General features: G+C 60.3%; 53 protein-coding genes and 1 pseudogene (2 of these 54 cut by a window edge). 26 read left to right on the top strand and 28 right to left on the bottom strand.

What is annotated here, in order from left to right; translation table 11 throughout:
* The 6 genes from ruvC to ACIO0C_RS14615 form a co-directional block, all read right to left on the bottom strand.
* Positions 1-498: the 5' portion of a crossover junction endodeoxyribonuclease RuvC gene (gene ruvC, locus ACIO0C_RS14640; protein ID WP_401313133.1), read on the bottom strand. It extends 27 nt beyond the left edge of the window; only the first 498 of its 525 coding nucleotides appear in the window; its start codon is at positions 496-498; its stop codon lies off the left edge, out of view.
* Positions 499-632: 134 nt separating this feature from the next.
* Entirely contained in the window at positions 633-1,379 is a 747-nt protein-coding gene (locus ACIO0C_RS14635; RefSeq protein ID WP_180205180.1) for a YebC/PmpR family DNA-binding transcriptional regulator, read from the bottom strand.
* A 127-nt stretch (positions 1,380-1,506) separates the two neighbouring features.
* Positions 1,507-3,282, bottom strand: coding sequence for an aspartate--tRNA ligase (gene aspS, locus ACIO0C_RS14630; RefSeq protein WP_401313130.1), 1,776 nt, complete (start codon positions 3,280-3,282; stop codon positions 1,507-1,509).
* Positions 3,283-3,391: 109 nt separating this feature from the next.
* Positions 3,392-3,613, bottom strand: coding sequence for an FmdB family zinc ribbon protein (locus ACIO0C_RS14625; protein WP_007977333.1), 222 nt, complete (start codon positions 3,611-3,613; stop codon positions 3,392-3,394).
* A 136-nt stretch (positions 3,614-3,749) separates the two neighbouring features.
* The gene (locus tag ACIO0C_RS14620) at positions 3,750-4,088 is read right to left on the bottom strand and encodes a ribbon-helix-helix domain-containing protein (RefSeq protein ID WP_401313127.1); all 339 of its coding nucleotides are present in this window, start codon (positions 4,086-4,088) and stop codon (positions 3,750-3,752) included.
* Positions 4,089-4,344: 256 nt separating this feature from the next.
* Entirely contained in the window at positions 4,345-4,815 is a 471-nt protein-coding gene (locus ACIO0C_RS14615) for a Dps family protein (RefSeq protein WP_401313125.1), read from the bottom strand.
* Positions 4,816-5,121: 306 nt separating this feature from the next.
* Here ACIO0C_RS14615 and ACIO0C_RS14610 point away from each other — a divergent pair, with 306 nt between their 5' ends.
* Positions 5,122-5,724, top strand: a complete 603-nt coding sequence (locus ACIO0C_RS14610; protein WP_401313122.1) for a cold shock domain-containing protein membrane protein — start codon at positions 5,122-5,124, stop codon at positions 5,722-5,724.
* Positions 5,725-5,787: 63 nt separating this feature from the next.
* On the opposite strand, the gene ACIO0C_RS14605 is transcribed toward ACIO0C_RS14610, so the two are convergent.
* Together ACIO0C_RS14605 and ACIO0C_RS14600 are read right to left on the bottom strand one after the other, a co-directional pair.
* Positions 5,788-5,994: a SlyX family protein gene (locus tag ACIO0C_RS14605; protein ID WP_007977339.1), complete on the bottom strand. Its 207-nt coding sequence runs from the start codon at positions 5,992-5,994 to the stop codon at positions 5,788-5,790.
* Between the two features lie 3 nt (positions 5,995-5,997).
* Positions 5,998-6,423 (bottom strand): HIT domain-containing protein, encoded by a 426-nt coding sequence (locus ACIO0C_RS14600; RefSeq protein ID WP_401313119.1) that lies wholly within the window; start codon positions 6,421-6,423, stop codon positions 5,998-6,000.
* Between the two features lie 905 nt (positions 6,424-7,328).
* Here ACIO0C_RS14600 and ACIO0C_RS14595 point away from each other — a divergent pair.
* Positions 7,329-8,657 carry an OprD family porin gene (locus tag ACIO0C_RS14595; protein ID WP_401313117.1) on the top strand — a complete coding sequence of 443 codons (1,329 nt, stop codon included), beginning with the start codon at positions 7,329-7,331 and terminating at the stop codon, positions 8,655-8,657.
* A 208-nt stretch (positions 8,658-8,865) separates the two neighbouring features.
* On the opposite strand, the gene ACIO0C_RS14590 is transcribed toward ACIO0C_RS14595, so the two are convergent.
* Positions 8,866-9,708 carry a mechanosensitive ion channel family protein gene (locus ACIO0C_RS14590; RefSeq protein ID WP_401313114.1) on the bottom strand — a complete coding sequence of 281 codons (843 nt, stop codon included), beginning with the start codon at positions 9,706-9,708 and terminating at the stop codon, positions 8,866-8,868.
* 141 nt (positions 9,709-9,849) lie between these two features.
* Positions 9,850-10,335, bottom strand: coding sequence for a YajQ family cyclic di-GMP-binding protein (locus ACIO0C_RS14585; RefSeq protein ID WP_007990750.1), 486 nt, complete (start codon positions 10,333-10,335; stop codon positions 9,850-9,852).
* A gap of 142 nt (positions 10,336-10,477) precedes the next feature.
* Here ACIO0C_RS14585 and ACIO0C_RS14580 point away from each other — a divergent pair, with 142 nt between their 5' ends.
* From ACIO0C_RS14580 to ACIO0C_RS14570, 3 genes are read left to right on the top strand one after another with little or no spacing between them, the layout of a single operon-like run.
* Positions 10,478-11,395 (top strand): putative 2-dehydropantoate 2-reductase, encoded by a 918-nt coding sequence (locus tag ACIO0C_RS14580; RefSeq protein WP_401313111.1) that lies wholly within the window; start codon positions 10,478-10,480, stop codon positions 11,393-11,395.
* A gap of 45 nt (positions 11,396-11,440) precedes the next feature.
* Entirely contained in the window at positions 11,441-13,477 is a 2,037-nt protein-coding gene (locus ACIO0C_RS14575) for an ATP-binding protein (RefSeq protein ID WP_401313108.1), read from the top strand.
* 2 nt (positions 13,478-13,479) lie between these two features.
* On the top strand, positions 13,480-14,061 hold the full coding sequence (locus ACIO0C_RS14570; RefSeq protein ID WP_401313106.1) for a cob(I)yrinic acid a,c-diamide adenosyltransferase: 582 nt from the start codon (positions 13,480-13,482) through the stop codon (positions 14,059-14,061).
* A gap of 110 nt (positions 14,062-14,171) precedes the next feature.
* On the opposite strand, the gene ACIO0C_RS14565 is transcribed toward ACIO0C_RS14570, so the two are convergent.
* The 4 genes from ACIO0C_RS14565 to secA form a co-directional block, all read right to left on the bottom strand.
* Positions 14,172-15,122, bottom strand: a complete 951-nt coding sequence (locus ACIO0C_RS14565; protein ID WP_401313104.1) for a Nudix family hydrolase — start codon at positions 15,120-15,122, stop codon at positions 14,172-14,174.
* On the bottom strand, positions 15,119-15,751 hold the full coding sequence (locus ACIO0C_RS14560) for a glutathione S-transferase family protein (protein ID WP_401313101.1): 633 nt from the start codon (positions 15,749-15,751) through the stop codon (positions 15,119-15,121). The genes ACIO0C_RS14565 and ACIO0C_RS14560 overlap by 4 nt, the downstream gene beginning before the upstream one ends.
* 161 nt (positions 15,752-15,912) lie before the next feature.
* The gene (argJ, locus tag ACIO0C_RS14555) at positions 15,913-17,130 is read right to left on the bottom strand and encodes a bifunctional glutamate N-acetyltransferase/amino-acid acetyltransferase ArgJ (RefSeq protein WP_323607815.1); all 1,218 of its coding nucleotides are present in this window, start codon (positions 17,128-17,130) and stop codon (positions 15,913-15,915) included.
* A gap of 121 nt (positions 17,131-17,251) precedes the next feature.
* A complete protein-coding gene (gene secA / locus ACIO0C_RS14550) occupies positions 17,252-19,987 on the bottom strand; it encodes a preprotein translocase subunit SecA (protein ID WP_401313098.1) in 2,736 nt (911 codons plus the stop codon).
* A gap of 307 nt (positions 19,988-20,294) precedes the next feature.
* On the opposite strand from secA, the gene ACIO0C_RS14545 reads away from it, so the two are divergent.
* Positions 20,295-20,750 (top strand): DUF721 domain-containing protein, encoded by a 456-nt coding sequence (locus ACIO0C_RS14545; RefSeq protein ID WP_401313095.1) that lies wholly within the window; start codon positions 20,295-20,297, stop codon positions 20,748-20,750.
* 26 nt (positions 20,751-20,776) lie between these two features.
* Here ACIO0C_RS14545 and ACIO0C_RS14540 read toward each other — a convergent pair whose 3' ends face one another.
* Complete coding sequence (locus ACIO0C_RS14540; protein WP_401313093.1) at positions 20,777-22,264, bottom strand: helicase HerA-like domain-containing protein; 1,488 nt, start codon at positions 22,262-22,264, stop codon at positions 20,777-20,779.
* 189 nt (positions 22,265-22,453) lie between these two features.
* Between ACIO0C_RS14540 and ACIO0C_RS14535 the strand changes: the two are divergent.
* The 5 genes and pseudogenes from ACIO0C_RS14535 to ACIO0C_RS14515 form a co-directional block, all read left to right on the top strand.
* Positions 22,454-23,485 (top strand): annotated as a pseudogene (locus ACIO0C_RS14535) (cache domain-containing protein); the annotation flags it as partial.
* Between the two features lie 93 nt (positions 23,486-23,578).
* Entirely contained in the window at positions 23,579-24,343 is a 765-nt protein-coding gene (locus tag ACIO0C_RS14530) for a methyl-accepting chemotaxis protein (RefSeq protein ID WP_401313163.1), read from the top strand.
* 133 nt (positions 24,344-24,476) lie between these two features.
* The gene (locus tag ACIO0C_RS14525; RefSeq protein ID WP_401313090.1) at positions 24,477-25,598 is read left to right on the top strand and encodes a glycosyltransferase family 4 protein; all 1,122 of its coding nucleotides are present in this window, start codon (positions 24,477-24,479) and stop codon (positions 25,596-25,598) included.
* Positions 25,591-26,367, top strand: a complete 777-nt coding sequence (locus ACIO0C_RS14520; protein ID WP_401313088.1) for a DUF2334 domain-containing protein — start codon at positions 25,591-25,593, stop codon at positions 26,365-26,367. Before ACIO0C_RS14525 ends, ACIO0C_RS14520 begins: the two co-directional genes overlap by 8 nt.
* Positions 26,364-27,359, top strand: coding sequence for a YbhN family protein (locus ACIO0C_RS14515; protein WP_401313086.1), 996 nt, complete (start codon positions 26,364-26,366; stop codon positions 27,357-27,359). Before ACIO0C_RS14520 ends, ACIO0C_RS14515 begins: the two co-directional genes overlap by 4 nt.
* Here ACIO0C_RS14515 and ACIO0C_RS14510 read toward each other — a convergent pair.
* On the bottom strand, positions 27,337-27,558 hold the full coding sequence (locus ACIO0C_RS14510) for a hypothetical protein (RefSeq protein WP_401313083.1): 222 nt from the start codon (positions 27,556-27,558) through the stop codon (positions 27,337-27,339). The two genes, ACIO0C_RS14515 and ACIO0C_RS14510, sit on opposite strands and share 23 nt — an antisense overlap.
* An 86-nt stretch (positions 27,559-27,644) precedes the next feature.
* A complete protein-coding gene (gene purU / locus ACIO0C_RS14505; RefSeq protein ID WP_008058682.1) occupies positions 27,645-28,493 on the bottom strand; it encodes a formyltetrahydrofolate deformylase in 849 nt (282 codons plus the stop codon).
* Positions 28,494-28,830: 337 nt separating this feature from the next.
* Between purU and mvaT the strand changes: the two genes are divergently transcribed.
* Positions 28,831-29,208: a histone-like nucleoid-structuring protein MvaT gene (mvaT, locus tag ACIO0C_RS14500; protein ID WP_008058684.1), complete on the top strand. Its 378-nt coding sequence runs from the start codon at positions 28,831-28,833 to the stop codon at positions 29,206-29,208.
* 98 nt (positions 29,209-29,306) lie between these two features.
* Here mvaT and sbcB read toward each other — a convergent pair whose 3' ends face one another.
* Complete coding sequence (gene sbcB / locus ACIO0C_RS14495; protein WP_401313079.1) at positions 29,307-30,737, bottom strand: exodeoxyribonuclease I; 1,431 nt, start codon at positions 30,735-30,737, stop codon at positions 29,307-29,309.
* 183 nt (positions 30,738-30,920) lie between these two features.
* On the opposite strand from sbcB, the gene ACIO0C_RS14490 reads away from it, so the two are divergent.
* From ACIO0C_RS14490 to ACIO0C_RS14465, 6 genes are read left to right on the top strand one after another with little or no spacing between them, the layout of a single operon-like run.
* Positions 30,921-31,646, top strand: a complete 726-nt coding sequence (locus tag ACIO0C_RS14490; protein WP_401313076.1) for an RDD family protein — start codon at positions 30,921-30,923, stop codon at positions 31,644-31,646.
* The gene (locus ACIO0C_RS14485; protein WP_401313074.1) at positions 31,643-32,620 is read left to right on the top strand and encodes a stage II sporulation protein M; all 978 of its coding nucleotides are present in this window, start codon (positions 31,643-31,645) and stop codon (positions 32,618-32,620) included. The genes ACIO0C_RS14490 and ACIO0C_RS14485 overlap by 4 nt, the downstream gene beginning before the upstream one ends.
* Positions 32,607-34,145 carry a DUF4129 domain-containing protein gene (locus ACIO0C_RS14480; RefSeq protein ID WP_401313071.1) on the top strand — a complete coding sequence of 513 codons (1,539 nt, stop codon included), beginning with the start codon at positions 32,607-32,609 and terminating at the stop codon, positions 34,143-34,145. Before ACIO0C_RS14485 ends, ACIO0C_RS14480 begins: the two co-directional genes overlap by 14 nt.
* Complete coding sequence (locus ACIO0C_RS14475) at positions 34,142-35,305, top strand: DUF4350 domain-containing protein (RefSeq protein WP_401313069.1); 1,164 nt, start codon at positions 34,142-34,144, stop codon at positions 35,303-35,305. Before ACIO0C_RS14480 ends, ACIO0C_RS14475 begins: the two co-directional genes overlap by 4 nt.
* Positions 35,302-36,303 carry an AAA family ATPase gene (locus ACIO0C_RS14470; RefSeq protein ID WP_401313066.1) on the top strand — a complete coding sequence of 334 codons (1,002 nt, stop codon included), beginning with the start codon at positions 35,302-35,304 and terminating at the stop codon, positions 36,301-36,303. Before ACIO0C_RS14475 ends, ACIO0C_RS14470 begins: the two co-directional genes overlap by 4 nt.
* The gene (locus tag ACIO0C_RS14465; protein WP_401313063.1) at positions 36,300-37,631 is read left to right on the top strand and encodes a DUF58 domain-containing protein; all 1,332 of its coding nucleotides are present in this window, start codon (positions 36,300-36,302) and stop codon (positions 37,629-37,631) included. The genes ACIO0C_RS14470 and ACIO0C_RS14465 overlap by 4 nt, the downstream gene beginning before the upstream one ends.
* A gap of 30 nt (positions 37,632-37,661) precedes the next feature.
* Here the strand turns inward: ACIO0C_RS14465 and ACIO0C_RS14460 are convergent, their stop codons facing one another.
* Both ACIO0C_RS14460 and ACIO0C_RS14455 read right to left on the bottom strand, forming a co-directional pair.
* Positions 37,662-38,021: a PilZ domain-containing protein gene (locus ACIO0C_RS14460; protein ID WP_401313061.1), complete on the bottom strand. Its 360-nt coding sequence runs from the start codon at positions 38,019-38,021 to the stop codon at positions 37,662-37,664.
* Between the two features lie 240 nt (positions 38,022-38,261).
* Positions 38,262-38,636 (bottom strand): tol-pal system YbgF family protein, encoded by a 375-nt coding sequence (locus tag ACIO0C_RS14455; protein ID WP_401313058.1) that lies wholly within the window; start codon positions 38,634-38,636, stop codon positions 38,262-38,264.
* A 172-nt stretch (positions 38,637-38,808) separates the two neighbouring features.
* Between ACIO0C_RS14455 and pyk the strand changes: the two genes are divergently transcribed.
* On the top strand, positions 38,809-40,260 hold the full coding sequence (pyk, locus tag ACIO0C_RS14450; RefSeq protein WP_008058696.1) for a pyruvate kinase: 1,452 nt from the start codon (positions 38,809-38,811) through the stop codon (positions 40,258-40,260).
* Between the two features lie 221 nt (positions 40,261-40,481).
* On the opposite strand, the gene ACIO0C_RS14445 is transcribed toward pyk, so the two are convergent.
* Both ACIO0C_RS14445 and ACIO0C_RS14440 read right to left on the bottom strand, forming a co-directional pair.
* On the bottom strand, positions 40,482-41,417 hold the full coding sequence (locus ACIO0C_RS14445) for an iron-sulfur-binding ferredoxin reductase (RefSeq protein WP_401313055.1): 936 nt from the start codon (positions 41,415-41,417) through the stop codon (positions 40,482-40,484).
* Complete coding sequence (locus tag ACIO0C_RS14440) at positions 41,410-42,516, bottom strand: GGDEF domain-containing protein (RefSeq protein ID WP_401313053.1); 1,107 nt, start codon at positions 42,514-42,516, stop codon at positions 41,410-41,412. The genes ACIO0C_RS14445 and ACIO0C_RS14440 overlap by 8 nt, the downstream gene beginning before the upstream one ends.
* 328 nt (positions 42,517-42,844) lie before the next feature.
* Here ACIO0C_RS14440 and ACIO0C_RS14435 point away from each other — a divergent pair, with 328 nt between their 5' ends.
* The 6 genes from ACIO0C_RS14435 to ACIO0C_RS14410 all read left to right on the top strand — a co-directional run bounded on the left by ACIO0C_RS14435 (position 42,845) and on the right by ACIO0C_RS14410 (position 50,441).
* The gene (locus ACIO0C_RS14435) at positions 42,845-44,368 is read left to right on the top strand and encodes a fumarate hydratase (RefSeq protein ID WP_008061943.1); all 1,524 of its coding nucleotides are present in this window, start codon (positions 42,845-42,847) and stop codon (positions 44,366-44,368) included.
* 192 nt (positions 44,369-44,560) lie between these two features.
* Positions 44,561-46,333, top strand: coding sequence for an ATP-binding protein (locus ACIO0C_RS14430; RefSeq protein ID WP_401313049.1), 1,773 nt, complete (start codon positions 44,561-44,563; stop codon positions 46,331-46,333).
* Positions 46,318-47,649, top strand: a complete 1,332-nt coding sequence (locus ACIO0C_RS14425) for a sigma-54-dependent transcriptional regulator (protein ID WP_401313046.1) — start codon at positions 46,318-46,320, stop codon at positions 47,647-47,649. The genes ACIO0C_RS14430 and ACIO0C_RS14425 overlap by 16 nt, the downstream gene beginning before the upstream one ends.
* A gap of 215 nt (positions 47,650-47,864) precedes the next feature.
* Positions 47,865-49,184 (top strand): MFS transporter, encoded by a 1,320-nt coding sequence (locus tag ACIO0C_RS14420; RefSeq protein WP_401313043.1) that lies wholly within the window; start codon positions 47,865-47,867, stop codon positions 49,182-49,184.
* A 288-nt stretch (positions 49,185-49,472) separates the two neighbouring features.
* The gene (locus ACIO0C_RS14415; RefSeq protein WP_401313040.1) at positions 49,473-49,649 is read left to right on the top strand and encodes a hypothetical protein; all 177 of its coding nucleotides are present in this window, start codon (positions 49,473-49,475) and stop codon (positions 49,647-49,649) included.
* A 162-nt stretch (positions 49,650-49,811) separates the two neighbouring features.
* Complete coding sequence (locus tag ACIO0C_RS14410; protein WP_401313037.1) at positions 49,812-50,441, top strand: flavin reductase family protein; 630 nt, start codon at positions 49,812-49,814, stop codon at positions 50,439-50,441.
* On the opposite strand, the gene ACIO0C_RS14405 is transcribed toward ACIO0C_RS14410, so the two are convergent.
* Both ACIO0C_RS14405 and ACIO0C_RS14400 read right to left on the bottom strand, forming a co-directional pair.
* On the bottom strand, positions 50,442-50,672 hold the full coding sequence (locus ACIO0C_RS14405) for a hypothetical protein (protein WP_214378306.1): 231 nt from the start codon (positions 50,670-50,672) through the stop codon (positions 50,442-50,444).
* A gap of 41 nt (positions 50,673-50,713) precedes the next feature.
* On the bottom strand, positions 50,714-51,067 hold the full coding sequence (locus ACIO0C_RS14400) for a putative quinol monooxygenase (RefSeq protein ID WP_401313034.1): 354 nt from the start codon (positions 51,065-51,067) through the stop codon (positions 50,714-50,716).
* A 335-nt stretch (positions 51,068-51,402) separates the two neighbouring features.
* Between ACIO0C_RS14400 and ACIO0C_RS14395 the strand changes: the two genes are divergently transcribed.
* Entirely contained in the window at positions 51,403-52,332 is a 930-nt protein-coding gene (locus ACIO0C_RS14395) for an AraC family transcriptional regulator N-terminal domain-containing protein (RefSeq protein WP_401313031.1), read from the top strand.
* A gap of 103 nt (positions 52,333-52,435) precedes the next feature.
* On the opposite strand, the gene ACIO0C_RS14390 is transcribed toward ACIO0C_RS14395, so the two are convergent.
* The 4 genes from ACIO0C_RS14390 to ACIO0C_RS14375 form a co-directional block, all read right to left on the bottom strand.
* The gene (locus tag ACIO0C_RS14390) at positions 52,436-53,491 is read right to left on the bottom strand and encodes an ABC transporter ATP-binding protein (protein WP_401313028.1); all 1,056 of its coding nucleotides are present in this window, start codon (positions 53,489-53,491) and stop codon (positions 52,436-52,438) included.
* A gap of 16 nt (positions 53,492-53,507) precedes the next feature.
* Complete coding sequence (locus ACIO0C_RS14385; protein WP_401313026.1) at positions 53,508-54,356, bottom strand: ABC transporter permease; 849 nt, start codon at positions 54,354-54,356, stop codon at positions 53,508-53,510.
* Entirely contained in the window at positions 54,353-55,261 is a 909-nt protein-coding gene (locus tag ACIO0C_RS14380) for an ABC transporter permease (RefSeq protein WP_401313023.1), read from the bottom strand. Before ACIO0C_RS14380 ends, ACIO0C_RS14385 begins: the two co-directional genes overlap by 4 nt.
* A gap of 192 nt (positions 55,262-55,453) precedes the next feature.
* On the bottom strand, positions 55,454-56,049 hold the 3' portion of the coding sequence (locus ACIO0C_RS14375; RefSeq protein ID WP_046818851.1) for an extracellular solute-binding protein. 508 nt of this gene lie beyond the right edge of the window; 596 of the gene's 1,104 nt are visible here — the last part of the coding sequence; the start codon falls outside the window, past its right edge; the stop codon is at positions 55,454-55,456.

The following is a 56,049-nucleotide window of genomic DNA, read 5'->3' as shown; positions in this document are numbered from 1 at the left end:
GCGTGCCGCGCCCAGCCCATGGGGCAGCAGGCTGGAGCGGGTGTGCGCATGGCAAATGGCAATGGCCAGGGCATCGGAGGCATCGATTTGCGGTTTACTGGTCAGCTTCAACATGTGCATGACCATCATCTGCACCTGCTCTTTATTGGCCGCGCCGGTGCCGACTACAGCCTGCTTGACCTGGGTGGCCGTGTATTCGGCGATTTCCAGGTTTTCTTCCGCGCCGGCCACGATGGCTGCGCCTCGGGCCTGCCCCAGCTTCAGGGCGGAATCGGCGTTGCGGGCCATGAACACTTTTTCGATGCCCATGGTCACCGGAGCGTAGGTCTGGATGATTTCCCGCACGCCTCGATACACAATCTGCAGGCGCTCATGCAGCTCGCCAGCACCGGTGCGGATGCATCCGGAGGCCACGTACTCACAGCCGCGACCGGTATCGCGCACCACACCATAACCGGTAATGCGCGAACCGGGGTCGATACCAAGAATTAAAGTCATAACGCCTGCAACGCTGATGCAAATATCCAAGGAAATTGTAGGAGCTGGCTTGCCAGCGAAGGCGGCCTCAAGACTTTCACAAGTTCAAGGGCCTCTTCGCTGGCAAGCCAGCTCCTACAATGAGGGCGGAGCATTCAGGTTAGTTGTGCGGCGACCGATTCGGGGATATCGGCATTGGAGTAGACGTTCTGCACGTCATCCAGGTCTTCGAGCATATCGATCAGCTTGAGGACTTTTTCCGCGCCTTCCAGATCCAGTTCGGCACTGGTGGTCGGCAGCATGACGATTTCTGCGTCATCACCCTTGAAACCGGCCGCTTCAAGCGCGTTACGCACGGCATAGAACCCGGCGAACGAGGTGAAGACATCGATGGAACCGTCTTCGTTGGTCACCACGTCATCGGCATCGGCTTCCATGGCCGCTTCCATCAGCGCGTCTTCGTCAACGCCCTGGGCGAAGGAGATCTGCCCCTTGCGCTCGAACAGGTAGGCCACCGAACCGTCAGTACCAAGGTTGCCGCCGCACTTACTGAACGCGTGACGAACCGCGGCCGCAGTGCGATTGCGGTTGTCGGTCATGCACTCGACCATCACCGCCACGCCACCCGGGCCGTAGCCTTCGTAGGTCAGCTCGACCATATCGTCGGTATCGGCAGCACCGGCACCACGGGCTACAGCGCGATCGATAATGTCGCGGCTCATATTCGCACCAAGGGCCTTGTCCAGCGCCAGGCGCAGGCGTGGGTTGGAGCCCGGATCGCCACCGCCCTGACGGGCAGCGACGGTCAGCTCACGAATCCACTTGGTGAAAATCTTGCCCTTCTTGGCATCCTGACGTTCTTTGCGGTGCTTGATGTTCGCCCACTTGGAATGACCTGCCATAACTCGCTCCGAATTCTCTTTGACACATTGCCCGCTGCGCTGCATCGCGCCGGCCGACAAACAAAAATCTTGATTGCTCTACGTATGTAGAAAGGGCGCATCCGAAGATGCGCCCTTCAGGTGAGCCTTACTCTGCCTTTGGCGTTTCGCGCAGACGAATGTGCAGTTCGCGCAATGCCTTGGCATCGACCTGACCCGGTGCCTGAGTCATGACGTCTGCCGCGCTCTGGGTTTTCGGGAAGGCGATCACTTCACGGATCGACTGGGCGCCGGTCATCAACATCACCAGGCGGTCCAGACCGAAGGCCAGGCCACCGTGCGGCGGCGCGCCGTATTTCAGGGCGTCGAGCAGGAAGCCGAACTTCTCTTCCTGTTCCGCTTCGTTGATACCCAGCAGACGGAACACCGATTGCTGCATCTCTTTACGGTGGATACGGATCGAACCGCCACCCAGTTCGGTACCGTTCAATACCATGTCGTAGGCACGGGACAGGGCGCCAGCCGGGTTGGCTTCCAGCTCTGCCGGGGTGCACTTAGGCGCGGTGAACGGGTGGTGCAAGGCGGTGAAGCTGCCGTCGTCGTTCTCTTCGAACATCGGGAAGTCGACGACCCACATCGGCGCCCACTTGCAGGTCAGCAGCTCCAGGTCGTGGCCGAGCTTGATCCGCAGCGCGCCCAGGGCTTCGCTGACGATCTTGGCTTTATCAGCACCGAAGAACACGATATCGCCATCGACCGCACCGACGCGATCGAGGATCACGTTGAGGTTGGCTTCAGGAATGTTCTTCACGATCGGCGACTGCAGGCCTTCGACGCCTTTGGCGCGCTCGTTGACCTTGATGTACGCCAGGCCCTTGGCACCGTAGATACCGACAAACTTGGTGTAATCGTCGATCTGTTTGCGCGGCATGCTTGCCCCGCCTGGTACTCGCAGAGCGGCAATGCGGCATTTAGGGTCGTTGGCCGGGCCGCTGAACACCTTGAAATCGACTTCCTTGAGCTGGTCGGCAACGTCCACCAGTTCCAGCGGGTTACGCAGGTCTGGCTTGTCGGAACCGTAGCGGCGCATGGCCTCTTCGAATGTCATGTGCGGGAACTCGCCGAATTCCAGACCCAGCACTTCCTTGAACAGGTTGCGGATCATTTGTTCGGTCAGGCCCATGATCTCTTTTTCATCGAGGAAGCTGGTCTCGATGTCGATCTGGGTGAATTCCGGCTGGCGGTCGGCACGCAGGTCTTCGTCACGGAAGCACTTGGCGATCTGGTAGTAGCGGTCGAAGCCGGCGACCATCAGCAGTTGCTTGAACAGCTGCGGCGATTGCGGCAGGGCGAAGAACGAACCGGCGTGGGTACGGCTTGGCACCAGGTAATCACGCGCGCCTTCAGGGGTGGCGCGAGTCAGGATCGGCGTTTCGACGTCGAGGAAGCCGTTTTCGTCCAGGAAGCGGCGGATGCTGGTGGTCATGCGCGAACGCAAACGCAGCTTCTCGGCCATTTCCGGACGACGCAGATCCAGGAAGCGGTAACGCAGGCGGGTTTCTTCGCCGACGTCGGAGAACTCGTTCAGCGGGAACGGCGGGGTTTCCGACTCGTTCAGCACTTCCAGCTCATAGCCCAGGATTTCGATCATGCCCGACGCCATGTTGGCGTTGGTGGCACCGGCCGGACGCAGGCGAACCTTGCCGGTGATCTTCACGACGTATTCGCTGCGCACGCGATCGGCAGCGGCGAAGGATTCAGCGCGGTCCGGGTCGAACACCACCTGGGCCAGACCATCACGATCACGGATATCGAGGAAAATCACCCCACCGTGGTCACGGCGACGGTGGACCCATCCGCAAAGGGTAACTTCCTGGCCTTCCAGGCTTTCGTTCAGTTGGCCGCAATAATGGCTGCGCATCATGGTAGTGGTTTCACTTCTCGTAATTCGACATTCGGTTGCAGACCTTGCGTCGATCCGCTGACGGATGACGCAAGAGCTCGCGCGTGTGGTTCAACTCAGGTCCCGGACCCTAGTCAGCTTTGTCGCCGCCGGCCAGGTTCTTCTTGGAACCGGTCTTGAAATCGGTCTCATACCAGCCGGTGCCGCTGAGGCGGAAGCCTGGCATGGACAGCATCTTCTTAAGCTCTGGCGCCTGGCACGCAGGGCAGTCGACCAACGGTGCATCGCTGATCTTTTGAATGGCTTCCAACTGATGACCACAGGAAGCACATTGATAATCGTACATCGGCATGGGGGTTGTCTCGGCGATCAGATTGCTACCGCGCACGCTGGGTTTTGCGGCAAAGAGCGGGATTATATCCATTAAATGCAGCCTGTGCAGCCGTAAGACTGCACAGATCGACACACTGCCCTTTGATTCATCGGGCTCAAGCCATGACCGGGTAACGCCCCTCCTTGAGGCTATGGACAACACAGACCACCCGCACCAGCCCGCTGAAATTTCTCACCCCGCCATGGCGCAAATGCACCTGGCGATCGACATGGGACAGCAAGGCGCTGACCGAGCAGCTATTGGCCCTGGCCATGTCGGCTAAAATATCCCAATACACCTGCTCAAGCCGCAAACAGGTGGCAAAGCCATTCAATCGCACCGATCGGGACAACGGCCGGGCCAGCCCCATGTCGAACTCACTGACAAATGGATCGACCCTTATATCCCTGGCCTGTCCGCCCCGCCCCTCATCTCTCCCGCCTTCATATTCCATATCGCTGACACTCCTTTGCCATTTGCGGTTTCTATAAAAGCAATTTGATTGCTTATAAAAACGCCAGGGCAAAGTTATAGCCAGATGACTTTATGACCATCCACGTAGGATAAGCCAACAACGGAAGGCAGATCAGGGAGAGCGTCCTAGTCCGGCGCTTTTCCCACAGCAACGCGCGAATATTCGCTCAAGCAACAGGCCGCCCTTCTGACGGAAAGGGGCGCGCGAACAGCAATGTCATCCACGCGCCGACTTATCATTGTTCCAGCAGCGCGCGGAGCATCCACGCGGTTTTCTCGTGGACCTGCATGCGCTGGGTAAGGAGGTCAGCCGTAGGTTCGTCGCTGACTTTATCGAGCAACGGGAAAATCCCCCGGGCGGTGCGCGTGACTGCCTCCTGCCCCGCCACCAGCTGCCTGATCATATCTTCGGCAGCCGGCACGCCTTCTTCTTCCTTGATGGACGACAGGCGCGCGTAAATGGAATAGGCGCCGGGCGCCGGGAATCCGAGCGCGCGAATTCGCTCGGCAATCGAATCGACCGCCAGGGCCAACTCGTTATATTGCTCCTCGAACATCAAATGCAGGGTGCGGAACATCGGACCGGTGACGTTCCAATGGAAGTTATGGGTTTTCAGGTAGAGCACATAGGTGTCCGACAGCAGGCGCGATAGTCCGTCGACGATGGACTTGCGGTCCTCTTCACTGATACCGATATCGATTGCCATGTTTTTCCCCTAAAGGTGATGAAGTTCATCCAACCAGTGCAGGACCACTCTAGCAAGCCTGCCGCCAGGCTGCAGCCCGGATGCCCTGCCGGGCGACAGCAAGGCCTCCGATGCACCGCTGGACTCCTTGATTTGAGTAGGCTGCAGCTTTGCTGTTAAATAGACAGCGTGTCGTCAGTGCCTATTTTTTCGGGCGCTGCGCATAGGCTGATACCGGGTACGTGTCCAACGCCTCTTATTTATTCCGAAGCGAACCGTGCGCCATCAGCTCTTCCTTGTGAGCTGTCTTAACGTGAGTTAATCAAAATGTTGAAAATCGTCCACCTGCTGATAGGCGTAGCGGCCTTGCTGCTGTCCTTCATCCCTAGCCTGCGATCCGAAGCCCTGCCTTACCTGCAACAACCCGATGCCTTGTACCTGGCCTTTTTTGGCCTGCTCAACCTGACGCTTGCCCCGGTTATCCCTTACTGGAACAAAGGCCCGCGCCATCAACTGCAGAACCTGGTCAGCGCCCTGCTGGTGTTGGCTGTCGTCCTGCAAACCCTGACACTGATCGCGCCAATGCCGGTCATTGCCGGCCAGCCTGCCGTACTGTTCAGCCTGGTTGCGGCCCTGATCGCCGTTGCCCTGCATCTGGCCATCAGCTTCTACAAATCGTCACCGGCCGCCGCTTCGCCCAGCTATGACATGAGCAACCGCGATACCGGGACCGTCAAGTGGTTCAACACCTCCAAAGGCTTCGGCTTTATTTCCCGCGACTCCGGCGACGATATTTTCGTGCACTTCCGGGCCATTCGCGGTGAAGGCCATCGCGTACTGGTCGAAGGCCAGCGCGTCGAGTTCTCCGTCATGAATCGTGACAAAGGCCTGCAAGCCGAAGACGTCATCGCCGCCCTGCCGCGACGCTGATCAAAGGCATAAAAAAACCGCGAACATGTTCGCGGTTTTTTTATGCCTGCGCTTCTACTGCTACTAGTAATGCGGCGGTGGCGCTTCTTCTTCGAAAGACTCGAACTGGCCGACCATTTCCTCTTGGCGCTTGAGCAGCGCGGCCATTTGCAACTGCAGGCGTTCGACCACCCGCTGTTGCGCCACCAGGACATCATTCAATGCCTGGATGGTGTCATCCTGAAACGCCAGTCGGCTTTCAAGGTCGGTGACGCGCTCTTCAAGGCTCATGGCTCAACCCTCCTCAAACGTAAAGTCATCGGTCAACACCAGGCGCAGCCGTTCGCGAATCGCCGCGACCTGCTCTGCACTGTAGGGCTTGGCCGGGTTTTTGCCCCAGACCGGCGCAGGCCAGGCTGCGTCTTCATGCTTGCGCACGATCACATGCATGTGCAACTGACTGACCACGTTGCCCAGGGCTGCGACGTTCAGCTTGTCCGCATCGAACGAGTCCTTGAGCAACTCGGCCAACGAGGTCGTTTCCTGCCACAGCTGCTGCTGATCGGCGACACTTAACTGAAATATCTCGCTGATATCGTCCCTGCGTGGCACGAGGATGAACCAGGGGTAGTTCGAATCATTGGACAACAGCAACCGACAAAGCGGGAAATCGCCAATCGGTAGTGTGTCTTGTTGAAGTCGTGGATCTAAAGCGAACACTGCACATACTCCCGCCAGGTCATCATTATTCAGCTTAGCGCCCATCCAGAGAGATCGTACGCCAGGCCACTGGACGGCAGCATACCTTGCCAGCTTTGCAGCGAACCACCGCCTACGCTGTTCGAAGATCCACAAATGGTACATGCGCGCCCCGAGATGAGACATTTCCTGCGAAAAAGCACCAATACAGGACCAGCGCGCCGCAAAAAACGCGGAAATGACCAGAAAGCCAGTGACCGCTCACGCCACGTAAAAACTACCACTGCTTGAATTCAGTACAGTCATTGAAATTTTTTGCACCAAAAGCGCACAGTACGTCTACGCTGAGTGCTTCGCATATCCGCCATTTACTCACTGGCGGGGTGAACCGGTAACGCTTTTGCATGTCACGCGGCCAGACATGGAGGTCAAACACGATGCCCACCCTTGCGTCAAGCCTGAAATAAAGCAGCATGAGCCCCCGGTTTTATGAGGTTTTTACCGCTTCAAGCAGCCAGACAGAAAAAAACAGCGATGGAGTTCTGATTTGTGCACGCTTGTTGCATTGATACCCACATCGTCTATAAGGCACCGCGGGAAGCGGCCAGCCTTAAGACCAAAAAAAACAGTGGCAGGGTAGCCCGATGGAGATTCAAACGTTTCACCAGGGACTCTTTTTATCGATGCGCCAGTCCAGAAAAACAGCATTAAAGTTGTCAGTCCGGTTGCATCGGGGCTGTAAATTTGCGACATCTAGCTAGCCGTGTACGACAGGGTCGTAAAGAAGCTGAAAGGATAGATGCGCAAGTATCGCCAACATTGCCGGCGTGATATAAGTTTGCGCCGACACAAAAAGAAAGAGCCGCCCAGATAATAAAACAGGTGGAGCGGCAGTACTCTTCTAAAAACCAAAGGAGCAAATCACGATGCGCGTGATGAAGTGGAGCATGATCGCACTGGCTGTTGCAGCAGGCACCTCGCAGTTCGCAATGGCGTCCTCCCAGGACGAGTCCAAGGGTTTCATCGACGATTCGAGCCTGAAACTCAAAACCCGTTTTGAGTACATGAACCGCGACTACAAGAATGGTGCAAGCAACCCTAGTTCCGGTACTGCCGGCTATCGTCAGGATTCCGGTCTGAGCCAATTGCTCACCTACGAGTCGGGCTTCACTCAAGGTATCGTTGGTTTCGGCCTCGACGCCATGGCCATGGGTTCGGTCAAGCTGGACGGCGGCTCGGGCAAGCGCGGTAACGGCCTGTTCGCCAACGACAGCGATGGCAACCCGGAAAAATCCCAGGGCAAGGTTGGCGGTGCAGTGAAACTGCGTCTGTCCGACACCACCCTGAAATACGGCCAGCAATTCGTTGCCAGCCCTGTATTCGCTACCGACGACAGCCGTCTGATCCCGGAAGTCGCTACCGGCACCCTGCTGACTTCCAAGGAAATCAAAGGCCTGGAACTGAGCGCTGGTCGATTCACCGCGCTGAGCAAGCAAACCGGTATGGCTCGTGACAGCATCGGCGGCGTGTCTGATGAAGATGGCAACCACGGCAAAGGCCTGAGCGGCGGCATCAACATCTTCGGTGCCAGCTACGCCTTCACCGACAACTTCAGCGCTGCACTGGCTGCATCGGATGCCGAAGAGTACTTCAAGAAGTACTACGCCAACCTGAACCTGACCCTGCCGATCAACGACGAACAGTCGCTGAACTTCGACCTCAACGCCTACAAAACCAAAGGCGATAAGCGCGGCGACACCATCGACTTCCTCGGTGACGGCGTTCTGGGCGTGGACAACAACCTGTGGTCCCTGGCAGCGGCCTATAGCCTGGGCGCTCACAAGTTCACCCTGGCCTACCAGCAGTCGAGCGGCGACAACGCTTACTACTACGGCGTTGACGGCAACAGCACCATCTTCGTATCCAACTCCATCCAGATCTCCGACTTCGTGGGCCGCGAGGAGAAATCCTACCAAGCTCGCTATGACCTGAACATGGCGACCTACGGCGTACCTGGCCTGAGCTTCATGACCCGTTACGTAATGGGTGACAACATCAAGACCAACGGTCTGGGTGAAGGTAAGGAAAACGAGTGGAACCTGGAGTCCAAGTACGTAGTACAGGAAGGTCCAGCAAAAGACCTGTCGTTCCGTGCTCGTTTCGCCAACTACCGTTCGAACGGTGCGTACAGCGCCTATTCGGCTGACAACTACGACACCCGTCTGATCATTGAGTACCCGCTGAACATCCTGTAATCAGGGTGTAAGACCGGTAGTCTGTAGATCAAGAAACCGCCCACCTCTTCAGGTGGGCGGTTTTTTTATGCCTGCCACATACCAAACTCTGCAGCAAGCAACTTCCGCGCATAACGTTAATACTTTTTTCAATGAGCTCATCAACAGCCACAAAAAAACCCAAGAGACTATTCACCTCTTGGGTTTATGTAACAACCAACAAACAGGCTTACTGTACTGCCGCTTCCTGAACCACGCGAACTACACGCTGAGGAAATGGAATGTCAATACCTGCCGTTTTCAACCGATCACGGGACTGTTCATTAAACATGAACAACACATCCCAGTAATCCGCTGTCTTCACCCAGACCCGCAGGGAAACGGTGATCGAACTGTCACCCAAGGTCGAAATGACTGCCTGCGGTGCCGGGTCGACCAACACGCGCGGATCCTTGGCCAGTTCCAGCAAGACTTCACGGGCCTTTTGCAGGTCCGCTTCGTAATCGACACCCACATCGAACACCACCTTGCGGGTTGGTTGGCGGTTGGTGTTGGTGATGATGCCGTTCGACAGGTTGCCGTTAGGCACGATGATGGTCTTGTTGTCGCCGGTGCGCAGCACGGTGTGGAAGATCTGGATGCTGTCAACGGTGCCGGCAACCCCCTGGGCTTCGATCCAGTCACCAATTCGGAACGGACGGAACAGCAGAATCAGCACGCCGCCGGCGAAGTTCGCCAGGCTGCCCTGCAACGCCAGGCCGATGGCCAGGCCCGCCGCACCGATGGCTGCCACGAACGACGTGGTTTCCACACCGATCATCGACGCCACGCTGACGACCAGCAGGATCTTCAGAATGATGTTCGCCAGGCTACTGATAAAGCCTTGCAGCGCAAGGTCCGCGTTACGCAGGGCGATCAGGCCACCGAGCTTTTGCGTGACCTTGTTGATCAACCACCAGCCGATCGCCAGGGTAATCACTGCCAGCAGCACACGGCTGCCATATTCCATGATCATCGGGATCCAGGACTGGGACACCCTGACCAGGTTGTCTACTTCAGCATTTAAGTCCATCTGCGTTCTCCTGCATTTTTCCGGCTACCCGGCTCGCGAAAAATAAAGCGGCAGAAAGACCGAATCCTGTGCGGATTGATCGTTTCTGCCGTTGCTTGGGCCTCGGACGCCGAAAACGCCTGGAGGTTCCCGCCTTGCACGTCAGTCGCGGAAGTTGTTGAACTGCAGCGGCATGCCGAACTCCTTGGCGCGCAGCACTGCAATGGCTTCCTGCAGGTCATCACGCTTCTTGCCGGTGATGCGCACTTGCTCACCCTGGATGGCCGCCTGGACCTTGAGCTTGGCGTCCTTGACGTGGGCGACGATTTTCTTCGCCAGCTCCTTGTCGATGCCTTCCTTGAGCACAGCGTCCTGCTTCATCAGCTTGCCCGAGGCGAACGCATCCTTGACCTCAAGGCACTGCACATCGATCTTGCGCTTGACCAGGGCCAGCTTGAGGATCTCAATCATCGCTTCGAGCTGGAAATCCGCTTCAGCGGTCAGGTTGACGGTCAGGTCCTTTTCCTTGAATTCGAAGCTGCCTTTGCCTTTCAGGTCATAACGACGATCGAGCTCCTTGACGGCGTTCTCGACCGCGTTGGTGACTTCGTGTTTGTCCAGTTCGGATACCACGTCGAACGACGGCATGTAATCTCTCCAATAAATAGGGCGCGCTCGATCAAGAGGGAGCACGCCTGGCTTGCGGTTAAAATCCGCGCTGATTATAACGGGTCTTTCCGATCATTCACTGCGAGCCACCCATGCGCGCCTTAAACAGAGCAAAAAGCTGATGTCCACCACCTGGCATGTACTAGGCGCCGGTAGCCTCGGCACGTTGTGGGCCACTCGTCTGGCTCGGGCCGCAGTGCCGGTGCGCCTGATACTGCGTGACGCAGCCCGGCTGCGGGCGTACGAGGCGGCAGGCGGCTTGACCCTGGTGGAACATGGCCAGGCACAGCTATATCCAGTGAGCGCCGAAACGGCCGACAGCCTCGCGCCGATTAATCGACTACTGGTCGCCTGCAAGGCCTACGATGCGGAACTGGCCGTGGCACAGCTGGCACCCCGACTGGCGCCCGGCGCCGAACTGATCCTGCTGCAGAACGGCCTGGGCAGCCAGGACGCCGTGGCGGCGCAAGTCCCGCAGGCGCGCTGCATTTATGCGTCAAGCACTGAAGGCGCCTTTCGCGACGGTGACTGGCGTGTAGTCTTTGCCGGGCACGGGTTTACCTGGCTGGGGGATGCCGGCCATCCCGTCGCCCCGATCTGGCTGGACGACCTCGACGCCGCGGGCATTCCCCATGAGTGGAGCACCGAGATTCTCACCCGGTTGTGGCGCAAACTGGCACTCAACTGCGCGATCAATCCGTTGACGGTGCTGCACGATTGCCGCAATGGCGGGCTGCAGGAGCACCGCTGTGAGGTCGCCACCCTGTGCGACGAACTGATCGAGCTGCTTGAGCGTTGCGGCCAGCCGGCTGCTGCGGAAAATCTGCAGCAGGAGGTCGAACGGGTGATTCACGCGACCGCCGCCAACTACTCCTCGATGTACCAGGACGTCAGCAGCCGGCGCCGCACCGAAATCAGTTATCTGCTGGGTCATGCCTGTAAAGTCGCCGCACGGCATCAACTGAACCTGCCGCACCTCAATCAGCTTGAGTCGAGGTTGATCGCACGCCTGCAAAGCCTTGGATTGCCCAGCGACTGAGCAGCGGCTACGCTGGCCACTTGTTCCTTTGCAGCGATAAACCTGATGCCATTGCGCCAGCGTCTTGAAAACCTCCCTGTCGGCCAGAAACTCCTGGCCGCCCTGTTGGTGCTGTTGACCACTGTATTGCTGGTTGCCAACCTGACCTTTATCAGCGCCGCCTACTACATCTCCCAGGAAAGCATGGCGCCCCAGGCCCTGCAGACCATCGGCCGACTGATCTCCAACCCGAGCCTGGTGGCCGAGGCGCTACAGTCGCCGCAAAGCGCCCAACGCCTGCTCGATGAGCTCGACAGCTATTCCCCCCTGCGCGCTGCAGCCCTGTATGACGGCAAGGGCGAGCGCCTGGCGCAGTTGCAGCATGGCGATCATCTGAGCCTGCCCAAGCACTACCGGCACATCGATTCCTGGCAAGTCACCGAGTTTCGCAGCAACCAGGTCATCACCCTGCCCCGCCCCGGCACCGCACCCGGCCACCTGCTGCTGGTGGCCAGCAGCGAGCTGCCCATGGCGTTCTATACCGGGACCCTGACCGCCAGCCTGGGGATCCTGATTTTCAGTGTGCTGCTGTGGCTGGTCATCGCGCGACAGATCAAACGCCTGATCACCCGGCCGATTCATCAGCTGGAGGAACTGTCCCGGCAAGTGACCCGTGAAGAGAACTACGCATTGCGCGCCTCCCGGGGCAATCACGATGAAATCGGCAGCCTGGCCGAGGCGTTCAACACCATGCTCTCGCGGATCGAGGCCCGGGAGCAGCAACTCAAGCGCGCCCGCGATGACTCCCAGGCCGCGTATGACCAGGCCCAGGGACTGGCCGAAGAAACCCGCCACACCAATCGCAAGCTGGAACTCGAAGTCCAGGTACGGAGCAAGATCGAGAAAAAACTCACGGGTTTCCAGAATTACCTCAACAGCATCATCGACTCCATGCCATCGGCGCTGATCGCCCTCGACGAACAGCTTTACGTAACGCAGTGGAACCAGGAAGCCAGCGCCCTTTCCGGTACACGCCTGGACGAAGCCTTGAACCAGCCGATCTTCCTCGCCTTTGAACCGCTCAAGCCCTTTCTGCCGCAGCTCAAGCAAACCGTCGAGCAGCACACGGTGGCCAAGATCGAGCGCGTGACCTGGGTCAAGGACGATGAGCCCCGCCACTACGCCCTGACCTTCTATCCGCTGATGGGCGGCGCCGGGCGTGGTGTGGTGATCCGCATCGACGACATCACCCAGCGCCTGTCCCTCGAAGAAATGATGGTGCAGTCGGAGAAAATGCTCTCCGTCGGAGGCCTCGCCGCGGGCATGGCCCACGAAATCAACAACCCGCTCGGTGCGATCCTGCACAACGTGCAGAATATCCGCCGCCGGCTGTCCCCCGATCTGCCCAAGAACCTGGAGCAGGCCGAGCAGATCGGCATCGAGCTGTCGACCGTCAACCAATACCTGCAAGCGCGCGAAGTGCCACAGCTGCTCGACGGCATCCAGCAGGCCGGCGCCCGGGCGGCAAAGATCGTCACGCACATGCTCAGTTTCAGTCGCCGCAGCACCCGCCAAATGGCCCCGTGCGATCTGCCTGCGCTGATCGACCAGGCTGTGGAAATCGCCGGAAACGACTTCGACCTGGCGATCGGATTCGACTTCAAGGGCCAGGCGATCATTCGCCAGTTCGACCCGGCGCTGGGGCCGGTACCCGGCACCGCCAACGAGCTGGAACAGGTGCTGCTCAACCTGCTGAAAAACGCCGCTCAAGCCATTCACCAGCGTGAAGACGACAGCGAACCAGGGCGGATCATCCTGCGCACCAAGCTGAATCCGCCGTGGGCGGAGATCCAGGTCGAAGACAACGGCATCGGCATGAGCGAAAGCGTGCGCAAGCGTACTTTCGAACCGTTTTTCACCACCAAGGAAATCGGCCAGGGTACCGGCCTTGGCCTGTCGGTCTCGTACTTCATCATTACCAACAACCACAAGGGCCAGATGGAAGTGCAATCAACCCTGGGCCAAGGCACCTGCTTCACCCTGCGCCTGCCATTGGCGAGCACCCCGCTCGTCTCTCAAGAACACAACCAGCTAACGAGGTAACCATGGGCTTTCGCTTGTCGAAGATTTACACCCGCACCGGCGACAAAGGCGAAACCGGCCTGGGCGACGGTCGTCGCGTGCCCAAGGATCATCCGCGAATCGAGGCTATTGGCGAGGTCGATACGTTGAACAGCCAGGTCGGCGTGTTACTGGCCGCACTGGCGGCAGAAAGCGCCCGGTATCCGGGTTTGCAGGAAGTGATCGAGGTATTGGCGCCTTGTCAGCACCGGTTGTTTGACCTGGGCGGTGAACTGGCGATGCCGGAGTATCAGGCGTTGAACGCCGGGGAAATAGAGCGCCTGGAGGCCGCGATTGATGTGTGGAATGAAGAGCTGGGGCCGCTGGAGAATTTCATCCTGCCGGGTGGTTCGGTATTGATTGCCCAGGCCCATGTCTGTCGTAGCCTGGCCCGCAGTGCGGAGCGCCGGTGCCAGCATTTGAATGCTGTGGAGCCGTTGGCCGGGGTGGGGTTGGCGTATATCAATCGCCTGTCGGATTTGTTGTTCGTGGTGGCGCGGGTGATTGCCCGGCGGCAGGGGGTTGCCGAAATCTTGTGGCAGCCTGCGGCGAAGCCTGGGGTTTAGTCGGCGCTTGTCAGTCCCTCATCGCGAGCAAGCTCGCTCCCACAGTGATCGCGCTTTCTCTGAAAGAACTCGACCTCCTGTGGGGAGCTTGCTCGCGATGAGGCCAGTGGCTACACCAACGAATCAGGCCAGAACGCCCGAATCCCCGCCACACCCTGCGCACCCGCCGCCCAGGCTTTCTCAACCTCCGCCGGGCCAACACCGCCAAGCAGAAACACTGGCTTGCTGAAACCTTCGATCAACGTCGAGGCCTGCTCCCAACCCAGCGGCTGCGCCCCCGGATGCGTCAAGGTCGGCTGCACCGGCGACAAGGTCACGAAGTCGACACCCATCTCTTCGGCCAGCGCCAATTCCTCGGCGTTATGGCAGGACGCGGCCAACCAGCGCGATGCTGGCAACGGACGACCGGCAGCCGCGTACTTGCGCAACTGGGCCGACGTGATGTGCCAACCGGCGGAAGGGAAATCCCCCAGCCACTCGAACGGCCCCTTGATCATCAGCTGCGCCTTGCCGGCACACAGCCCTGCCGCATCCACGGCCAGGTCGCGGTACTTGGGGTCATAACCATTGGGCGCACGCAACTGGATCAGCTTGATGCCACCCGCGATGGCCTTCTGGATTCCCCGCAGCAGGGCCGGGGCTTCCAGGTCTTCAGGCGTGATCAGGTACTGCTCGGGCAAGCGCGCGGCCGCCACGATTGGCCGGTTGGCCTCGGGGAACTCGTAACCCGACAGCTCACGCGCCGCAACCCAGGCCAATGGCTGGCCTTCGGCGCCGTGAGGCTCGCCGGTAAAGGTAGAGACCTCCCAGACATCCAGCAACACCTGCTTGTCCGGGTAATCATGGCGGACCTTGATCAGCGGGCGCGCCGCGCCGACCACGATACCCAGTTCTTCCTGCAGCTCACGGGCCAAGGCGCTTTCGACCGACTCGTCGGCCTCGACCTTGCCACCGGGAAACTCCCAGAGACCGCCCTGGTGCTGAGTGTCGGCACGACGGGCGATAAGGATCTTGCCACTGCTGTCACGGATAACGGCAGCCGCTACGTGTACTCGTTTCACCGCTCGATTTCCTCCAGGCCGGCCTTCTGCCAGGCCTTGAACGCGGGCCATTGGTAGAGGGTTTCAACATAGGCTTCGTCAGCCTCGGGCAGCTTCACCTGATAGGTGCGCAAGCGCACGGCGATCGGTGCGAAGAAGGCATCGGCCAGGGTGATACGGCCAAACAGGTACGGACCACTTTCGGTCGCGGCGGCGCGGCACTCGGCCCACAGGGCCGACATGCGCTCGATGTCGGCCAGGACATCAGCCGGTGTCGGCGCCAGCGGCGCATCATGGCTCAAATCAAACGGCATGTTGCCGCGCATGGCGAAAAAGCCGCTGTGCATCTGCGCACAGGCCGAACGCGCCTGAGCGCGAGCGCCAACATCGCTTGGCCAGAGGCCCGCGTCCGGAAACTGTTCCGCCAGGTATTCGGCGATCGCCAGGGAGTCGGCGATGGTGCCGTGTTCGGTCTTCAACAGCGGGACCTTGCCGGTTGGCGAATGCTTGAGCAGGCGTTCGCGGGTGTCCGACTGGTTCAGTTTGATCAGTTCTTCGGTGTACGGGGCGCCGGCCAGGTCAAGGGCCAGGGCGCCACGCAGGGACCAGGAGGAAAACAGTTTGTCGCCGATGATCAGGTGCAGGCTCATGTTCGGGACCTTTTGATGAGATGGACAGGCCAAATTCTTTAGCGTCTGGTCATCCGTCATCGCGGGCAAGCCCGCTCCCACAGATTCGGTGCGTACGCAAATAATGTATACAACGCGGTCACTGTGGGAGCGGGCTTGCCCGCGATGGGGGCGACTCGGTCTTAAGTACGGTACTCGGCGTTGATCTTCACGTATTCGTGGGACAGGTCGGTGGTCCAGATGGTTTCGCTGCAATCGCCGCGACCCAGCTCGATACGGATGGTGATTTCTTCCTGCTGCATCACCGCCGCGCCCTGAGCTTCGGTGTAGGTCGCAGCACGGGCGCCACGGCTGGCGATGCACACTTCACCGAGGAACACATCGATCTTGCTCACGTCCAGGTTTGGTACGCCAGCACGACCGACAGCCGCGAGGATGCGGCCCCAGTTCGGGTCGGAAGCGAACAGTGCGGTCTTGATCAATGGCGAGTGGGCCACGGTGTAGCCGACGTCCAGGCACTCCTGGTGGTTGCCGCCGCCGTTGACTTCAACGGTAACGAATTTGGTAGCGCCTTCGCCGTCGCGAACGATCGCCTGGGCCACCTCCATGCACACCTCAAACACCGCTTGCTTGAGCTTGGCGAACAACTCGCCCTCGGCACGGGTGATTTCCGGCAGCGCCGCCTGACCAGTGGCGATCAGCATGCAGCAGTCGTTGGTCGAGGTGTCGCCGTCGATGGTGATACGGTTGAACGACTTGTTGGCGCCGTCCAGCATCAGGTTTTGCAGCACATCGCGGGCAACCTTGGCGTCGGTGGCGATGTAGCCAAGCATGGTCGCCATGTTCGGGCGAATCATGCCCGCGCCTTTGCTGATCCCCGTGACGGTGATGGTCACGCCGTCGTGCTGGAACTGGCGGCTGGCACCCTTTGGCAGGGTATCGGTGGTCATGATGCCGGTGGCGGCAGCTTCCCAGTTGTTCTCCGACAGATCATCGAGGGCGGCTTGCAGTGCGCCTTCGATTTTCTCGACCGGTAGTGGCTCGCCGATCACGCCGGTGGAGTACGGCAGCACCAGGCTGGCATCGACACCGGTCAACTCGGCCAGCTTGGCGCAAGTGCGCTCGGCCGCGGCCAGGCCTGGTTCACCGGTACCGGCGTTGGCATTGCCGGTATTGGTCAGCAGGTAACGCACCGGACCTTGCACGCGTTGCTTGGCCAGGATCACCGGGGCGGCGCAAAAGGCGTTCAAGGTGAACACACCCGCCACCGTCGAGCCTTCGGCACAACGCATGACCACAACATCCTTGCGCCCCGGGCGCTTGATACCGGCCGAGGCGATACCGAGTTCAAAACCGGCAACCGGGTGCAACGTTGGCAAAGGACCAAGACCAACAGCCATGAATGCGCTCCTTTATAGATGATGTCTGCACCGCTTCAGCAAAAGCGATGGTAAAAATGGCAAAACGCCGCGACGGCAGAAGCCGGTCGCGGCGCGGGTATTTCAGCGTATGAAACGGGGGTTACTGGATCTGCCCGTGGCAATGCTTGAACTTCTTGCCCGAACCGCAGTAACACAGCTCGTTGCGGCCCAGCTTCTGCTCGTTGCGCACCGGGGCGGTGGCGAGAGCCACATCGACCTCTTCACCCAACTGCTCCGGCTGCTCCAGGCTTGGGGCTTCTTCATGCAGGAACTGCATGCGCGCCGCCAGTGCCTCGGCTTCCTGGCGCAGGCGCGCCTCTTCCTCGGCCGGATCTTCGCGACGCACCTGAACGTGCGACAACACACGGATCGAGTCGCGCTTGATCGAATCCAGCAGCTCGGAGAACAGCGTGAACGACTCGCGCTTGTACTCTTGCTTCGGGTTCTTCTGCGCATAACCACGCAGGTGGATACCGTGACGCAGGTGATCCATGGTCGACAGGTGGTCTTTCCACAGGTCATCCAGCACCCGCAGGACGATTTGCTTCTCGAAGGTGCGCAGCGCTTCGGCGCCCGCCTGGTCTTCTTTCTCGTTGTACGCGGCGATCAGCTCCTGCATCAGCTTCTCGCGCAGGGTTTCCTCGTACAGGTGATCGTCTTCGTCGAGCCACTGCTGGATCGGCAGCTTCACGCCGAAATCGCTTTCCAGGGCCGCCTCCAGGCCCGCCACGTCCCACTGCTCCGGCAGCGATTGCGGTGGGATGTGTGCGCTGACGGTCGCGTTGAGTACGTCCTGACGGAAGTCGGCGATGGTTTCACCGATGTTGTCAGCGGCCAGCAACGTGTTACGCATGTGATAGATCACTTTACGCTGTTCGTTGTTGACGTCGTCGAACTCGAGCAGTTGCTTGCGAATGTCGAAGTTACGGCCTTCAACCTTGCGCTGGGCCTTTTCGATGGCGTTGGTCACCATGCGGTGCTCGATCGCTTCGCCAGGCTGCATGCCCAGGGCCTTCATGAAGTTCTTCACCCGGTCAGAGGCGAAGATGCGCATCAGGCTGTCTTCCAGCGACAGGTAGAAACGGCTGGAACCGGCATCGCCCTGGCGACCGGCACGACCACGCAACTGGTTGTCGATACGGCGCGACTCGTGACGTTCGGACGCGATCACCTGCAAACCGCCCGACTCGAGCACTTGCTGGTGGCGTTTCTGCCAGTCGGCCTTGATCTGGGCAATCTGCTCAGGGGTCGGATTTTCCAGCGAAGCCACTTCCACTTCCCAGTTGCCGCCCAACAGGATGTCGGTACCGCGACCGGCCATGTTGGTGGCGATGGTCAGTGCACCCGGGCGACCGGCCTGGGCGATGATCTCGGCTTCTTTTTCGTGGAACTTGGCGTTCAGGACCTTGTGCTCGATGCCTTCCTTGTTGAGCAGGTCAGACATGCGCTCGGAGGTTTCGATGGTCGCCGTACCCACCAGCACCGGGCGGCCCGCAGCCATGCTTTCCTTGATGTCAGTGACGATTGCCGCATATTTCTCGTCGGCGGTCAGGAACACCAGGTCGTTGTAGTCTTTACGGGCCAGCGGCTTGTTCGTAGGAATGACGATGACCTGCAGGCCATAGATCTGATGGAACTCGAACGCTTCGGTGTCAGCCGTACCGGTCATGCCGGACAGTTTGTTGTACAGACGGAAGTAGTTCTGGAAGGTGGTCGATGCCAGGGTCTGGCTTTCGGCCTGGATGTTCAGGTTTTCCTTGGCCTCGATGGCCTGGTGCAGGCCTTCGGACAAACGACGGCCCGGCATGGTACGACCGGTGTGTTCGTCGACCAGTACGACCTGGCCGTCCTGCACGATGTATTCAACGTTGCGATGGAACAGCTTGTGCGCGCGCAGACCGGCATAAACGTGCGTCAGCAGGGCCAGGTTGTGCGCCGAGTACAGGCTCTCGCCTTCCGCCAGCAGGCCGAGACGGGTCAGCGCGTCTTCGACGAACTGATGACCGGCTTCGTTGAGTTCGACCTGGCGGGTTTTCTCGTCGACGGTGTAGTGGCCGGCCTTGGTGACTTCGCCTTCGACTTCTTCGATGTGCAGTTCCAGCTGCGGGATCAGTTTGTTGATCTCGATGTACAGCTTGGAGCTGTCCTCGGCCTGACCGGAAATGATCAGCGGGGTACGGGCTTCGTCGATGAGGATGGAGTCGACTTCGTCGATCACGGCAAAATTGAGTTCGCGCTGGAATTTTTCTTCCATGCTGAACGCCATGTTGTCGCGCAGGTAGTCGAAACCGAATTCGTTGTTGGTGCCGTAGGTGATGTCGGCGGCATAGGCCAGGCGCTTCTCTTCCGGCGGCTGGAATGGCGTGACCACGCCGACCGTCAGGCCGAGGAATTCGTAGAGCGGACGCATCCAGTTGGCGTCACGACGGGCCAGGTAGTCGTTCACCGTCACAACGTGCACGCCCTTGCCGGACAATGCGTTGAGATAAACGCCCAGTGTTGCCACCAGGGTCTTGCCTTCACCGGTACGCATCTCGGCGATCTTGCCTTCATGCAAGGTCATGCCGCCGATCAGCTGGACGTCGAAGTGGCGCATGCCCATGACACGCTTGCCGGCTTCACGGGCGACCGCGAAGGCTTCCGGCAACAGCTTGTCGAGGGTTTCCCCTTTGGCGAAGCGGGCCTTGAACTCATCGGTCTTGGCACGCAATTGATCGTCCGAAAGGGCCACCATTTGCTCTTCGAAGGCATTGACGAATTGCACCGTCTTGAGCATGCGTTTGACTTCACGCTCGTTCTTGCTTCCAAAAAGTTTCTTTAACAAAGGCGCAAACATATCGGCAGGATCTTCCACACTAAAGGGATGGAGGGCGGCCCCGTGAGTCGCCCGAGCAGCCCTCATGGCCGCATGCGAACGAGCATTCTACCCGGAAACGGTGGTGAGGAAAGTGGCGTTGTTCCACGATGCTGGCACAGCGTTGTAACGGGGCTCACTTAAAATAAGGGCAAATCGCTGAACTTCAAGCCATTCACGGCAGAAGTTACTTGTTGATTTAATGGGTAAAGCGCGCGCAAAGCAATGGGTCGGGCGCATCCGGTGCTTTCTGCTAACATGGCGGCTCTGTTACTTCAGGTGTCTGATCATGGCATTTCGCCCTCTTACGGCCAGAGCACCCGCCGTTCTGCTTCGCGAAGCCAAGCCGCTCAAGGCCATTCTCGGCCACGCTCAACGCCTGGGCCATTTGCAACGTTTGCTCGAAAGCCAGTTGCAGCCCGCCGCGCGCGCGCATTGCCACGTGGCGTCCTGGCGCGAAGGCAGTTTGTTGCTGATTGTCACCGACGGTCATTGGGCCACCCGCCTGCGCTACCAGCAAAAACGCCTGCAACGGCAACTGCAGATGTTCGACGAGTTCGCCAACCTCACGCGAATCCTGTTCAAGGTGCAACCGCCCACCGTCCAACAAGGTGCGGCGGGGCATACCATGGATTTATCCAATGATGCGGCCGCGACGATCCAGGCTACGGCCGACGGGATCAACGATCCGAACTTGCGGGCAGCGTTGGAGCGCCTGGCGGCGCACGCCAAGTCCAAGGCCTGAAAAGCCAGATCAAAGGATCGCAGCCTTTAGCGGCGTTTGCTGCCACCCAGCAATGACCCCATCAACCCGCGCACCAATTGCCGCCCCAACTGATTGGCCGCCTGTCGCATCGCCGATTTCAGTGCCTGCCCCGCCGCCGTGCCGAGAAACTCTCCGGCCTGCTCGGTAAAGCTCGGGTCCTGCGCCGCCGGTTTTGCCGGTGCCGCTTCAGGCTCGGGGGCCAGCCCCTTGCGCCCCATCAGCACTTCATAGGCCGATTCACGATCGATCGGTTTGTCATATCGCCCCTTGCACGGCGAACCGGCGATCAGCAGCGTGCGCTCCGTTTCGCTCAGCGGCCCGATGCGTGATTGCGGTGGAGCCACCAGCACGCGCTGGACCATTGCCGGTGTGCCTTTGTCCTGTAAAGTACCCACCAGCGCCTCGCCGATGCCCAGCTCGGTCAGCACCGACAGGGCGTCGAACGCCGGGTTCGGGCGAAAGCCATCGGCCACCGCCCGCAGGGATTTCTGCTCCTTGGCGGTGAACGCGCGCAAACCGTGCTGGATGCGCAGGCCCAGCTGTGCCAGCACGTCGTCGGGCAAGTCGCCCGGTGACTGGGTGACGAAATACACCCCCACGCCTTTGGAACGAATCAGCCGCACCACTTGCTCCAGTCGATCCTGCAGCGCCTTGGGTGTGCCGGCGAACAACAAATGCGCCTCGTCGAAAAACAGCGCCAGCAGCGGCTTGTCCGCATCGCCGCGTTCCGGCAGTTGCTCGAACAGCTCGGCCAGCAGCCACAACAGGAAGGTCGCGTAGACCTTCGGCGCTTCATGCACCAGACGACTGGCGTCGAGCAGGTGAATGCGTCCGCGGCCATCAGCGGTCGGTTGCAGAATGTCCTCCAGTTGCAGCGCCGGTTCACCAAACAGCGCTTCCGCGCCCTGCTGCTCCAGGGTTGCCAGGCGCCGTAACAGGGCCTGGCTGGAGCCGGTGGTCATCAGCGCCGCGTCATCACCCAGCAGTTCGGGGTTGTCCTTGAGGTGATTGAGCAGTGCCTTGAGATCCTTCAGATCCAGCAGCAACAGCCCTTCGCGGTCGGCCACCTTGAACGCGGCATACAGCGCCGACTGCTGGCTGTCGGTCAATTCCAGCAGGCTGGCCAGGAGTAACGGCCCCATTTCGCTCAATGTCGTGCGCAATGGATGACCGGACTGACCGTGTATGTCCCACAGGGTCACTGGATACGCCGCAGGCTTGTGGTTCAGCCACGGCATGCCGGCAATCCGCTCGGCGACCTTGCCCTGGGGGTTGCCGGCGGCGCCCAGGCCGCACAGGTCACCCTTGATGTCGGCGGCAAACACCGCCACGCCGGCATCGCTGAAAGCTTCGGCCATGCGCTGCAACGTGACGGTCTTGCCGGTCCCGGTAGCGCCCGCGACCAATCCGTGGCGATTCGCCAGGCGCATGGCCTGGGCGATCGGCTGCCCCGCGAGATCGGCGCCGATAACAAGTTGCAATGAATCAGGCATTTGGTCACCCATGGTTAATCTTTGGTCCTACACGGCCGATAGAAATAACGACAAAGCAGACAGACACAAATTTGTCGGACATTTCCCTTAAGGAGCGACGGAAATATCTCTTGCTTTCAACATTGCCCATCATGCGTTCCTTTATAAAAGCACGCGCTGGGCATTAAGACCTTAGCGGAACCCCAAGCCATGAACAAAAATCTGCGTTTCAGCCACAAAATCCTGCTTGCCGCCGCCCTTATCGTCATTGCCACTTTCGCCTCATTCACCCTGTATAACGACTATTTACAGCGCAATGCCATCCGCGAAAACCTGGACAACTATCTCAACGAGATGGGCGACGTCACCGCCAACAACATCCAGACCTGGCTGACCGGCCGTATCCTGCTGATCGAGAACCTCTCGCAAAACATTGCCATCAACCCGGAACAGGCCAACGTCGCCGCCCTGCTGGAACAGAAAGCCCTGACGTCGACGTTCATGGCGTCCTACCTGGGAGACGCCACCGGGCACTTCACCATTCGTCCGGATGCGAAGATGCCGGACGGTTTCGACCCACGGGTTCGGCCTTGGTACAAGGGCGCGCAAAACAGCAACACGCCAACCCTGACCGAACCCTATGTCGATGCAGCGACCGGGCAAACGATCATTTCCCTGGCCATGGCCTCGACGAAAGCCGGGCAAGGCGTCGGCGTGGTGGGCGGCGACCTTAGCCTGCAAACCTTGATCGACACCCTCAGCGCCCGGGATTTCGACGGCATGGGCTATGCCTTCCTGGTCAGCGCCGACGGCAAGATCCTGGTTCACCCGGACAAAGCCCTGGTCATGAAGTCCCTGGGCGAGGCGTACCCGCAAAATACCCCGCGCATCAGCCGCGACTTCAGTGAGATCGTGGTCGACGGCAAGACCCGCATCGTCACCTTTACCCCGATCAAAGGCCTGCCGTCGGTCAATTGGTACATCGGCCTGTCGGTGGACAAGGGCAAAGCCTTTTCGATGCTCAGCGAGTTCCGTACCTCGGCGGTGATTGCCACGGTGATCGCCGTCGCCATCATCATCGCCCTGCTGGGCATGTTGATCCGCCTGCTGATTCAGCCGCTGCACGTCATGACCCGGGCCATGGCCGACATCGCCGACGGTGAAGGTGACCTGACCAAGCGCCTGGTGATCCAGAACAACGACGAGTTCGGCAGCCTCGGCACCGCGTTCAACCGTTTCGTGGAGCGTATCCACGGTTCGATCCGCGAAGTGTCCTCGGCCACCGGCCAGGTCAACGAAGTCGCGCTGCGCGTGGTCGCCGCCTCGAACTCGTCGATGTACAACTCTGACCAGCAAGCGTCGCGCACCAACAGCGTGGCAGCGGCGATCAACCAGCTCGGTGCCGCCGCCCAGGAGATCGCCCGCAATGCCGCGCAAGCGTCGAGCCAGGCCAGCGATGCCCGAAACCTGGCCGAGGATGGCCAGCAAGTGGTGGATCGCAGCATTGCCGCCATGAATCAACTGTCGAACATGCTCAGCGCTTCGAGCAGCAACATCGAATCGCTCAACAGCAAAACCGTGAACATCGGGCAGATTCTTGAGGTGATCACCAGCATTTCCCAGCAAACCAATCTGCTGGCGCTCAACGCTGCCATCGAAGCGGCGCGGGCCGGTGAAGCCGGGCGTGGATTTGCCGTGGTGGCCGATGAAGTGCGCAACTTGGCGCATCGCACCCAGGAATCAGCGCAGCAGGTTCAGACCATGATCGAAGAATTGCAGGTTGGCGCCCGCGAGTCGGTCAGTACCATGAGCGACAGCCAGCGCCATAGCCAGGACAGCGTGGAAATCGCCAACCTGGCCGGCGAGCGCCTGAGCAGCGTGACGCAACGCATCGGCGAAATCGATGGCATGAACCAGTCAGTGGCGACCGCCACCGAGGAACAAACCGCGGTGGTCGAGTCGATCAACGTCGACATCACCGAAATCAATACCCTGAACCAGGAAGGTGTGGAAAACCTGCAATCGACGTTGCGCGCCTGTACGGACCTTGAGCAACAGGCGGCGCGGTTGAAGCAGCTGGTAGGCAGCTTCCGCATCTAGCGTTCGATCCAGCCTCTTCGCGGGCGGCGATCCGGCTGCCCGCGAAGACGATCACCCAGACACCACCCACCAAACCCCAACCGAACATCTATTCTTCACTAAGGTCAACCAAGGAGATCAACGGACCGGAGGGATGTTCATCGTGCATATCGCTGATATAACCATGTTCTACGCCCCTGCCAGCGGTGGCGTGCGTACTTATCTGGATGCCAAGCATCATCGCCTGTGCACCAGGCCCGGTATTCGCCACAGCGTGCTGATACCGGGGGCCGTTCTCAGCGAACACGATGGCATCTACACGGTTCCGGCTCCCGCCCTGCCCTTCGGCAAAGGTTATCGCTTTCCTCTGCGCCTGGCGCCCTGGCGCAATGTCCTGCAGGATCTGCAACCCGAGCTGATTGAAGTCGGCGACCCCTACCTCACCGCCTGGGCGGCCCTGGACGCCCGTCGCCAACTGGATGTGCCGGTCATCGGCTTTTATCACTCCGACCTGCCACTGCTGGCCCGCAATCGAATGGGCAACTGGGTCACGCCAAACGTCGAAGCCTATGTCAGAAAGCTCTACGGCAATTTCGATCGGGTACTGGCGCCGAGTCAGGTCATGGCCGACAAACTGACCGGCCTTGGGGTGAAGAACGTTTTCGTGCAGCCACTGGGGGTTGATCTGCAGGTGTTTCATCCCGATGCACGGGATACCGGCCTTCGGGCCGAGCTGGGCCTCGACGAAAACACGCATTTATTGATCTTCGCCGGGCGCGGCTCCAAGGAGAAGAACCTGCCGGTGCTGCTCGAATGCATGAAACGCCTGGGGCGACGCTATCACCTGCTGCTGGTCGGTTCCTCGATGCCGACCACTGTGCCGGGTAATGTCACGGTCATCGACAGATTCTGCCCTGCCCCGCAAGTGGCCCGCCTGATGGCCAGTGCCGACGCCTTGCTGCATGCCGGCGACCAGGAAACCTTTGGCCTGGTGACCCTCGAAGCCATGGCCTCTGGCATCCCGGTGGTGGCGGTGGCCGCTGGCGCCTTTGAGGAAATCATCACCGATCAATGTGGCCTGTTGTGTGCCCCCAACGACCCGTTGGCCATGGCCAACGCCGTGCGCGAACTGTTCAGCCAGGGCAGCGCAGCCCTCGGCCAGCAAGCCCGACGTCATGTCGAGCGCTATTACGCCTGGGACGCGGTGGTCAACAGTCTGCTCGGTCATTATCACGCCGTCCTCGGCAGCCAATGGCCGCGAGCCGCCAATGCTTGAACCCACGGATACGCCCGGCCTGCTGCTGGTACTGCACGATGTCGCGCCACCCACCTGGGCCGATTACCAGCCTTTTGTCGAGGCCGTCGACGCGCTTGGCGGTGTGCCGATCACCTGGCTGGTGGTGCCGGACTTCCACAAACACTACAACCTGCGAGCCCATCCGCACTTTCGTCGTCAGCTCGACGCTCGGCTCGAGCGTGGCGATGAACTGGTGCTGCACGGTTATTTTCATTGCGATGACGCGCCGAAGGCGAGCACTCCCCGCGACTGGTTCATGCGCCGGATCTACACCCATGAAGGCGAGTTCTACAGTCTGTCTCGCGATGCCGCCCTCACCCGCCTGCACGCCGGCATCGACATGTTCCAGCGCTACGATTGGCCGTTGCAGGGTTTCGTCGCGCCGGCCTGGTTGATGAGCGAAGGCACGCGCCAGGCCTTGCGGCAATTGCCGCTGAATTACACCAGCGACGCCCGCCATCTTTTTCGCTTGCCCGAGTTCACGGCGATCGATGCTCCCGGCCTGGTCTGGAGTGCGCGCAGTGCCTGGCGGCGCGGTTTATCGAAGCTGGTCAGCCAGCAACTCGAACAGCGCTGGCGAACGGCACCGGTGATTCGCTTGGGCCTGCACCCGGTGGACATGCGTCATGAGTTCTCGCGTACATACTGGCTGCAAACCCTCAAGCGCCTGCTCGATGAGGGCCGCGTGCCCATGACCAAGTCCCGTTGGCTGGCCTTGCACAGCGAGCGCATGGGGCGTGCGGCATGAGTCGCTCAATCCTGCTGTGCATCGGCCTGCTCGCCGCGGTGCTGATTCCCTGGCTCCTGGGCGGCAGCGAAACCTGGTTTCGGCTCAAGGACTTTTCACTGAGCAGCTTGCTGGTCATGTTCGGCATGATCTTGCTGTGCTGGGTGGTCAACACCCTGCGATTGCGCCTGTTGCTGGGTGATCAACGCAACAAGGTCAGCCCGCTCAAGAGCCTGGGTGTGGTAATGGCCGCCGAATTTGCCTATTGCGCCACGCCGGGTGGAAGCGGCGGGCCACTGACCATCATGGCCTTGCTGGCGCGCAACGGCGTACGACCGGCCAGGGGCAGCGCCGTGTTTGCCATGGACCAACTGAGCGATCTGTTGTTTTTCCTCTGCGCATTGACCGGGATTCTGATTTACGCGCTGTTCCAGCATCTCAGCCATCACATGGCGTGGTTGCTGATCGTCAGCGCCCTCTCGATGTTCGGTGGGCTGGTCAGTTGCGTGGTGGTGGCGCGCTATCACCGCCTGGTGATTCGTATGGGAGGCCGACTGCTGGCTCGCCTCAACGTCGAGTCCTCGACCCGCATGCGCTGGGCACGCAAACTCCTGCACTTTCTGGCGGCGTTTACCGACACCCTGAAGTTACCCCCGCAGACACTGATCACAGTGTTTGGCTTGACGTGCGTGCATTGGATCTTGCGCTACAGCGTGTTGTACCTGGCGCTGCGTGGGCTCGGCGCCGACTTGCAGTGGGCCTGGAGCTTTCTGATCCAGATGGTTTCATTGAGTGCGGGGCAGTTCAGCCTGTTGCCAGGCGGCGCCGGGGCGGCTGAATTGACTTCAGCGGCACTGCTGGCCCCCATGGTGGGTAAATCCACGGCGGCGGCCGCCATTCTGATCTGGCGGGCGGTGACCTATTACTTCTATTTGCTGGTGGGAGGGCCGGTGTTTTTGCTGATGCTGGGCCGGCCGCTACTCAAGAAGCTTATGAAGAGCGTGTATCTGTAGGAGCCGGCTTGCCGGCGAAGGCGTCCTCAAGCATTGCGTTGGTCTTTCTGCCGCCTTCGCTGGCAAGCCAGCTCCTACAGGCCTCCGGAAACTCCGTGCCGTCTTCAGGGCTCAACTCATCGGGATCGAAACGGCTCAAACAACCCTCACCCAAGGTGGCGGGTGCCTTGGAGGTGGCTTTGTCCAGTGGATCGGCCATGGTCATGTCCTCGGTGCAGAAACGGCGAAGGGCCTGTAGCGATTGAACGCCCAGGCCCTTCGAATTTCAACCGTGCCGTGCAGCGATCAGAACACCACGGTTTTGTTGCCGTGTACCAGCACCCGGTCTTCCAGGTGGTAACGCAGACCACGGGCCAGTACCATTTTCTCGACATCACGACCGAAACGCACCATGTCTTCGATGCTGTCGCTGTGGCTGACGCGCACCACGTCCTGCTCGATGATCGGGCCGGCGTCCAGTTCTTCGGTCACATAGTGGCAAGTAGCGCCAATCAGCTTTACCCCGCGCAGGGAAGCCTGATGGTACGGCTTGGCGCCGACGAACGACGGCAGGAAGCTGTGGTGGATGTTGATGACCTTGTGCGCATATTCACGGCACAGCTCAGGCGGCAGGATTTGCATGTAGCGGGCCAATACCACCACTTCGGCATCATGCTGCTTGACCAGGCGCGAGACCTCGGCAAATGCCGGTTCCTTGTCCTGGGGATTGACCGGTACGTGGTAGTAGGGGATGCCGTGCCATTCGACCATGCTGCGCAGGTCGTCGTGGTTGGAAATCACGCAGGCGATTTCACAATCCAGTTCATCGCTGTGCCAGCGATGCAGCAAGTCGGCGAGGCAGTGAGACTCGCGGCTGGCCATCAGCACCACGCGCTTTTTCTGCTCGGTATCGGTGATGCGCCAGTCCATCGAGAACTCTTCGGCAATCGGCGCAAAGGCTTCGCGCAAGGCGTCGATCCCGAAAGGCAGCGAGTCGGCACGAATTTCGTGACGCATGAAGAACCAGCCACTCAGATTGTCCGAGTGGTGGCTCGCTTCAGTGATCCAGCCGTTATGTGACGCCAGAAAGTTACTGACTTTGGCAACGATGCCGACGCGGTCCGGGCAAGAAATCACCAGCCGAAAAGTGCGCATGAGGGGGAAACTCCAGAACTTCGCAAAGGCGGCCATTCTAGCGATTGCGCAGCAAAACTGCAGTATTGATGAAGCGCTGCCTTCCCGATGGCCCGCGCCAAAGGTCCGCGCAGCACCACAGAGACGCCCGGCATACTATACTTGGCCATCGACCAGCATTGGTTTGTAAATATCTGTAGCGCCGGGCTGCACATTATTTAACTACGCTTCCAATGCGTGCTGAATTCACTGGAATTTAATTAAATAAACTCAGGTTTAATGTTTACTTGATGAAACAGCCTGACTATTATTGCCGCACTGTCACCTGCCATCCAGCGCCCTACATAAGGTAGTAATCATGTCCTTGATCAACGAATATCGCGCCACCGAAGAAGCTATCAAAGAGCTGCAAGCTCGTTTGAAGAATCTGTCCCAAGACGACAAACTGCAGACCGAGCTGGAATTCGAAGGCAAACTGCGCACTCTGATGGGCGAATACTCCAAATCCCTGCGCGACATCATCGCGCTGCTGGATCCAGAAGCCAAAACCAAAGCACCACGTGGCGGCGCAGTAAAAACTACTGGCACCAAGCGTGCTCGCAAAGTTAAACAATACAAAAACCCGCACAACGGCGAAGTCATCGAAACCAAAGGTGGCAACCACAAAACTCTGAAAGAGTGGAAAGCCAAGTGGGGCGGTGACGTGGTTGAAGGCTGGGCTACCCTGCTGGGCTAAGCTTGCGCGCCTGTCGCAGATCGATTGCGACACAAAAAACGCCAGCACACGCTGGCGTTTTTTTATGCCCGGAGTTTAGCCCCGGGACATTTTCGATTTCAAAGATTCAAACGTTTGCGTAAATCCTGAACATATTCCTGCCAATCATTGAGTACCGCCTGCTGCGACGATGTCGCTGTAAGGGCCAACTGGGCTGCGGCGTCTGCGAAACTATCCAGGGTATTGGGCGCGCCCCATTCAGGCACTGACAGACGTTTCTGACAGAATATTCGCCAGCGTTCTTGCTCGTCGAGACTCAAGGTATCGGGGAAGTTACGCGCTCGATATCGAAACAATAGCTCTGGCAAACGTTCGTCATCGAAAGGCCATTGCTCTTGCGCCAATTGCAGCGGGTCGACTGTTCTGACTTGCTCGCATAGACGCCGGTCACGGTCGCCGATAAATCCATCGTATAACTGTTGTTCAGGATCCTCGCTCGAAGAGAAATCTTCCCGGGCATAAATCGCCAGAACTTTAGCTTGCCAATCTTGCTGCGCGTCACTTAGCCGCAGTGCACGTTGCTGATAAAGCGCAACATCCATTCCCAGGCGCAGCTGATCTTCAGGACGAAGAACCGATAACGGCGCCACCACGGGGCATTTATTGATGTGGATAAGCTTGAGCGGTACTGGCAACTCACCTTCTGCCAAGTCTTCGCGGCGGGTATACAAGCGCTGGCGCAAGGTTTCGGCATCGAGATCGAACAACCCCTGCGGGTCGAGGTGCAGGTCGCAAACAATCAGTGCGTTCTTGTTGCGTGGGTGCCAGGCCAGGGGCAACACCACGCCGACATAGTTGCGCGCCGCAGAAAAGCGCCCCGAAACATGCACCATGGGTTGCAGCAAGCGCACCTGGTCCAGAACCTTTTGCTTACTGCGAAGCTGAAACAACCAGTCATACAACTTCGGCTGTTTTTCCCGAATCAGGCGCGCCAGGGCGATCGTGGCGCGAACGTCCGACAGCGCTTCGTGGGCGTTGCCATGATCGAGGCCGTTGGCGGCGGTCAGGCGTTCGAGCTTGAGCGTCACCCGCCCCTCATCGTCTGTCGGCCAAACAAGGCCATCGGGGCGCAAGGCATAGGCCGCACGCACGACATCGATCAGGTCCCAACGACTGTTACCGCCCTGCCATTCCCGCGCATAAGGGTCGAAAAAATTGCGGTACAGACTGTAGCGGGTCATCTCATCATCGAAGCGCAGCGTGTTGTACCCCGCACCGCAGGTACCCGGCGCCGCCAGTTGGGCATGGACGCGGGTCATGAAATCCGCTTCGCTCAACCCGTCCTCGGCCAGTCGGACGGGCGTGATGCCGGTGATTGCGCAGGCCGCGGGATGCGGCAGGATGTCATCGCTGGGCCGGCAAAAGAGGTTCACCGGCTCGTCGATTTCATTGAGCTCGAAGTCCGTACGCAACCCCGCCATTTGCAGCGGGCGGTCGCAACGGGGATTGATACCCGTCGTTTCGTAGTCGTACCAGAAGATGGAGGTCACGGGCTATTCCTGAACTGAAGATTGGCGAAGTCTAGGCGTTCCCGTCCCGCTCCGGCCAGCGATCGTGCCATTCAATCATCCCTGGCCACGCAATGTGCAATACATACTTATGTCGTTTTTCCCGGCGAGGCTGCTAGCATCGGGTGTAGAGACAAACCGACCAGGCCACACCCTCAGGTGCCCATGCTCGACGCCACAGCACTGCCACGCAAAGCGCCGCTGCCCCCACCACTGGACACGCGGTATCAGGTCGAAACGCCCGAGGGCATAGACTTGCCACTGCGCCCGGCCGGATTGATCGTGCGCGCATTGGCGTTTTCCATCGACCTGGTGTTGCGCGGGTTGATCCTGGGCCTTCTGTTCATTGCCCTGGCGATGCTCGGAAAACTCGGTGCGGGGCTGGGTTCGATCCTGCTCTTCGGTGTGAGCTGGTGGTACATGGTGCTGTTTGAAGTCTTCAACCAGGGGCGTTCACCGGGCAAGCAATGGATGGGCCTGCGTGTCATTCAGGACGATGGCACGCCCGTTGGCTGGTCCGCGTCACTGTTGCGCAACCTGCTGCGATTTGTCGACATGTTGCCGTTCGGCTACTTTCTCGGCGCGATCAGTTGCCTGCAACACCCTAACTTCAAGCGCCTCGGTGACCTGGCCGCCGGCACGCTGGTGGTCTACCGCGAGCAGCCGCTCACCCGTCCACAGCTTCCACCCTCGCAACCCCATCGCCCACCCTTTGCCCTGACACTGACCGAGCAACGCGCCATCCTCGGGTTTGCCGAACGCCAGTCAGGACTGTCCGACGCCAGGGCCAATGAACTCGCCTCGATCCTCGCGCGCGCCTTACAGGTTCCAGCTCCCCGTGCCGTGGCCGAACTCAACGGCATCGCCCACGGCTTGTTGGGTCCGCCATGAAACAAAGCCTTTTCGAACATCGGCACATGGCCGAATGGGAGCAGTTTTCCCTCATGCTGGACAGGCTGGAACGCGACAGAAAAGCTGATGGGGCCGGCAATTTCCCGGCCGACTATCGGCGCATCTGCCAACACCTGGCCCTGGCCCGGGAGCGCGGTTACAGCAGCTTCCTGATCGACTCATTGCAACAACAGGTATTGCGCGGACATCAGCAGCTCTATCGACATCGCAGTCAGCTGGGGGCCCATGCGCTGGGTTTCATCCTGGCCGGTTTCCCCCGGCTGGTACGCGAACAATGGCGCTTCGTGCTCGCCGCCAGCCTGATGTTTTTCGGTAGCCTTTTCGTGATTGCAGGCCTGGTGTATCTGTTCCCGGACCTGGTCTACAACCTGATTCCGGCCGATCAGGTCAGCGACATGCAAAGTATGTACGACCCCGACGCCGGTCACCTGGGGCGCTCGATGGAGCGCGCAGCCAGTGAAGACTGGGCGATGTTCGGCTACTACATCATGCACAACATCGGGATCGCCTTTCAGACTTATGCCAGCGGATTGCTGTTTGGCCTGGGCAGCGCGTTTTTCCTGGTTTTCAACGGTTTGATGATCGGCGCGGTGGCCGGGCACCTGACGCATATTGGCTACGGGCAAAGCTTCTGGTCATTCGTGGTCGGCCACGGTGCCTTTGAATTGACCGCCATAGCCCTGGCAGGTGCCGCGGGCCTGCAACTGGGCTGGGCGTTGATTGCACCGGGACGCCTGCCCCGTGCCGAAGCCTTGCGCCTGGCGGCCGGCAAGAGCGTGCTGCTGATTTGTGGCGTGATGCTGTTTCTGCTGATTGCGGCATTTATCGAAGCCTACTGGTCGTCGATGACAACCCCGGCGCCCCTGACCAAATACCTGGTCGGTGCGGCCCTCTGGGTGCTGGTGGTGGTTTACCTGCTATTCGCCGGACGGACCCGCCATGCGCCTGAGTGACACCACCGTGATCATTCGCCCAAGACCGACCTGGGAAGCCATGGACCTCGGTGTGCTGTTGAGCCAGCGTCACCGGCGCCTGCTGATGAGCAGTTGGGCCATCGTCACCTTGCCGGTTTTCGCGCTGCTCACCTGGTTGCTGTGGGATTCGCCGACCCTGGCCGTGTTCATCTTCTGGTGGCTGAAACCGGCCTTCGAGCGCTTGCCGTTGTACATCCTTTCCAAAGCCATCTTCGGGGAAACACCCACCCTCAAGCAGGCGCTTTGCCAGTGGCCCCGGTTGCTCAAGCCGCAACTGCTGGCCAGCCTGACCTGGCGACGCCTGAGCCTGAGTCGCAGCTTCGTGCTGCCCGTGTTGCAGCTCGAAGGCCTGAGCGGTGATGCGCGCCAACAGCGATTACAGGTGTTGTTGCAGCGTGACGCCAGCGCGGCACGCTGGCTGACCGTGATCGGTGCTCATCTGGAAGGCGCGTTATGGATCGGTTTGATGGTGCTGTTTTATCTGCTGCTGCCGCAACAGGTCGCCCTCGACTGGAGCTGGCAGTCGCTGATCAGCGCCGCGACGCAGGAATGGCACTGGCTGGAGCACCTGTCCAACGGTTTCTACGTCCTGGTACTGGTGGTTTGGGAACCGGTCTACGTGGCCGCTGGCTTCAGCCTGTATCTGAACCGACGCACCGCACTCGAAGCCTGGGATATCGAGCTGGTGTTTCGCCGCCTGTCCCAGCGTTTGAGCGGAGCAACCCTTGCCCTGTTGATGGCAGCAACCTTGCTGCTACCGACTGCACCAACCGCCTGGGCGACCCCTGCAACGCCCGACAGCCCGCGCTTGCTGGAGCAACCACTGACCAGCCAGGCGTCCCAGGACAGCATCAAGGCCATTCTCGATCAGCCACCGTTCAAGAACAGGGAAACCGTCACCCGCTATCGATTCGGCGAAAACCAGGCCGCCGACGAACGCGCGGACGAAGACAACACACCTCAATGGCTGAAAGCTCTGCTCCGGATGTTTGACAACCAGCACTTCGGCGCATTGGCCACGCTGATCGAAGTTGTGCTGTGGTCAACCGTGATCACCGCCATCGGGGTCTTGATCTGGTACTACCGCGAGTGGTTGCAGGCGTTCGTCAGCCGTCGCCCGCGCTCCGCTGAAAAAGCCCCGCATCCGCCCGCCCCGCAGGCCTTTGGCCTGGACCTCAGCCGCGAGACCCTGCCTCCAGATATCGCTGCCAGTGCTGAAAGCCTCTGGCAAAGCAACCCGCGAGCAGCGCTTGGGTTGCTCTATCGCGCCCTGCTCAGCCGTCTGTTGCACGACTTCGACATACCGCTCAAAGCCGCCGACACCGAAGGCCAGGTACTGGAACGCATCAAGCAACTGCAGCAACCGGCACTGTTGGCCTTCAGCGAGGACCTGACCGCGCACTGGCAAAACATGGCCTACGGGCACCGCCTGCCGCCCGCACAAGTGCAGCGCGAACTGTGCGACGCCTGGCGCAGCGTATTTGGCCCGGGAATCGTCCGATGAACCGGCACACCTGGCCGATCGTCAGCGCAGTGGGCGCTGTGCTGCTGGCTGCGCTGATGACTTATCTGTACTTGAAGGCAACGCCCTATACGGTCGAAATCGATCACGGCCCTTCGCCTGAAGCCGTGGCCAATCCCTACCTGGCCGCCGAGCTTTTTCTGCGCAAGCAGGGCCTGAGTGTCAGCCACGCCAACAGCCTCGATATCCTGCCAACCCTGGCACCAGAGCATCACAGCCTGTTGATGTTCGGCGACCGCTACAACATGACGCCCAGGCAGATCGATCAATTGCTGAACTGGACCCGGGCCGGCGGGCGCCTGCTGTTCGTTGCCCAGTCGCTGTGGGATGAAAGGACCGGGCAAAGCAATGATCTGTTGCTGGATCGGGTGCAACTGCAGCAATCGCTGAGCAAAGACCTCAAGGACCCGCTACCCGGCACCCCGGATGATCCCTACCCGCAACTGACCAAGCTTTACCTGGAAAATGAAGACGCACCGGCCTACGCCGGCTTCGATACCGCGTTCCATCTCGAAGACCCGAAAAACCTCGCACAGGCCTGGGCCAACAGTGCCAAGGCCACCCATATGATGCAACTCAAGCACGGGCTCGGCTCGATCATCGTGGTGACCGACGCCGACCTGTGGAAAAACCCGGCCATCGATCATTACGACAACGCCTGGCTGCTCTGGTACCTGGCTGCCGATACCGGTGTGACCCTGCTGTTCAACACCGAGCACGACAGCTTGCTGACACTGCTGCTGCGCTATTTCCCCCAGGCGTTGGTCGCCTTGGTCGCCCTGATCGGCCTGACTTGCTGGCACTTCGGCATGCGCCAAGGCCCACTGCTGGAGCCGCAGGTTAAAGCCCGCCGCCAACTGCAGGAACACCTGCGTGCCAGCGCCGATTTCATGTTGCGGCACAATGGCCAGGACCGCCTGCTGCAGGCCTTGCAGCAAGACATACTGCGCCGCGTGAGACATCGTCATCCTGGCTATGAACAACTCGATATCGCCGAACAATGGCTAGTGCTCACCCGCCTGAGCGGCCAACCCACGGACGCGATCAGCCAAGCCATGGGCCCGCGGTCGAAACAGCGGCTTTCCAGTGCTGAATTCAGCCGCCAGGTCGCCCGCCTGCAAACCTTGAGGAATGCGTTATGAGTCAACCGATCGAGCCCGATGCAATCGACCACGCCACCCGGCAACGCCAGCGCGCCTGCCAGTTGGCCCAGGCGGTGCGCCAGGAACTGCAAAAAGCCGTGATCGGCCAGGACACGGTCATCGACGACGTTCTCACCGCCCTGCTTGCCGGCGGCCATGTATTGCTCGAAGGCGTGCCGGGTCTGGGCAAGACATTGCTGGTCAGGGCGCTGGCCCGCTGTTTCGGCGGCGAGTTCGCGCGCATCCAGTTCACGCCGGACCTGATGCCCAGCGATGTCACCGGGCATGCGGTGTACGACTTGCAGACCGAGCAATTCAAACTGCGCAAGGGACCGTTGTTCACCAACCTGCTGCTCGCCGACGAGATCAACCGTGCCCCGGCAAAAACCCAGGCCGCGCTGCTCGAAGCCATGCAGGAACGCCAAGTCACCCTTGAAGGCCGCGCCCTGCCCATCGCGCAGCCGTTCATGGTGCTCGCCACGCAAAACCCCATCGAACAGGAAGGCACATACCCGTTGCCGGAAGCCGAACTCGATCGCTTCATGCTTAAGGTGCGCATGGACTACCCCGACGCCGAGCAGGAGTTGGACATGGTGCGTCAGGTCAGCCGCTCGACCCGGGCCGACATGCTCGATGTGCAACCGCTGCGCACAGTGCTACAAGCCAAGGAGGTACTCGTGTTGCAGCGCATCGCCAGTGATTTGCCACTGGACGACCAGGTCCTCGACTACGCCGTACGCCTGGCTCGCACCACCCGCAGCTGGCCCGGCCTGACCCTCGGTGCCGGGCCTCGTGCGTCCATTGCGCTGGTGCGCTGCGCCAGGGCGCGGACCTTGTTGCGCGGCGGTGAGTTTGTGATCCCGGACGACATAAAAGGCTGCGCCCTGGCCGTGCTGCGCCATCGCGTGCGCATCGCACCAGAACTGGACATCGAAGGGCTGGACGTCGATCAGGTACTACGGCAACTGCTCGATCAAGTACCGGCGCCACGGCTGTGAAACCCTCGCGCCTGCTGCTGGTCTGGCTCGCAATCCTGCTGGTCATCGGTATCTTTCTGGGTGCATTGCGCGCACTGGACATCGCCGTTCCATCAACGCTGTTCTCGATCAACTGGGGCTTGCTACTGGCCCTCCTGGCCCTGGCGATGCTCGACGCCATCCGCCTCAAACGCCTGCCCTCGCCCCGGGTACAACGACAAATGCCCGGCAGCCTGGCCCTCGGCCGCTGGACTGCGGTGCGACTGCAAGTCGAGCACGACTTTCCCCTGCCACTGAACATCCAGGTCTACGACCACGTACCCGACGGGTTGAGCTTCGAGAACCTGCCCCTGTCGGTCGAACTTCAACCCGGTCAACTCAGTTACGTCGACTATCGCCTGCGCCCGCTCAAGCGCGGCCACTTCAGCTTCGAGAACTGCGAAATCAGCCTGCCCAGCCCATTGGGTCTATGGCTCGGCAAACGCCTGCTGAGCGTGTTCGACAATACCCGCGTCTACCCCGATTTCGCCCGACTCTACGGCGGCCAATTGCTGGCGGTGGATAACTGGCTCAGCCAACTCGGCGTACGCCAGCGCCAACGACGCGGCCTGGGCCTGGAGTTTCATCAGCTACGGGAATTTCGCGAAGGCGACAGCCTGCGCCAGATCGACTGGAAAGCCACCGCCCGCCAACGCACGCCGATTGCCCGGGAGTACCAGGACGAGCGCGACCAACAGATCATCTTCATGCTCGATTGCGGTCGACGCATGCGCAGCCAGGACGGCGAACTGGCGCACTTCGATCACGCGCTCAATGCCTGCCTGTTGCTGAGCTACGTCGCGCTGCGCCAGGGGGATGCCGTAGGCCTCTGCACCTTTGCCAGCGATCACCCGCGTTACCTCGCCCCGGTGAAAGGCGCTGGCCAGCTGAACGTGTTGCTCAACGCGGTTTACGACCTGAACAGCACTCAACGTAGCGCCGATTATCAAGCGGCTACCACCCAACTACTGTCTCGGCAGAAACGGCGGGCGCTGTTGCTGCTGGTGACCAACCTGCGCGACGAAGACGATGAAGAACTGCTCACTGCCGTCAAGCGCTTGAGCCAGCAGCATCAAGTGTTGGTCGCAAGCTTGCGTGAAAACGTCCTGGATACCACGCGAGTATTGCCGGTGCACACCTTGTCAGAGGCGCTGGTCTATTGCGGGACCGTCGAATATCTGAATTCGCGCGCAGCACTCCATGAACGCTTGAGCGCCCACGGAGTACCGGTAGTGGATACGCAACCTGAGGCGTTGGGCCCCGTGCTGGTCACGCGATACTTGAGCTGGAAAAAAGCAGGGACGATTTAGCGACCCCCTCCAAGCGCGATGACTGCTGCATCAAGCCGAAGCCGGCAACGGCTGAAAGCTGAAGTATTGCCTCAACGCCTCCACCAGTTGTCCATACTCCGGCGGCGCCCGTTGCAGGCTGAACCCGGCGTCATAGAAATGAGGGGTTGCGTCTTCATGGCACCACAGGCAACACGCCCGCAGGTCGATGACCTGCATGCACCCGCCGCTCCCGGGGATTTTCAGGCGCAAATCGAAATCCGCGCCGATCATCATGGGCAGCTGACTGATGAGCATCAGCCCGTCTTCGGAGACGTTGCCCAGGTAGCCAATGGGTTTGTCGGTAATGCGGTTGAACACTTTCAGAAAATACGGCAGTTGATGCCGCTCGATCCGGCGGTCAGTGAACATGCTGAATTCGCTATGACAGGCCCTTAAGCAGGGCCGCACTAATGCTTCGGAACGGGCCTGCCTCTTGTTGAATCAGGCATGGGCCGCTCTCCCCGATCCTGGTGCGGCAGTCCATGAAACGCTGCCGCTTACTCCTGCCGATCACAGGTGTTACGTCGGTTTGGAGGCAAAGCTCTAAACCGCTTCATTCGACTATAGCTCACCGTCACGGGTGAGCCAGCCATTGAATGAGAAACGTAATCAGAAGCGGGTGGGGCGCGCCGCAGCCGAACTGCGTAGCGGGTAGTGACCCAGCGCTTGCAAGGTTTCCAGGCGGGCCTGGGCGCGGTAGGCATATTCGCTTTGCGGATAGGAAGCGAGGATGAACTGGTAGGTCTGCGCCGCATCGACAAACAGTTTCTGCCGTTCCAGGCACAAACCGCGCAGCATCGACACTTCCGGCCACACATAAGGCCGCGCGCGGCTGGCGCGTTCCACTTTGGACAGCTCGAGCGTCACCTGCTCGCAATTGCCACGATCATAGGCGCTGTAGGCCAGGTTCAAATGGTGGTTCATCGACCAACGGGTGCAGCCCACTACACTGAGGGCAAGGACGGCTATGAGCACGAATCGCATGGGAGTTCTCCTGACTTGAGCTCTGTATCGACCCGTGGGTGAAAATCTTCAGGCGGCCGGTAACCAAAAGTGTTCGGTTCAATAAACAAACGAATAAGTAGTGCACATGAACAATGACTACACCCCAAGAGCATAGTAGCCTCACTCAGCGCTTGAACTCAGGAGTCTTTGCATGTCCGTCCGTCGTACCAAAATCGTCGCCACCCTTGGCCCGGCCAGTAACTCGCCGGAAGTTCTCGAACAGCTGATCCTGGCTGGCCTGGACGTCGCCCGCCTGAACTTCTCCCACGGCACCCCCGACGAGCACAAGGCTCGCGCTAAGCTGGTGCGTGACTTGGCTGCCAAGCACGGTCGCTTCGTCGCCCTGCTGGGTGACCTGCAAGGCCCGAAAATCCGTATCGCCAAATTCGCCAACAAGAAGATCGAGCTGAAGATCGGTGATCAATTCACCTTCTCCACCAGCCATCCCCTGACCGAAGGCAACCAGCAAGTGGTCGGCATCGACTACCCGGACCTGGTCAAGGACTGCGGTGTAGGCGACGAGCTGCTGCTCGATGACGGCCGTGTGGTGATGCGCGTCGATACCGCCACCGCCACCGAACTGAACTGCACCGTGACCATTGGCGGCCCGCTGTCGGACCATAAAGGCATCAACCGTCGCGGTGGTGGCCTGACGGCACCGGCCCTGACCGAGAAAGACAAGGCCGACATCAAGCTCGCTGCCGAAATGCAGGTCGACTACCTCGCCGTGTCCTTCCCGCGCGACGCCGCCGACATGGAATACGCCCGTCAACTGCGCGACGAAGCCGGCGGTACCGCCTGGCTGGTGGCGAAAATCGAACGTGCCGAAGCCGTGGCCGACGACGAAACCCTCGATGGCCTGATCAATGCCTCCGACGCCGTGATGGTGGCCCGTGGTGACTTGGGTGTGGAAATCGGCGACGCCGAACTGGTGGGTATCCAGAAGAAGATCATTCTGCACGCACGCCGCCACAACAAGGCCGTGATCGTGGCGACCCAGATGATGGAGTCGATGATCCAGAACCCGATGCCAACCCGCGCCGAAGTGTCCGACGTAGCCAACGCCGTGCTCGACTACACCGACGCCGTGATGCTCTCGGCCGAAAGTGCCGCCGGCCTGTATCCGCTGGAAGCCGTGCAAGCAATGGCGCGTATCTGCATCGGCGCTGAAAAGCACCCGACCAGCAAGACCTCCAGCCACCGCATCGGTAAAGAGTTCCAGCGCTGCGACGAGAGCATTGCACTGGCGACCATGTACACCGCCAACCACTTCCCTGGCGTAAAAGCGATCATCGCCCTGACCGAAAGCGGCTACACCCCGCTGATCATGTCGCGCATCCGTTCCTCGGTACCGATTTACGCGTTCACTCCGCACCGTGAAGCCCAGGCTCGCGCGGCAATGTTCCGTGGCGTGTACACCATTCCGTTCGATCCGGCCTCGCTGGCACCGAACGAAGTCAGCCAGAAGGCGATCGACGAGCTGGTCAAGCGCGGCGTCGTGGAGAAAGGCGACTGGGTCATCCTGACCAAGGGCGACAGCTACCACACCACCGGTGGCACCAACGGCATGAAGATCCTGCACGTTGGCGACCCGATGGTCTGAGACCTTCGCCAATAAAAATGCCCCCCAGTTAACGTTGGGGGGCATTTTTTATGACCAAAATTCATGATTTCGAGGCTACCTGATAGCATGGACAGTACTGCCATTTATGACAGTATCTTCAACACTTCTGGCTCCAGATAGTCATTGCCTGCAATCCCTGCAGAAGTTGGGGGTATACAAAGAAGAGAGCACCCATTGCATTTCGTGCACAAATGATTCACTCAACCACGGGGCAGGAACACATCAGCCAGCAATTGATTACGCGGCAGTCCCGCCAGGTACAAACGCCGTGCAAAGGCGTCGACGCTGTCAGGGGCTCCGCAGACCAAGGCCAGGGTTTGCCGCGAAGCCAGCCGCAGCTGCGCCAAAGCCGCTGGCAACTCGGCCGGGGTCCAGAGTTCGATACTGAGGTTCGGGCGGCTGGCCGCCATGGCTTGCAGGGGTTTGGCCAGATAATGCTCATTGGCGTCGTGGGCCAGGTGAATGACGCGAATAGCGCCCCGATGATCCTGACGCAACGCTTCGCGCAACACGCCAAACAATGGCCCCAGCCCAGTGCCGGCGGCCATCAGCCACAGCGGGCGGTCGTGCCAGTCCCGGTCGTAGTGCAACGCGCCGCCACGCAACTCGCCTAGGCGGATCGGGTCGCCGATACTTAGCTGACGGGCTGCGTCGCAAAATTCCCCAGACTGGCGACAATCGAGGTGAAACTCAAGAAAGCGGTCCTCTTCCGGCAGGCTGGCGAGGGAATACGGCCGTGCCACATTGCCCGCCCATAGCACCAGATGCTGGCCGGCGCTGTAGCGCAATGGCCGCTGCGCCGTCAGGCGCAAACGCAACACGCTGGGGCTCAGCCAATCGGTCGCCGTGACCTCGGCCGGGCGACCGTCCTGTTGCGGGTCGAAGGTGTGCACCTGCAAGTCCTCGACCACCTGACACTGGCAGGCCAGGCGCCAGCCTTGTTGGCGCTGTTCTGCGCTCAAGGCATCGGGCCGGCTGTCGCTCGGAAGCCCTTGCACGCACTGCACCAGGCACGCATGGCAACTGCCGGCACGACAGCTGTAAGGCACCGACACACCGTTCTGATTCAGGGCATCCAGCAGATTACTGCCAGTGGCCACTGACCATTGGCGATCGCCTACGCGCAACTCAGGCATCGACGTTCTCCCATGCCGCCGCGCACCGGTTGCGGCCGTCACGCTTGGCCCGATAAAGCGCCTGGTCGGCCCGCTGCAAGGCCTCGTCAAGATCATCGCCCGGTAACAACAGGGTCATACCGGCGGACAGGCTGAGACTGCCGACCTTCAAGCCGATCAGCTCGACATCGATAAAGGCGAGGCGCAGCCGCTCGCAACAAGCCGTCAATCGCTCGGCATCGCAATCAGGCAGCAACACCACGAACTCTTCTCCGCCGTAGCGCGCCAGGACATCACCGTCGCGCAGGCAGGCCGACGCCACGCCGGCAAATGCCTGCAACACCTGATCGCCCGCCGCATGGCCGTGCACGTCGTTGATGCGCTTGAAGTGGTCGAGGTCGATCAGCGCCAAGCCATGCACGACGCTGGCGTCCATGGCCTTGAGTTCGCGCGAAGCCAGGCGCAGGAAATGCCGGCGATTGAACAGTCCGGTCAATTCGTCGGTGGCCACCAGGTCCTCGAGCTGGCGCATCATCCCGCGCAACGTGTCCTGGTGCGCCTGCAAGGCGAAGCGGCGCTGACGCATGCGCAGGCGCGAGGCCTGGACATAACGGGCGTACAACTCCAGCCAGACCAGCACGATAAACAGTACGCACACCTGCAACACGGCCAGCGCCGGATCGGCCAGCTGGAAGTGGTAGCCCTCCCACAGCGTGATCGCGCTGAAACTGAAAAAAACCAGCAACGCGCACCGCGCAAAGGCACGGCGCGACAGATGAAACAGCCCGAACAGCAGAATCAGCACGTAGAACACCAGAAACGCGCCGCGAGCCTCATCCAGATTGGCAATCAGCCAGGTTTGCCAGCCCAGCCCCAGCAGCACTTGCGGCTCTGTCAGGCTGGGGTCGGTGAAACGCAGGTTGCAGCCGCTGTAGAACACCGCGAACAACGCCGCCTGGCTGATGACCACCAGCGCGCTGCCGACGGCGACATCGGTCAGCGGTACATCGTAATGGCCGGTAAAAAACGCCAGCCACAGCAGTAGCAGAGCCAGGGCGTAAGTGCCGGCTGCGAGGCCAAAACGTTTGAGCAACAGGCGCTGGATGGCGTTATGGGTCAATCGTTGACTCACCCTATGAAAGAAGGCTGACAGAGCGTCCTACTCTACAGACCGAATGTCACTTTAGTGGTGCGGCCGATAAATAACCATTCAATTTTGGGGTGACACAATTCCACTGCGGCAGCTCCTACGGAGACCGGATACGACTATCAGACCAAGGTTTGACCGCCGGCGGGTGTGTCCGCTTGCGAGGCACGGTATACTGCCGCGCCTTTTTAGCGTCGCGCCAGCATGCCCGGCGTGCCTTGAAAGGTGCTTGCAACCGACCGATGCACCCAAGCTGCAAGCACCTTATTGAATGTTCCCGTCTTTTAGAGGAGCGCGACTCATGACCGTGATCAAGCAAGACGACCTGATTCAGAGCGTTGCCGACGCCCTGCAATTCATTTCCTATTACCACCCCGTGGATTTCATCCAGGCGATGCACGAGGCCTATCTGCGTGAAGAATCGCCGGCAGCTCGCGATTCGATGGCGCAAATCCTGATCAACTCGCGGATGTGCGCTACCGGCCACCGCCCGATCTGCCAGGACACCGGCATCGTCACCGTGTTCGTGCGTGTAGGCATGGACGTACGTTGGGATGGCGCCACCATGGGCCTGGACGACATGATCAACGAGGGCGTACGTCGCGCCTACAACCTGCCGGAAAACGTCCTGCGCGCTTCGATCCTCGCCGACCCGGCGGGTGCTCGCAAGAACACCAAGGACAACACCCCGGCCGTTATCCACTACTCCATCGTTCCGGGTAACACCGTGGAAGTGGACGTGGCGGCCAAGGGCGGCGGTTCCGAGAACAAGTCGAAAATGGCCATGCTCAACCCGTCCGACTCGATCGTCGACTGGGTGCTCAAGACCGTTCCGACCATGGGCGCCGGCTGGTGCCCACCGGGCATGCTCGGCATCGGCATCGGCGGCACCGCCGAGAAAGCCGCGGTAATGGCCAAGGAAGTGTTGATGGAATCCATCGACATTCACGAGCTGAAGGCCCGCGGCCCGCAGAACCGCATCGAAGAAATGCGCCTGGAGCTGTTCGAGAAGGTCAACCAACTGGGCATCGGCGCCCAGGGCCTCGGTGGCCTGACCACCGTGCTCGACGTGAAGATCATGGATTACCCGACCCACGCCGCCTCCCTGCCGGTGTGCATGATCCCGAACTGCGCCGCCACCCGTCACGCGCACTTCGTGCTCGACGGTTCCGGCCCGGCCTCCCTGGAAGCGCCACCATTGGACGCCTACCCGGAAATCGTCTGGGAAGCCGGTCCGTCGGCTCGTCGCGTCAACCTCGACACCCTGACCCCGGAAGAAGTGCAGAGCTGGAAGCCGGGCGAAACCGTCCTGCTCAACGGCAAGATGCTCACCGGTCGCGACGCTGCGCACAAGCGCATGGTCGAGATGCTGAACAAGGGTGAAACCCTGCCGGTGGACCTCAAAGGTCGCTTCATCTACTACGTCGGCCCGGTCGATCCGGTTCGCGAAGAAGTGGTTGGCCCTGCCGGTCCTACTACCGCAACGCGGATGGACAAGTTCACCCGTCAGATCCTCGAGCAAACCGGCTTGCTGGGCATGATCGGCAAATCCGAGCGTGGCCCGACCGCGATCGACGCGATCAAGGACCACAAGGCCGTTTACCTGATGGCAGTGGGCGGCGCGGCTTACCTGGTGGCGCAAGCGATCAAGAAGTCTCGCGTTGTTGCTTTCGCCGAACTGGGCATGGAAGCGATCTACGAGTTCGACGTGAAAGACATGCCGGTAACCGTTGCGGTGGATAGCAAGGGTGAGTCAGTACACATCACCGGTCCTGCCATCTGGCAGCAAAAGATCAGTGAAAGCCTGGCGGTAGAAGTGCAATAAATTGCACTGAACCCTCCTGAAAAAACCGGCCGGTCGGCAACGACAGGCCGGTTTTTTTTGGCTGGTAACAAGCTGAAACGCCTGCAATCGACCATCACGGTAAAACCCGCGCCAGCGCATGGGTTCGGGCGAGAGATGACTGCCGTTCACATGGTATGGTGCTCCCCCTCATTTTCACCTGTTGTCCACTGCATGCTGCCGACTTCCCGATCCCTGCGCCTGGCGCTGTACACCGTGCTGATCATCGCCGGTGCCGCCATTGCTGCCACCCTGGCCATGCGCCACACCGTACGCCAATCCCTGGTTGAAGACGCGGCCCGTGCCAATCAGCAATTGGCGCTGTACGCCACGTCGCTGCATACCTTGATCGAACGCTACCGCGCCCTGCCCTCGGTGCTGGCGCTGGACCCTCAATTGCGTGACGCACTCAAAGGCCCGGTAAGCCCCGAACAACAGGAGCTGCTTAACCGCAAGCTGGAAAAGATCAACGGCGCCGCCGAGTCCTCGACCCTGGAACTGCTCGATCGTACTGGCCTGGCCGTTGCGGCAAGCAACTGGCGTTTGCCCAGCAGTTACGTCGGTCATAACTACGGTTTTCGCCCCTACTTCAATCAGACCCGAACCCAGGGCACCGGGCGTTTTTATGCCGTGGGCGTGACCAGCGGGATACCGGGTTACTTCCTGTCCAGCGCCGTGACCAATGACGACGGGCAGTTTCTCGGCGCCATGGTGGTGAAGCTCGAGTTTCCCGAGCTGGAGCGCGAATGGCGTCAAGGCAGCGACACGCTGCTGGTCAGCGATGCACGCGGCATCATCTTCATCGCCAATCAGCCGGGCTGGCGCTATCGCCAATTGAAACCGCTGAGCGACAGCGATCACGCCGAACTCATGGCCACCCGCCAATACGACAAGCAGCCGCTGACGCTGCTCGACTATCAATCGCTGCGCCGATTCGACGACAACAGCGAACTGGCGCGGGTCGACGGGCCGGACGGCAAAACGGATTACCTGTGGGAATCCCTGCCTTTGACCGCCGAGGGCTGGACGCTGCACCTGCTGCGTCGTCCGCAAGTGGCGTTCGAGGACAGTCGCAACGCCGCCCTCGCCGCGGCAGGCCTGTGGCTGACGCTGGTGTTCCTGCTGCTGTTCCTCAACCAGCGCTGGCGCCTGGCGAAAATGCGCCAGCGCAGTCGCGAAGAACTCGAACAGCTGGTGCAAGAGCGCACCCGAGACCTGCGCACTGCCCAGGACGGCCTGGTGCAATCGGCCAAGCTCGCGGCCCTCGGCCAGATGTCGGCGGCGCTGGCCCATGAAATCAATCAACCGCTGACCGCCCAGCGCATGCAACTGGCGACCTTGCGCCTGTTGCTCGAACACGGCCGGGTCGACGACGCCTACAAGGCACTCAAACCTGTGGATGACATGCTGACGCGCATGGCCGCCCTCACCGGCCACCTGAAAACCTTCGCCCGCAAAAGCCCCAGCGGCCTGCGCGAACGCCTGGACCTGGCGGCGGTGGTGGACCAATCGCTTGAGCTGCTCGACACTCGCCTGCGCGACGAACAGGTCAGCACCGTGTTGCACCTGACGCGCCCGGCGTGGGTACGCGGCGATGCGATTCGTCTGGAACAGGTGCTGATCAATCTGCTGCGCAACGCCCTGGATGCGATGCAGGATAAACCCTGCAAACGCCTGGAAATCCGCCTCGAAGCCGACGAACAACTGTGGCGCCTGAGCGTCATCGACAACGGCGCAGGCATCGCCGAAGAAAACCTGTCGAAGGTCTTCGATCCCTTTTTCACCACCAAACCGGTGGGCGATGGCCTGGGCATCGGTCTGGCCGTATCCTTTGCCATCGTTCACGAATCGGGCGGACGCCTGAGCGCCGATAATCACGACAACGGCGCGGTGTTCACACTCACCTTGCCTATCGCGGAGGCTCCTGGCACATGCTCAATTCAGTGATGGTGGTCGACGACGAAAGCAGCATCCGCAGCGCCGTCGAACAATGGCTGAGCCTGTCGGGTTTCCAGGTGCAACTGTTCAGCCGCGCCGATGAATGCCTGGCGCAACTGCCCGCGCATTACCCCGGCGTGATCCTCAGCGACGTGCGCATGCCCGGCATGTCCGGGCTGGAACTGCTGGCCGAAGTCCAGCGCCGCGATACCGACTTACCGGTGATTCTGCTGACTGGCCACGGCGACGTGCCAATGGCCGTCGATGCGATGCGCGATGGCGCCTACGACTTCCTCGAAAAACCCTTCAGCCCGCAGACCCTGCTTGGCAGCCTGCGCCGCGCGCTGGACAAGCGCCGGTTGGTGTTGGAAAACCGCGCCTTGCACGAGCAGGCCGACAACCGCGCCAAACTCGACGCGACGCTGCTGGGGGTATCCCGGGGCTTGCAAACGCTGCGTCGACAGGTTCTGGACCTGGCGGCGTTGCCGGTCAACGTATTGATCCGCGGTGAAACCGGCAGTGGCAAGGAGCTGGTTGCCCGCTGCCTGCACGATTTCGGGCCGCGCGCCGATAAACCGTTTGTCGCCTTGAACTGCGCGGCCATTCCCGAACAGCTGTTCGAGGCCGAGCTGTTCGGCCACGAAAGCGGCGCGTTCACCGGCGCCCAGGGCAAGCGTATCGGCAAGCTCGAATATGCCGATGGCGGCACGCTGTTTCTCGATGAAATCGAAAGCATGCCCCTGGCGCAGCAGGTGAAATTGCTGCGGGTGTTGCAGGAGCAGAAGCTTGAGCGCCTGGGCTCGAACCAGAGTATTCGTGTAGATCTGCGCATCATCGCCGCGACCAAGCCGGACCTGCTCGACGAAGCACGGGCCGGACGTTTTCGCGAAGACCTGGCTTACCGCTTGAACGTCGCCGAATTGCGCCTGCCACCGTTGCGCGACCGGCGCGAAGACATTCCGTTGTTATACGAGGCCTTTGCCCAGAGTGCCGCCGAGCGTTTGGGGCGCACCTTTGCACCGTTGAGCGGGCCGCAGTTGAGCCATCTGTTGAGCCACGACTGGCCAGGCAATGTGCGCGAACTGGCGAACGTGGCCGAGCGCCAGGTGTTGGGCCTTGGCGAGCCTGTACCGGCGGGCATCGAGCCGGGTCAGTCACTGGCAGCGCAGCAGGAAGCTTTTGAGGCGCAGTGCCTGCGCGCTGCGTTGACCCGGCACAAAGGCGATGTGAAAGCGGTGCTCGAAGAACTGCAACTGCCGCGCCGCACGTTCAATGAAAAGATGCAGCGGCATGGGTTGAACCGCGAGATGTTCCTCGGTGAATGATCGTTCCCACGCTCCGCGTGGGAACGATCGGAACCCCAGGAACTATTAGGCGGTTTTTCGCTCACGCCTTCTTCAGAATAAGCGGATTTCCGCTTACTCAAACCTCAACCCCCCTCTAAACCGGCCCTCTCCCTCTTGGCACAGCTCCTGCTATAGCCCCCGCAGGCTGCGTTTATTCGCGCTCCACAAAAAATAATTAAACGAAGGATCCTTCAATGGATAACTCCAATACCCTGCCCCGTGGGTCGGTTGCCGCGCCGACAAAAGAACGAACCACCTCCAGCCGCATCAAATCGATTTTCAGCGGCTCTGTCGGCAACATGGTCGAGTGGTATGACTGGTACGTCTACGCCGCTTTCTCTCTCTATTTCGCCAAGACCTTCTTCCCCAAAGGCGACACCACCGCACAACTGCTGAACACCGCTGCGATCTTCGCCGTGGGCTTCCTGATGCGCCCGATCGGGGGTTGGCTGATGGGCCTGTACGCCGACAAAGTCGGACGCAAGAAGGCGCTGATGGCCTCGGTTTACCTGATGTGCTTCGGCTCGCTGCTGATCGCCCTGAGCCCGGGCTATGAAATCATCGGTATCGGTGCGCCGATCCTGCTGGTGTTCGCCCGCTTGCTGCAAGGCCTGTCGGTCGGTGGCGAATACGGCACCTCCGCCACTTACCTCAGCGAGATGGCGACCAAGGAACGTCGTGGTTTCTACTCCAGCTTCCAGTACGTGACCCTGATATCCGGTCAGCTCATCGCCCTGGCCGTACTGATCATCCTGCAAAACGTACTGACCACCGAAGAGCTGTACGCCTGGGGCTGGCGCATCCCGTTCGCCATTGGCGCGCTGTGTGCCGTGGTCGCGCTGTACCTGCGTCGCGGCATGGAAGAAACCGAGTCCTTCACCAAGAAGGAAAAGGCCAAGGAAAGCGCGATGCGCACCTTGATGCGCCATCCGAAAGAGCTGTTGACCGTGGTCGGCCTGACCATGGGCGGCACCCTGGCGTTCTACACCTACACCACCTACATGCAGAAATACCTGGTGAACACCGTCGGCATGAGCATTTCCGACTCCACCACCATCTCTGCCGCCACGCTGTTCCTGTTCATGTGTCTGCAACCGATCATCGGTGGCCTGTCGGACAAGATCGGCCGGCGTCCGATCCTGATCGCCTTCGGCGTACTGGGTACGATTTTCACCGTGCCGATCCTCACCACCCTGCACACCATCACGACCTGGTGGGGCGCGTTCTTCCTGATCATGGCGGCGCTGATCATCGTCAGCGGCTACACCTCGATCAACGCGGTGGTAAAAGCCGAGCTGTTCCCGACCGAAATCCGCGCCCTGGGCGTAGGCCTGCCGTATGCCCTGACCGTGTCGATCTTCGGCGGCACCGCTGAATACATCGCGCTGTGGTTCAAGAGCATTGGCATGGAAACCGGTTACTACTGGTATGTCACCGCGTGCATCGCCGTGTCGTTGCTGGTGTACATCACCATGAAAGACACCCGAAAGCACTCGCGGATCGTCACGGACTAAGTCCAGGCGCGTTACAGCAAAAGGGGCAGATCGTCGGGATCTGCCCCTTTTTTGTTTGCGTTGGACGGGATTAATCACGAGTTAATGCTCGTCTCCCATTCTGAACCTGCCCAATCGACCAGCTGTGACGCGCTTGCTCAAACCTTGAAAGCGAAAACATCTGATAGCGTTAACATCTACTTAATCGATTGTTTTTAGCATTATTTTGCGCTTTTAAATCAGTTTAATTGGCGTAGCATGAAACCCATGCCCAAGAGACAAAACGCCAAAGTACCTGGAGAAATGAAGATGAAAACCAAACTGTTCCTCGCCATCGCCCTGTCCGTACTGGCTGCCAACACCTTCGCCGCCGACGGTTACGACCGTACTGGCTCCGCTGTTGCAGCAGACGGCTATGACCGTACAGGCTCCGCTACAGTCGCCGCAGATGGCTATGACCGTACTGGCGGTGCTTCCGTCAGCTAATCCTCAACAGCGGCACAACAGCCCGGCTTCGGCCGGGCTTAGTCATTTCTGGAAGACAGGAATTTCAATGCCACTAGCTCCGGGACCTCATCCGACTGGAAATCAACGACGCACACTAGCACTATGGCGCTCCTTCGATTCAAGCCTTCAGGAAGACCGGCCATGCCCGACGACATCCACTACTACGAACCTGCCAACGGCCACGGCCTGCCCCACGATCCGTTCAACGCAATCGTCGGTCCGCGTCCCATTGGCTGGATTTCTTCACAGGATGCCGAAGGCCACTTGAACCTGGCGCCCTACAGCTTTTTCAACGCCTTCAACTACATTCCGCCGATCATTGGTTTTTCCAGCATCGGGCGCAAAGACAGCCTGAACAACATTGAACAAACTGGTGAATTCGCCTGGAACCTGGCCACCCGGCCATTGGCCAAGCAGATGAACCAGAGCTGCGCCGCTGTCGGTCCGCAGGTCAACGAGTTCGAATTGTCCGGACTGACACCGGTCGCCTCGAAAGTCATCGCGGTGCCACGGGTTGCCGAAAGCCCGGTGTCATTCGAATGCAAGGTCACCCAGATCATTCAGCTGCAGCGGGCGGACGGAAATGTGGTGCCGAGCTGGCTGATTCTCGGCGAAGTGGTCGCCGTGCATATCGCCAAGTGGCTGTTGAAGGATGGGGTGTACGACACCGCCGCGGCAGAACCGATTCTGCGCGGCGGCGGGCCGGCGGATTATTTCCAGCTGGGGCCTGAGGCGTTGTTCAAGATGTATCGCCCAGGGGCGGTGAAGTAATTACCAGATCAATTCGCCGTCTTCGCCGACACCTTTGAGGTGGGTCAATTGCAAGGCAGCGGCTTCATCTGCTTCCTTGGCGGTCTTGAAGGTCTGCTCTTCCAGCAGTTTGTTGAAACGAGGCGCTCCCGAACCACCAATGGCTTTGGTGGCGATTGCCGCGTAATACCCACCTTCGCGGGGGACTACGGCTGATACTGCTTCAAAGGTTTCAAAGGCTTTGCGTGCCATGTCGCGCATCCTGGCTGGTTGAGAATGCTGCCATTAAACCCTCAACCGGCCAGTTTGTGTACCGCCGACCCGGACTGACGCAACGCCTGTGCCGCCGACACCTCCTTGAAGGTGTGAAAATCCAGGCTGTCGACCACCAGCTCCTGCACCAGTTCGGCAAAAACCTCCATGGCCGGCGTGCTGAAGTACGCGGTCATGGCCTGCTGGCTGGCCCAAAAACCGGACACCAGCCACAACTGCGGATCGCATTGCGAATGCTGCAAGGCAAAGCTCAGGCAGCCTTTCGCTGCGCGGGACGGCTCGATCAGCGCGCTCAGGCGCACACCCAGCTCTTGAGAACGCCCAGGGCGCGCCCGAACAAAGGCCATATGACTGACGGGGATCTGCTTTGACATGTTCAACCCTCCCGGGGAGTCGCGTGGCAGCCTGGGACGGGCTGCGACAGGATCCAAGGTTAAAGGCCACTGTGCCTGTATCGTTAGTCGATTCCTGCCGGCGTGTTGCACAATCCTGCGAGTATTGGCGGGCTGCCCGTAACAATGTGTAAAACACTGTCAGGGTTCCGCGATACGAGTTTCAAGCAATTTTTCCCTTCTGCGCCCTGCCTTGTTCATGCAAGGGAACAACCCCGTGCAGAATCAGGCAAGCATCAGGCAGGATGTGTCTACCGCTGCTGCTTGCACAAACTTATGCTCTGCCCATCACCCATGCCTTGCCGAGGATGCCTTGCATGTCGTCGTTCGATCAATTTCAAGCCCCGCTTGACACCGACATGGAAAAGCAACGCGCGGAGCTGGCGGCGATCATCCGTCGCAACACCGCTGAAGATGGCACTTATGCCACCGCTGTCGGCTCGCTGTTCATGTCGCGCCACAGCCAGAACCACGAGTTCGCGCCGGTGCTTGCACAACCGGCGCTGTGCATCATGGCCCAGGGTCGCAAGGAAGTTCGGCTGGCCGACGAATTCTTCAATTACGACCCGCTGAATTACCTGGTGGTCTCGGTTTCGATGCCGCTCAGTGGGCGGGTGGTGAATGTCTCGGCCGAAGAACCGATCCTCGCGGTGCGACTGGATATCGACCCGACGGAAATCACCGCGCTGATCGCCGACGCCGGCCCCCTCGGCGTACCCACCCGGCCGACCGGCCGCGGCCTGTATGTCGAACAACTCGACAGCGCCATGCTCGACGCCGTGCTGCGCCTGGCGCGATTGCTCGACACACCGAAAGACATCGCCATGCTCGCGCCGCTGGTTCGCCGGGAAATTCTCTACCGGTTGTTACGCAGCAAACAGGGGCACCGGCTGTATGAAATCGCCATTGCCAACAGCCAGAGTCATCGCATCAGCCAGGCGATCAAGTGGCTCAATGGTAATTTCGAGCAACCGCTGCGCATCGACGATCTGGCAAAGGAAGTGAACCTGAGTGTGTCGACCCTGCATCACCGCTTCAAGGCGATGACGGCGATGAGTCCGTTGCAGTATCAGAAGCAGCTGCGCCTGCAGGAGGCGCGACGCCTGATGTTGGCCGAAGGGCTGGAAGCTTCGGCGGCGGGGTATCGGGTGGGTTATGAAAGCCCCTCGCAATTCAGCCGGGAATACAGCCGGTTGTTCGGGGCGCCGCCGTTGCGGGATCTGGCGCGGTTGCGGTTGTCGGTTTGATCCGGCATTCGCGGTGCCGTGACCGGCCCCTTCGCTGGCCAGCCAGCTCCTACAAGGGATCGCTGTAACCTGTAGGAGCTGGCTTGCCAGCGAAGGGGGCCTGTCAGGCGCCGAGTACCCGGCAAGCCTCAGCTGGCAATGTCACCGACACCGGATGCCCAACGCTCAAGCCAATCCCCTGACACGGCGTGCTCAACGCCGTAAACGACACCCCGGAACACTCAACCGTCGTCTCGATGGTCGCGCCGATATCGCGCACGAACGTCACCTTGCCCAGCAAGCGGTTACCCGCCGTGGCCTGCGGTGCCGACAGTTGCAGGTCTTCCGGGCGAATCAGCATCTTCACTTTCTCACCGACCACAATGCTGCTGCAGATCGGTACTTGCAGCGCATCGCCGCCCGGCAGGCTGACCTTGCCGTTGCCCAGCGCCGTGGCCGGGAAGATATTGCCCGAGCCGATGAAGTCCGCGACGAACTCGTTGGCCGGGTGGCGGTAGATCTCGATGGGCGTACCCACCTGCTGCACCTTATGTTCGCCCAACACGACGACGATATCGGCCATGGTCATGGCCTCGCGCTGGTCGTGGGTCACCATGATCGTGGTGATGTTCAGGCGCTTTTGCAGCTGACGGATTTCCACCTGCATCGATTCACGCAGCTTGGCGTCCAGCGCCGACAGCGGTTCGTCGAGCAACAGGATTTTCGGGTGATTGGCAATCGCCCGGGCAATCGCCACGCGCTGACGCTGGCCACCGGAGAGTTTCGCCACCGGCCGATCGATCATCGGTTGCAGCTGGATCAACTCCAGCAACTCCACCACTCGCGCCTGCTGATCAGCCTTGCTGACCCCGCGCAGTTTCAGTGGATAAGCGATGTTCTCGCCCACGGTCATGTGCGGGAACAGCGCCAGGGATTGGAACACCATGCCGAAATTGCGCAGGTGCGCAGGCGTTTGGCCGATGTCCTCACCGTCCAGGCGAATCTCGCCGCCGGTCAGGGTTTCAAGTCCCGCGATCATCCGCAGCAAAGTGGTTTTGCCGCAACCCGAAGGCCCGAGGAAACACACCAGCTTGCCCTCGGGCAAATGCAGGTTCACATCCTTTACCGCGCAGGCCGAGCCGTAGTGTTTCTCGACGTTTTCCAGAATCAGACCAGACATAAATCACCTCAAGAAATCAGAACGAAACGCCACCTTCACCGACTAGCTTCTCCAGCGCCCAGATCAGGACGAAGTCGATCAGCACGATCAGCACGGCAAACGAAAATACGGTTGGGTCGAGCGAAGACACGGTGCGGCTGTACATCCAGATCGGCACGGTCATCACGTCGATGGTGTAGAGGAAATAGGTCACGGTGAATTCGTTGAACGAGACGATGAAGGCCAGCAGCATGCCCGCCAGGATCCCCGACTTCATCAACGGCACCACCACGTCGACAATCGCCCGCAGCGGTGAGGCACCGAGCATTTGCGCGGCCTCCTCGACTTCGCTGCCGATCGAGAGCATGGCCGCCGTGCAGTTCTTCACCACAAACGGCAACGCCAGGATCACGTGGGCAATCACCAGACGTGAAGTGGTCATCTGGAACGGCAGGCTGTCGAACACCAGCAGTAACGCCAGGCCCAACACCACCATCGGGAACACCAGGGGCAGCGACATCAGTTGCAGTGCCACGGCCTTGCCACGGAATTCACAACGGGTCAGCGCATAGGCCGCCGGCACCGCAATCAGCGTGGCGAAGACCATGGTCAGGCACGCCACCATCAGGCTGGTGGTCATGGCCTTGCCCAGGCTCAGCACGTCGCTGGCATCCGGCGACACGAAGGTGTGCCAGGCCGCCTTGTACCATTGCAGGCTGTAGCTGCTCGGCGGAAAGTCGAGGTTCGACGCGCCGCTGAACGACATCACGATCATGGTCAGGATCGGCAACACCGCCAGCAACAAAATGAAACCCGAGAGGATGCCGGCAAACTTGCCGGTTTCGCCTGGCAGCAGCGAATAGCGCTTCTTGATCACAGAGCTCATTGCGAAGCCTCCAGCATGCGCCGACGACGGCCAGTGATGTATTCGGACAGGGTCATGATCGCGAGGGTCGTGACGATCAGCACCACACCAGCGGCGGATGCAGCGGGCCAGTTCATCAGCGGGGCGATCTGGTCGTGCACCATCACCGCCAGCATCGGCACGCGTCGACCACCGAGCAGCAGCGGCACCACGAAGCTGCTGGCGTTGTAGGCAAAGACCAGCGTCGCGCCGGTGATGATCCCCGGCAGGCTCATCGGCAAGACCACTTGGCGGAACACCTGGAAACGACTGGCGCCGAGTGTGGCAGCCGCTTCTTCGTAGCTGCGGGCGACACCGCGCATGGCGCTGGCAATCGGCAACACAGCCAGCGGGAAGGCGGTTTGCACCAGCCCCATCAACACGCCGTTCTGGTTGTACAGCAACATGATCGGGCGCTTGATCAGGCCCAGGCCCATCAGTGCCTGGTTGAGCATGCCGCCGGGACCGAGGATCACCAGCCAGCCGTAGCTTTGCAGCAGCAGGTTGACCAGCAACGGCAACAGCACCGCGGCGAGGAAGATCCGCCGCACGAACGGCGAAGTCAGGCGTGACATGGTGTAGGCCACCGGGATCGCCAGTATCACCGCGATCACCGCGCTGATCAGCGCCAGGCGCAGGGTCAGCATCAGCGATTTGAGGTAGTAGGGTTCGAGCAATTGGGCGTAGCTGGCCAGGCTGAACCCGGACCATTCCGCGCCTTTGGTGCCCACGCTCATGCGCAGCACCAGCAGGCTGGCGGCAATCAGTACGCCCAGAAACAGCATCGACGGCGTGAGGAAAAACCAGGCACGGGCCGTCGGCGAAACACCCCGATTCGGGCGCGGCTCAGCGACACTGACCGAATGGGTCAAAGGTTGGTGTTCCATAGCAAAGGGTCTCGTCAATGGAAAGCAGTTGGCGAACACAACCCTTGAAACCACATCGTTCCCTGTGGGAGCTGGCTTGCCAGCGATCGCGATCTGTCGGTCACAACAGTGTCGACAGGAAGGCCGTCATCGCGGGCAAGCCCGCTCCCACAGGGTTATGCGGTGTTCGCAAGAGCTGTGTTCGTCACACGATCAGGAAGAAAAGATTTCCGTGTAACGACGAATCCATTGGTCATGCACGGTGGCCAGGAAGGCGTTGTCGTGCATGATCGCCTTCTCGGCAATCTGCTCAGGCGTGAGGATGTATGGGCTCTTGCGCGCTTCGGCGGAGATGATCGCCTTGGCGTTGACCGGGCCGTTGTAGATGTCTTCAGCCATCTTGCCCTGCACCAGCGGGTCCAGGGAGTGGTTGATGAACGCGTAGGTCAGGTCGGTATCGCCGGGACGATTCTTCGGCATCACCGAGAGCATCAGGTCGGTGTAGAAACCTTCCTTCATGCCGAAGGTGGCACCCAGGCCGTAGTTCGGATCGCGGATCTGTTTCGGGAAAAACGCCGGGGCGTACAGGCCGCCCATGTCCAGGGAGCCGGTACGGAACAGCTCGGCAATCTGGTTCGGGTTCTCGCCCAGGGTCACCACACGATCCTTGAGTTCGGCGAGTTTCTTGAAGCCCGGCTCGATGTTGTGCTCGTCACCACCGGCCAGTTTGGCGGCGATGATGATCAGGTCCATGGCCTCGGTCCAGTTCGGCGGCGGCAGGAAGATGTTCGGCGACAGGTCGGCGTCCC

It is taken from the genome of Pseudomonas sp. NPDC087336 (genome assembly GCF_044744285.1).
Classification (GTDB): domain Bacteria; phylum Pseudomonadota; class Gammaproteobacteria; order Pseudomonadales; family Pseudomonadaceae; genus Aquipseudomonas.
The sequence above is the reverse complement of the archived record's forward strand: the minus strand, read 5'-3'. Positions and strand labels throughout refer to the sequence as shown.

What these genes read in the sequence shown, in the direction of transcription:
- ACIO0C_RS14635 (WP_180205180.1), bottom strand. Translation starts at nt 1,379, where the DNA reads ATGGCAGGTCATTCCAAGTGGGCGAACATCAAGCACCGCAAAGAACGT.
- aspS (WP_401313130.1), bottom strand. Translation starts at nt 3,282, where the DNA reads ATGATGCGCAGCCATTATTGCGGCCAACTGAACGAAAGCCTGGAAGGC.
- ACIO0C_RS14625 (WP_007977333.1), bottom strand. Translation starts at nt 3,613, where the DNA reads ATGCCGATGTACGATTATCAATGTGCTTCCTGTGGTCATCAGTTGGAA.
- ACIO0C_RS14620 (WP_401313127.1), bottom strand. Translation starts at nt 4,088, where the DNA reads ATGGAATATGAAGGCGGGAGAGATGAGGGGCGGGGCGGACAGGCCAGG.
- ACIO0C_RS14615 (WP_401313125.1), bottom strand. Translation starts at nt 4,815, where the DNA reads ATGGCAATCGATATCGGTATCAGTGAAGAGGACCGCAAGTCCATCGTC.
- ACIO0C_RS14610 (WP_401313122.1), top strand. Translation starts at nt 5,122, where the DNA reads ATGTTGAAAATCGTCCACCTGCTGATAGGCGTAGCGGCCTTGCTGCTG.
- ACIO0C_RS14605 (WP_007977339.1), bottom strand. Translation starts at nt 5,994, where the DNA reads ATGAGCCTTGAAGAGCGCGTCACCGACCTTGAAAGCCGACTGGCGTTT.
- ACIO0C_RS14595 (WP_401313117.1), top strand. Translation starts at nt 7,329, where the DNA reads ATGCGCGTGATGAAGTGGAGCATGATCGCACTGGCTGTTGCAGCAGGC.
- ACIO0C_RS14590 (WP_401313114.1), bottom strand. Translation starts at nt 9,708, where the DNA reads ATGGACTTAAATGCTGAAGTAGACAACCTGGTCAGGGTGTCCCAGTCC.
- ACIO0C_RS14585 (WP_007990750.1), bottom strand. Translation starts at nt 10,335, where the DNA reads ATGCCGTCGTTCGACGTGGTATCCGAACTGGACAAACACGAAGTCACC.
- ACIO0C_RS14580 (WP_401313111.1), top strand. Translation starts at nt 10,478, where the DNA reads ATGTCCACCACCTGGCATGTACTAGGCGCCGGTAGCCTCGGCACGTTG.
- ACIO0C_RS14575 (WP_401313108.1), top strand. Translation starts at nt 11,441, where the DNA reads ATGCCATTGCGCCAGCGTCTTGAAAACCTCCCTGTCGGCCAGAAACTC.
- ACIO0C_RS14570 (WP_401313106.1), top strand. Translation starts at nt 13,480, where the DNA reads ATGGGCTTTCGCTTGTCGAAGATTTACACCCGCACCGGCGACAAAGGC.
- ACIO0C_RS14560 (WP_401313101.1), bottom strand. Translation starts at nt 15,751, where the DNA reads ATGAGCCTGCACCTGATCATCGGCGACAAACTGTTTTCCTCCTGGTCC.
- argJ (WP_323607815.1), bottom strand. Translation starts at nt 17,130, where the DNA reads ATGGCTGTTGGTCTTGGTCCTTTGCCAACGTTGCACCCGGTTGCCGGT.
- secA (WP_401313098.1), bottom strand. Translation starts at nt 19,987, where the DNA reads ATGTTTGCGCCTTTGTTAAAGAAACTTTTTGGAAGCAAGAACGAGCGT.
- ACIO0C_RS14545 (WP_401313095.1), top strand. Translation starts at nt 20,295, where the DNA reads ATGGCATTTCGCCCTCTTACGGCCAGAGCACCCGCCGTTCTGCTTCGC.
- ACIO0C_RS14540 (WP_401313093.1), bottom strand. Translation starts at nt 22,264, where the DNA reads ATGCCTGATTCATTGCAACTTGTTATCGGCGCCGATCTCGCGGGGCAG.
- ACIO0C_RS14530 (WP_401313163.1), top strand. Translation starts at nt 23,579, where the DNA reads ATGTACAACTCTGACCAGCAAGCGTCGCGCACCAACAGCGTGGCAGCG.
- ACIO0C_RS14525 (WP_401313090.1), top strand. Translation starts at nt 24,477, where the DNA reads ATGTTCATCGTGCATATCGCTGATATAACCATGTTCTACGCCCCTGCC.
- ACIO0C_RS14520 (WP_401313088.1), top strand. Translation starts at nt 25,591, where the DNA reads ATGCTTGAACCCACGGATACGCCCGGCCTGCTGCTGGTACTGCACGAT.
- ACIO0C_RS14515 (WP_401313086.1), top strand. Translation starts at nt 26,364, where the DNA reads ATGAGTCGCTCAATCCTGCTGTGCATCGGCCTGCTCGCCGCGGTGCTG.
- ACIO0C_RS14510 (WP_401313083.1), bottom strand. Translation starts at nt 27,558, where the DNA reads ATGGCCGATCCACTGGACAAAGCCACCTCCAAGGCACCCGCCACCTTG.
- purU (WP_008058682.1), bottom strand. Translation starts at nt 28,493, where the DNA reads ATGCGCACTTTTCGGCTGGTGATTTCTTGCCCGGACCGCGTCGGCATC.
- mvaT (WP_008058684.1), top strand. Translation starts at nt 28,831, where the DNA reads ATGTCCTTGATCAACGAATATCGCGCCACCGAAGAAGCTATCAAAGAG.
- ACIO0C_RS14490 (WP_401313076.1), top strand. Translation starts at nt 30,921, where the DNA reads ATGCTCGACGCCACAGCACTGCCACGCAAAGCGCCGCTGCCCCCACCA.
- ACIO0C_RS14485 (WP_401313074.1), top strand. Translation starts at nt 31,643, where the DNA reads ATGAAACAAAGCCTTTTCGAACATCGGCACATGGCCGAATGGGAGCAG.
- ACIO0C_RS14480 (WP_401313071.1), top strand. Translation starts at nt 32,607, where the DNA reads ATGCGCCTGAGTGACACCACCGTGATCATTCGCCCAAGACCGACCTGG.
- ACIO0C_RS14475 (WP_401313069.1), top strand. Translation starts at nt 34,142, where the DNA reads ATGAACCGGCACACCTGGCCGATCGTCAGCGCAGTGGGCGCTGTGCTG.
- ACIO0C_RS14470 (WP_401313066.1), top strand. Translation starts at nt 35,302, where the DNA reads ATGAGTCAACCGATCGAGCCCGATGCAATCGACCACGCCACCCGGCAA.
- ACIO0C_RS14460 (WP_401313061.1), bottom strand. Translation starts at nt 38,021, where the DNA reads ATGTTCACTGACCGCCGGATCGAGCGGCATCAACTGCCGTATTTTCTG.
- ACIO0C_RS14455 (WP_401313058.1), bottom strand. Translation starts at nt 38,636, where the DNA reads ATGCGATTCGTGCTCATAGCCGTCCTTGCCCTCAGTGTAGTGGGCTGC.
- pyk (WP_008058696.1), top strand. Translation starts at nt 38,809, where the DNA reads ATGTCCGTCCGTCGTACCAAAATCGTCGCCACCCTTGGCCCGGCCAGT.
- ACIO0C_RS14445 (WP_401313055.1), bottom strand. Translation starts at nt 41,417, where the DNA reads ATGCCTGAGTTGCGCGTAGGCGATCGCCAATGGTCAGTGGCCACTGGC.
- ACIO0C_RS14435 (WP_008061943.1), top strand. Translation starts at nt 42,845, where the DNA reads ATGACCGTGATCAAGCAAGACGACCTGATTCAGAGCGTTGCCGACGCC.
- ACIO0C_RS14430 (WP_401313049.1), top strand. Translation starts at nt 44,561, where the DNA reads ATGCTGCCGACTTCCCGATCCCTGCGCCTGGCGCTGTACACCGTGCTG.
- ACIO0C_RS14425 (WP_401313046.1), top strand. Translation starts at nt 46,318, where the DNA reads ATGCTCAATTCAGTGATGGTGGTCGACGACGAAAGCAGCATCCGCAGC.
- ACIO0C_RS14420 (WP_401313043.1), top strand. Translation starts at nt 47,865, where the DNA reads ATGGATAACTCCAATACCCTGCCCCGTGGGTCGGTTGCCGCGCCGACA.
- ACIO0C_RS14415 (WP_401313040.1), top strand. Translation starts at nt 49,473, where the DNA reads ATGAAAACCAAACTGTTCCTCGCCATCGCCCTGTCCGTACTGGCTGCC.
- ACIO0C_RS14410 (WP_401313037.1), top strand. Translation starts at nt 49,812, where the DNA reads ATGCCCGACGACATCCACTACTACGAACCTGCCAACGGCCACGGCCTG.
- ACIO0C_RS14405 (WP_214378306.1), bottom strand. Translation starts at nt 50,672, where the DNA reads ATGGCACGCAAAGCCTTTGAAACCTTTGAAGCAGTATCAGCCGTAGTC.
- ACIO0C_RS14400 (WP_401313034.1), bottom strand. Translation starts at nt 51,067, where the DNA reads ATGTCAAAGCAGATCCCCGTCAGTCATATGGCCTTTGTTCGGGCGCGC.
- ACIO0C_RS14395 (WP_401313031.1), top strand. Translation starts at nt 51,403, where the DNA reads ATGTCGTCGTTCGATCAATTTCAAGCCCCGCTTGACACCGACATGGAA.
- ACIO0C_RS14390 (WP_401313028.1), bottom strand. Translation starts at nt 53,491, where the DNA reads ATGTCTGGTCTGATTCTGGAAAACGTCGAGAAACACTACGGCTCGGCC.
- ACIO0C_RS14385 (WP_401313026.1), bottom strand. Translation starts at nt 54,356, where the DNA reads ATGAGCTCTGTGATCAAGAAGCGCTATTCGCTGCTGCCAGGCGAAACC.
- ACIO0C_RS14380 (WP_401313023.1), bottom strand. Translation starts at nt 55,261, where the DNA reads ATGGAACACCAACCTTTGACCCATTCGGTCAGTGTCGCTGAGCCGCGC.